Genomic DNA, 57,671 nt, shown 5'->3' with positions numbered 1-57,671 from the left:
GCGATAGGCGAGCACTTTCTCCTTGATAAGTGCGTACTCCCCGCCAAAAAGCTCCTGTATGCGCGCAAAATTACTCGGATCGCCCACATCCATAGCATTGGAATAAGTGCTTACCGAAGGCTTAGCCTTATAATCGCCTGTGAGGGTATACTCATAAAACGTATCGTTGGCATTGTTCGCCGCGATGAATTGTGCAATAGGCAGCCCCATCGCTTGCGCATACAATCCTGCGGTGATATTGCCAAAATTACCACTCGGCACCGATACCACCCACTTCCTACCTTTGAGGTGCGACTTCACCTGCTTGTAGGCAAAGAAATAATACAGCATCTGCGGCAAGAAGCGCGCCACATTGATAGAGTTCGCACTACTGAGTGCCATCACCTCATTAAGCCGCTCATCGTGGAGTGCTTGCTTTACCAGTGCCTGACAGTCGTCAAAAGTACCCTCAACAGCCACAGCAGTGATGTTCTTACCGAGCGAGCACATCTGCCACTGCTGAAAAGCACTTACCTTCCCCTTAGGAAAAAGAATTACCACGCGCACGCCTTCCACCTCGTAAAAGCCGTGTGCCACCGCGCTACCCGTATCGCCAGAGGTAGCCACCAGTACCGTTACAGGCTTGGACTTATCGGCAAACGCACCCAAGCAACGTGCCATAAAGCGCGCCCCTACGTCCTTAAATGCCATAGTCGGACCGTGGAAAAGCTCCAATACCGAAAGGTTATCTCGCAGCTCCACCACCGGCGTATGGAAGGTAAACACCTCCTCCAATAACTGCGAAAGCTGCTCCCTACGCATCGAGCCTTCCACGTAAGGATACAAGGCAGTCGTAGCTACCTCCTTATCAGAAAGCTGCTCTATCTCCTCAAAAAAGGAGATAGGCAAAACGGGTATCCGCTCAGGGACGAACAGTCCCTTATCACGCCCCAAACCTTTGATAGTAGCGTCTTTAAAAGACACTACCTCATCTTTGTGTTGTATATTGTAATAGTTCATTATTTCCTATCTAAATCTGTAATGAGCAGCGGATTATCCCTCTGCATCTTTTTAAGCAGTGCCTCCACGGCCTCTACGTTGTTCAGCGGCTTTAAGTACTCGTATTCTGCTGAGGTAAGCCCTACCATTTGCAAAAACTGCACCTTGCCGTTTGGTGTATCAATCGTGCCGAGCTCGGGGTCGGGAGCAAAGGCAAGTGCTGTGATATCCGTGTCGTAATCCAAACGTATAGGTCCATTGGCAGGAATAAAGTGATACGGATCGAAATACCGCTTGCTCTCATTGACGTAGCGCGCCAAGTTCTGCATCAGGTTTTGCACCCAATAGATATTGTTGTCGCCCTGTTTCTTCATCCGATACGTAAACTCAAAGCCCCAGCCGCTGTACTCTTCCTCTGTATACTCATCGTCGTAATACAAGAACGACATCCCATAGCTCACAAAGTGAAAATGCGGCTCTTGCTTATTGCTCTCATAGATACTAATCCCGTCAAGAGGATCATCTCCACCAAACCTTGAGGAGATAATCGGGGCAAAATGTTGCGGCTCTTGCGCCCCGTATAGTTTTTCGAGGGCAGCATCAATAGCCTCCCACCCTGGCGCATCATCTTTACTGAAACGCGCTTTGTACTCTTCTTGTGTCATACAATATAAAGATTTTAAAATGCAAAAATAGGTTTTTATCTTTAAACTACCAAATAAAATTATAGGCTAATTAGGTCAATCGCACAAAAGTCACCCTCTGGATCTCGGATTCAGTACGGACACATCACGGATACAGATCATAGTTCAGTATTACCATAGTATTAAGTTAGTATTAGGTTAGTATTAGGTTTAGCGAATAACCATCGAACAATTAACGAGTTACAAAGCCTCCAAAAACCCTCTATTATACACACTTTATACAGTTATAAACCCGATTTTTTCGTGCGATTGACCTGATAAAGTTCTCATTTCCATAGATTATTCACTAAAAATTCGTATCTTTGTCACGTGATTTCAGCCGCTCATTCTTATGATAATTGTACTACTCACATTCACAACCCTACTCAGCACTACTATCCCACAGGCAATAGCACAACATCGCCTAAAAGTAGAAGGCGTATTGCTCATCGCTTACGACAAGCAAGGTTACTTTAGCCTCTGGCGACAGACAGGAAAAGATGCGTATTGGTTTGTACGCTATCATTTTGAAAATAATCCTTCATAGAAAGCAACTAAGCACTAAAAAAGGATTGACTAAAAAGCCAATCCTTATAAGTTATGCTTAAAACAGATTATTATAGATTTGCATCAATAAGCGCCTTAATTTGCTGACCAGATGAAGGACGCGGTGCATTGGTACTGATAACCTTTCCTTCTTTATCTACCAAAACAAAACGCGGTATTGAAGTCGCTTCATAGGTATGTATAAAATTAGGGTTCTCAAGGATATTCGCAAATAGCTGCACTCCTGTCATCTTATTATTCTTGAGAAAGTCATCCCATTGCTTCTTAACCTCATCAATTGAAATACTGACAAAGGCTATATTCTTACCCTGATATTCAGCTTCCAGTTTCTGCAAAGCTGGAATTTCCTTCTTACAAGGAGCACACCAAGTAGCCCATAGATCAATATAAAGGAGTTTGCCTTTGAAACTATCGGATGACACCATTTTACCATCCCTATCCACTAGATTAAAAGCTGGCAATGGTAGCCCGTCTTTAAAAGACACCATACTTGCCATTCGAGCCTCTAACTGGGCAAGTATATCTTTGTCTTTCACATATTTCTTTACAGTAGTGATAATCTTATTGTTTTCCTCAGGTGTATTCTTATCTGAAATGAGGTTAATCAACAAAGCTGCTAAGTCAGACTTGATGTTTTCGGACTTTATTTTGCTAAGGTAAGTCATTAAAGGAGCAAGCTTATCAGTAGCATTAGGATCATACTGCTGAGAGAAATTGTTGTATACCAAATCCTGATAAGTGCCAAATGTGTTAAAATCGTCAGCATTGTCATAATCTATCTTAGCTACTTCATCGGCATATTCTTTTGGTAATGTTACCTTCTTACCTGTAATCTGCTCGTGAATTAGGGGATAAGCACTCTTAAAGAGCAACAGACGGTACTCGTTGGACTTCTTTTCATTCTTGATAAAACTCTTTGAAAGATTTTTAGTATCACTCAAAAAGTCGTTGAATTTCTTTTCCAATTCAGTTATTCCCTTCTTAAAGCCAGCAGGCTCTTCGGTAAAAATGCCCTTATACTCCTGATCGGTTTGCATAAGAAAGTCCGTCTTCTTCAAGAGATAGCTACTTGCCACCGTATCTCTACCTGAAAACTTAATAGGGTGCGCAGGGTTGAAGGGTGTAATCTCTACTCCGAGCTCATCGCCTTTTTCAAGGTAAAGAGGAAACTTAAAATTCATATTATCTGTAATATAGTAGTAGTTAGAAGCTATCTTCAAGGTATCGCGGAATGTACCATCGGGGTTTAGTTTCAATTCCTTGGTGGTGCCTGCCCCCACTAACTTGATGGGCGCACCATTAAAACCTTCTAATTTACCTGACAACACCACGTAATCAGGACGATTATTGCAGGCTACAAGACTAAGCGCTGCAGCTGATAAGATAATTAGTTTTTTCATTTACTTGTCATTTAATTGGGACAAAAGTACGAATAATATTTTATATAGCAAGTATTACGATATTTTTTTTCATTTTTATTGAAGAATTAAGAATTGGTATATAAAATAAAAATCACTCGGTAAGCTATTTACCAAGTGATTTATTCACAAAAATATTTATTAAACTTTAATTCTTAAAGAATGAGTCGACAAACTCATATTTATTGAATATCTGCAAGTCGTCAATACCTTCACCCACCCCTATATATTTCACAGGCACTTTAAACTGGTCGGAGATGCCAATCACTACACCTCCTTTAGCTGTACCATCAAGCTTAGTGACGGCAAGCGCTGTGACTTCGGTAGCCTTGGTAAATTCCTTAGCTTGCTCAAAAGCATTCTGCCCTGTAGAGCCATCAAGCACCAAAAGCACTTCATCAGGAGCATCAGGCACTACTTTTTGCATTACACGCTTTATCTTGCTGAGCTCATTCATCAGGTTGATCTTATTATGCAAGCGCCCTGCTGTATCAATGATAACCACATCCATCCCTTGACTTACTGCCGAACTGAGGGTATCGTAAGCCACTGAGGCGGGGTCACTACCGATCTGTTGCTTTATAATAGGTACTTCCACATGGTCAGCCCATACCTGTAACTGGTCGATAGCCGCTGCGCGGAAGGTATCAGCAGCACCGAGCATTACCTTTAGCCCTTGTTTTTTAAGCTGGTAGGCGAGCTTTCCGATGGTGGTCGTTTTACCTGCCCCATTAACGCCTACTACCATCATCACATACGGTTTTTTATTGGTTGGCAAACTGAAATCGGTAGCTTCACCCACATTAGTCTCAGAGAGCAATCCCGCTATTTCCTCACGAAGGATATTGTTAAGCTCATTGGTGCCCATATACTTTTCCTTAGCTACACGAGCCTCAATCCGATCAATGATTTTAAGGGTGGTATTTACCCCTACATCACTAGCTATAAGTACCTCCTCAAGATTGTCGAGTACATCCTCATCTACCTTTGATTTGCCTACTAAGGCTTTCCCAAGACGATCAAAAAAGCTGTTTTTTGACTTCTCTAAGCCTTTATCCAAGGTTTCCTTCTTCTCCTTGGAGAAGATATTTTTTAAAAAATTTAATGCCATTTTTTTAATGATTAATGATTAATGACTAACAGGAACCCTGTCAAAACAATCATCATCTGTTTGACGCTGCAAATATACAAAAGAATTCACAATACACAAAGTACCAGCAAAATTATGCATTATTCATTGTACACTATACATTAAAAAAAGCCGTCTCTCGACAGCTTTTTGAATATGATAAAAATAGAGAAAATTTAATTATTTCTGCTTTAAAAATTCATCTACTTGCTCAGGAGATACTACACCTTCAACAAAAGTGTAAGCTCCTGTTTTTGGGGATTTAACCATTTTGATCACCTTAGTGTGCTTCTTTGATTTCCCTTGCAATGTTGCTACTGTTTTCTTTGCCATAACGTTTTATTATTTAATTTCTTTATGAACAGTTACTTTTTTTAATACTGGGTTGAATTTCTTCAATTCCAAACGGTCTGGTGTGTTCTTCTTATTCTTGGTAGTAATATAGCGTGAAGTTCCTGGCATACCAGAATCTTTATGCTCTGTACATTCCAAAATAACCTGTATTCTATTCCCTTTCTTAGCCATTTTGTGTGTGTTTTATTAGTTAATATATCCCTTTTTTTCTACTTCTTTAAGCACTGCATAAATCCCCTTCTTGTCAATAGTCTTGATTGCAGCTGCTGATACTTTCAATGTAATCCAACGGTTTTCTTCTGGAATGAAGAAGCGTTTGGTACGTAAATTTACGTTAAACTTGCGTTTTGTTCTGTTCATTGCGTGCGATACATTATTGCCCGTCAATGCCTTTTTACCTGTTAAGTCACAAACTCTTGCCATTTTTCTCTATTGTTATTAATTATTTAATTTCTTAAATCTCGTAAATCAGGGCGCAAAGATACGTACTTTTTTTATATTAGCCAAATTATTTTTGTATTTTTATTGTTCAGAAGTAATACTCTACTAACTTTAAAGAAATATAAACTTCCGTGTATCAGCTTATTGCAAGTGATTTTCTCCTTTGAAATTTTATTTTACTTCCCAATGCAAAAGCGTGAAAAAATATTCCCTAAGAGTTCATCGTTGGTCACCTCACCTGTAATACTTCCTAGATGATAAAGCGCCTCACGGATATCAATTGCCAACAGATCACCTGAAAGATGCGCTTCTAACCCCTCCTCTACCCTATCGATAGCTGTCAGAGCATTGTTGAGTGCTTCATAATGGCGAAGGTTAGTAATCACACTGTTGCCCGTCGTAGCTGTGAGGGTTTGTGCATAGCTTGCAAGTACTTGCTTTAAGCGATCAACATTTGTGTGATTTTTAGCTGATATATCAATTATCGTATCTGTAAAAGCAGGAATCAGGGCTTCTCTTATTGGGCGATCGAAAGCCTCAAGGTTCTGTGTATTTATATCCGACTTGTTGTGCAACAATATTACTTTCAGACCACTGCGATGAAGCACATCCTTTACAAAAGCAATGACTTCCTCAGGTGTATCCTCCAATTCACTGTAAAGAAAAAGAACTATCTTAGCCGTTGCAATTTTCTCCTTAGCCTTTCTCACTCCGATTTCTTCGATGCTATCGGTTGTTTGACGGATACCCGCCGTATCAATAAAGCGAAATGCCAGCCCCCCTATATGAAGTACCTCCTCGATCGTATCGCGGGTAGTGCCTGCAATATCCGAGACGATAGCGCGCTCCTCATTGAGCAATGCGTTGAGCAAAGTAGACTTACCTGCATTAGGTTTGCCCACAATAGCTACTGGAATTCCGTTTTTAAGTGCATTCCCTGTAGAAAATGAATCAGTGAGATGTTTTATAGTTGTTTTTATTTGAGAAAGTAGTGTTTTAAACTGAGTTCTATCGGCAAACTCAACATCTTCTTCCGAGAAATCGAGTTCTAACTCAATTAGAGAGGCAAAGTTAAGCAATTCTTGTCGCAAATGGGCGATCTCGGAAGTAAAACCTCCTCGCATTTGCTGCATTGCTACCTGATGACTTGCTGCACTATCTGATGCTATGAGGTCGGCTACTGCTTCTGCCTCGCTGAGAGCCAGCTTCCCATTGAGGAATGCCCGCTTGGTGAACTCGCCCGCTTCGGCTAAACGGCAGCCTTGAGCCAGACACAACTTGATAACTTCCTGCACAATATAACTACTTCCGTGGCAGGAAAACTCCACGGATGGCTCACCTGTATACGACTTATTCCCCTTAAAAACAGTGGCTAAGCACTCATCTATCACACGGTCGCCTTCGGCAATAGTACCCAGATGTACCGTGTGAGAAGGTACCTGAGCAAGATTGTGAGTATGATAAGGGTGGAAAACGCGATCGGCAATGGCAATCGCCTCTGCCCCTGAGAGCCTGATAATAGAGATAGCTCCAGCCCCTGAGGCTGTTGCCAAGGCAATGATAGTGTCCATTTATTTCTTAGTGATCAGTGATTAGGGGTTAGTGATTAGTATAGTTCTTTCTTAGATCTAACTCATCTCTAATCACTAACCCCTAATCTCTATTTTTATAATACTTTTCGCAATAGGCGCAACTGATGGGTATAATCGCGCAGTTCGTTATTGAAAATGCCGATGTGGTCAAGGCGGTCGATACGGACTTTCCCGTAGGAATGGATGATCTTATTGTCGCCGAGCAATATGCCTACGTGGATGATATTCCCCTCATCATCGTCGAAAAAGGCGAGGTCGCCAGCGGAAGTTTCCTCAATAAAGCTAATGAGTTGCCCTATTTCAGCCTGCTTCTTGGCTGTGCGCGGCAGCTTTATGCCATTGAGCTTAAAGGCAGTCTGCACCAAGGCGGCATCATCAATACCGAGGGGGGTCTTTCCACCTGCGAGGTAAGGCACGTCGAGGTACTCCAAAGCGGTAGGCACAACACCTTCGCAGGGCATTTTCTGGGTGGACTGTGAAGTGCCTAAGAGGTGGTTATAGGAGAAGGTAGCTCCTTTGGGGATGTGGAGAAAGCGCCCTTCCTGAGTGCGGATGCGCAGTTTAGTCATCCAGCGATGGGCGTACTTGTCCTTCTTTTTTAGACACTTGCGGAGGTCTTTATCTGATATTTTCTGAAATTGACTATTGGCGATCCAGCCTTCGCTTTGGTCGAAAAGTAGGCGCACGTAGCTCCAATCCTCTTGTTGGTCAATCACTTGGAGTAATTCACCAAAGAGGACTTGGTTGATCATCTCAGAGGCTTCAAGAGGCTCTAAACGTATAGGGACGACGCTCAGGTGGCATATCCCGTAGGGCATTTCTAAAATTCGCATATCCATTAGGTCGCAAAAGTATGAAAATAAATAATACTAGCCAAGTTTTTACGAAAAAAATACAATTTTTAATCAGTCGAGCATCATCGTTCTTGGAGAGTTGTGCCACTATTAATTCGCCTTAAGTCCGTTCTGTATCCGTTCTGTATCCGTTCTGTATCCGTTCTGTATCCGTTCTGTATCCGTTCTGTATCCGTTCTGTATCCGTTCTGACTTCGTTCAGTGTTCGAGATGTATTTGGGAAGTGTTCGTGGTGAAAGCGTAGCGATCCTTGTGTTTTTATGATGGGCACTCTTAATGGGCTGGTAACTTTTATATTGACATCCTGCTGTCGGCTTGCCTTTGTAGGTATCATATATAATAGGTGTAACAGGCGTTTCGCAACAAACCTATGAAGGTTTTTTAAGCTACTTTAAGATTTTTTTTAAGAAATTCTTGTGTAGTTCAGAAAATAGTCGTAATTTTACGCCCTGAAATTTTAACTATATATACAAATTTTTATGGATAGTATGATGTTATATCTACCATTAGTCCTTGCGATTTTAGGGCTAATCTTTATGATTTCAAAGGCTTTATGGGTAAGTAAACAGCCTTCAGGAAACGAACGAATGCGCAGCATCTCGAAGAGTATTCAAGAGGGAGCGATGGCATTTTTAGGTGCTGAGTATCGCATCTTGGCGATCTTTGTGGTGATTGCAGCGATTGCTTTATTTATTGTGTCGCGCGTGGTGGAAACCTCTCACTGGCTGATTGTTGTGGCCTTTGTGTGCGGGGCATTTTTCTCAGCCTTGGCAGGTAATATCGGTATGCGTATTGCCACCCGTGCCAATGTGCGCACCACTGAGGCAGCACGTACGAGTTTGCCTAAGGCACTGAAAGTGTCTTTCAGTGGGGGTACCGTTATGGGCTTAGGGGTTGCAGGCTTGGCTGTATTGGGCTTGAGCTTGTTCTTCTTGCTGTTCCTTTGCAGCTTTGTGGGCAAAGGTGGTGTTTTCTACGATGAAATGACAATGGTGCTCGAGGCTTTGGCTGGCTTCTCATTAGGGGCTGAGTCGATTGCGCTCTTTGCACGTGTGGGTGGTGGTATTTACACCAAAGCTGCTGACGTAGGGGCTGACTTAGTAGGTAAAGTAGAAGCAGGTATCCCAGAAGATGACCCTCGTAACCCAGCGACTATCGCTGATAACGTAGGTGATAACGTAGGTGACGTAGCGGGTATGGGTGCTGACTTGTTTGGCTCGTATGTAGCGACCGTATTGGCATCGATGGTGCTCGGTAACTACATCATCAAAGATATGGCAATGGCTAATGGGGGCGTATTCACCGATGCTTTCGGTGGCTTAGGACCTATTCTCTTGCCGTTGGTGATTGCTGGTGTGGGGATTGTTGCCTCTATTATCGGTACTTTCTTTGTAGGTATCAAGAGCAATGAAGCTAAGGAAAAGCAAGTGCAAGGCTCGCTCAATACAGGAAACTATGTAGCGTTGGCACTCACTTTGGTAGCGTGCTTCTTCCTTATCAAATATATGTTGCCAGAGACTATCCAAATGAGTTTCTTTGGCAAGGGTGTGATGGCAGTGCCAAGCATCAATGTGTTCTATGCTACTATCGTAGGGTTGGCAGTGGGCTTGCTTATTTCAGCGTTCACAGAGCACTTTACTGCTTTGGGCAAGAAGCCAGTACTGAACATTGTTCGCAACTCATCAACTGGGGCAGCGACTAACATCATTGCAGGTTTGGCAACAGGGATGAAGTCTACCTTCTCCTCTGTATTGCTCTTTGCGATTGCTATCTGGGGTTCGTACTCTTTGGCAGGCTTCTATGGGGTAGCCATTGCTGCCTCAGCGATGATGGCTACTACAGCAATGCAGTTGGCTATTGATGCTTTCGGTCCGATTGCTGACAACGCAGGCGGGGTAGCCGAAATGAGCGAATTGCCTAAGGAAGTACGTCAGCGTACTGACATCTTAGACTCAGTGGGTAACACCACAGCCGCTGTGGGTAAAGGCTTTGCAATTGCTTCAGCCGCTTTGACCGCTTTGGCACTCTTTGCTGCTTATGTAACCTTTACGGGCATTGAAGGTATCAACATCTTCAAAGCGAACGTATTGGCAGCACTCTTTATCGGGGGGATGATTCCTGTTATCTTCTCAGCCTTGGCAATGCAATCGGTAGGGAAAGCTGCAATGGATATGGTGAATGAAGTGCGCCGCCAGTTCCGTGAAATACCTGGTATTATGGAAGGTACAGGCACACCTGAGTATGGCAAGTGTGTGGATATCTCTACTAAGGCTGCACTGCGCGAGATGATGTTGCCTGGTGCTATCACTATCATTACGCCTATTATCATCGGATTTGTAATGGGTGCTGAGGCATTGGGTGCGTATATGGCTGGTGTTGCTGTATCAGGCGTAGTATGGGCTATCTTCCAGAATAACGCTGGGGGTGCTTGGGACAATGCTAAGAAGTCGTTTGAGGCTGGTGTAGAGATCAACGGACAGATGACTTACAAAGGATCGGATGCACACAAAGCAGCCGTAACAGGCGATACTGTAGGCGACCCATTCAAGGATACCTCAGGTCCTTCAATGAATATCCTCATTAAGCTCACTTGCCTCGTAGGCTTGGTAATTGCACCGATCTTAGGCGGGCATAACAAAGCTGAAGAAGAGATGATGATTGAGGAAACTACAACATCAGAGAATAACACTACGGTAACTGATGAAATGGTAGTATTGGGTTCACTTGATGAGTTTGGTAATTTTAAATACAACGTAGGTGAAATCTCAACTATTACTTTGCCTGACAATAAAACTATTGAAGTAGGTGAAGACTCGTCAGAGCGCAAACTCATAGGGCAATTGAACGATTATGGCTTTAATGTAGCTCGTGATGCGAAGAAGAGTTGGATCACTCTCGACCGTACTTATTTCAAAACAGGCAGTGCACAACTTACTGAGGAGTCAGATGCACAGTTGCTTAACATTGTAGCCATACTGAAAGCGTATCCTAATGCAGCGATCCGTTTGGGTGGCTATACTGATAATACAGGTAGCCCAGAGGGTAACTTAGCGCTTTCTCAAAAACGTGCTGAGTCAGTAATGGCTAAGCTCATCGTACTTGGTGCTGACAAGAAACAACTATCGGCAGAAGGCTATGGGCAAGAACACCCTATCTGCCCTGAAAACGATACAGATGAGTGCAAAGCTAAAAACCGCCGTATCGATATCAGACTTACTGCGAAATAAGATTTTCTATTCATAGTTATAAACTCCAAGCAGTAGCGATACGCTTGGAGTTTATTGTTATAAATCAACACTTTAATATCATTAGATCTATGAAACAATTAAGTATAATAGGGATGTTGCTACTACTTGCAATAGGCTGCAATGACTCCCCTAACAACAAAAAGACAACAATGAAAGAGACCAATGTTGCGGATAATCCGCTACTTAAAGAAAGTGGGCTACCGTATGGAGCCCCCGATTTCTCAAAGATCACTGAGGCACATTTTCGCCCTGCTTTTGCTGAGGCAATGCACTTACAATCCGAGCGCATCAAAGCGATTGCAGAAAGTGCAGAGACGCCTACCTTTGAGAACACGATCATAGCCTTAGAGAAGAGTGGCACAGAGTTTCAGCGTGTAGAGAACGTTTTCAACGCACTGACCGAAGCGCATACCAACGACAGCTTGCAAGCTATACAGCGAGAGCTCTCTCCGCGCTTTGCCGCCCACCGCGACTCTATTTACCTCAATGACAAACTCTTTACGAGAATTAAAATCCTCTACAACGAACGGGGAAAGTTAACCTTAGACAAAGAGTCGGAGAAGTTGCTCACTAACTATTATGAGAAGTTTACCATTGCTGGGGCTAACCTTCCTGAGAAGGACAAGGAGACTTTAAAGCAATACAATGAGCAGTTGGCGAGTTTGGAGACGCAGTTTAACCAGCTATTGCTGGAAGGAAACCTTGCTGCAGCACAACAGTTCACCGATCGTAAGGCACTTGAAGGGCTTAGTGAGGAGCAATTAGAGAGCATCAAAGAAGGTAATGGCTGGAAAGTACCTTTGCAGAACACTACCCAACAGCCCCTACTGAGTGACCTGAAAGACCGCACAACACGCCAGCGCCTCTTTGATGCCAGCTGGAAGCGCACCGATGGCGGGGCACATAGCACCAATGAGGTGATTGTGAAGATCGCTACCCTACGCGCTAAAAAAGCACAACTTTTAGGCTTTAAGAATTATGCTGAGTGGAGTTTGCAACAGACAATGGCAAAAACCCCAGAGGCTATTGAGGCGTTCTTTGCACAACTTGTGCCTGCCTCAGTAGCTAAAGCCAAAGCCGAAGGAGCTGAAATACAAGCCCAAATAAAAAAGACAGGTGGCAACTTCGCCTTAGCCCCTTACGACTGGAACTACTATGCCGAACAAGTCCGCAAAGCTAAATACGACCTTGATGAGAATGCCATAAAGCCCTATTTTGAACTGAAGAGTGTGGTGGAGAAAGGTGTGTTTTACGCGGCTACTCAGCTCTATGGCATTACCTTCAAAGAGCGCAAAGATATCCCCGTTTATCACCCTGATGTGTGGGTATACGAGCTCTTTGATGCCAATGGTGAGGCATTGGGGCTATTCTACGCCGATTACTACGCACGCCCCAGCAAGCGCGGTGGTGCGTGGATGAGCAACTTCGTAGACCAGTCTACCCTACTTAGCACTAAACCTGTGATTTACAATGTATGTAACTACACCAAAGGAGCTAACGGTGCACCTACCCTACTCACTTATGACGAAGTGAGTACTCTCTTTCACGAGTTTGGTCACGCTTTGCACGGTTTCTTTGCTTCACAAAAATATGCTTCACTATCAGGCACCGCTGTAGCACGCGATTTTGTGGAATTTCCTTCTCAATTTAATGAGCATTGGGCACTCTATCCAGCAATATTGACCCACTATGCTCATCATTATAAGACAGGTAAGGTAATCCCTCAGAGCCTAATTGATAAGATTAAGAAAGCGGCAACCTTCAATCAGGGGTATGCTTTCACAGAGGTATTGGCTGCTTCAGCTTTGGATTTGCAGTGGCATAGTATAACCGCAAATCAGGCAATAACCAATGCAACTGCATTTGAACAGGAGGCACTCAAAAAGACAGGATTAGCACTGCCCACAGTTCCACCGCGCTATCGTTCGAGCTACTTTGCACACATTTTTGGCGGGGGGTATGGTGCAGGCTACTATTCCTACCAATGGACGGAAATGCTCGCCCACGATGCTTACGATTGGTTTGAAGAGCACGACGGACTCACCCGCGAGAATGGCGACCGCTTCCGCAAGCTGATCCTCTCGCGCGGCAATACTGAGGACTATAAGACGATGTACGAAGCCTTCCGAGGTAAAGCAGCTACCATAGCACCATTATTAAAGTTCAGAGGATTGAAATAACAAACCTATCTCAATAAAAGGTATAAAAAAAGAAGATGTGCAAAGTCATTTTCTAAACTTTTTTAAGCTAAAAAGTAAAAAAAACGCCCAAATTATTTTTTGTATCATTTTTTTTATTAATTTTGCCCTCGAATTGAAAATTTAAATAACAAATAATTTTTTAAAAAACTAAAATTTACATCATTATGGGATTTTTAAAAGAATTTAGAGACTTTGCCGTTAAAGGTAATGTAATTGATTTGGCTATCGGTGTGATCATCGGGGCAGCCTTCGGAGCGATTGTTAGTTCAATGGTAACTGACGTTATTACACCATTATTACTCAGCCCTGTGCTGAAAATGGCTAATCTCGACAAGATTGAGCTATTGGTATGGAATGGGGTTACTTACGGTAAGTTCTTAGCCGCAGTGATCAACTTCTTGTGCGTTGCAATTGTGTTATTCCTCATTGTGAAGGGTATCAATAAATTGAAAAAGAAGCAAGAAGAGGCACCAGCAGCTCCCGCAGGTCCTACCCAAGAGGAATTACTTACTGAAATCAGAGATTTATTGAAAAATAAATAAGTCGCGTAACCGCTATGCTACGCATTTCAGAAATAATTACAAACTTTAAACCACGCCTAAAAAGCGTGGTTCTTTTTTGTAAAAACAAAAAACAACATTTTTTCAAGTTTTTATTTTGCTCTTTTCGGCAAAATATCTATCTTTGTAATCTCTTTGAAACAGTAGTGATCTCTCAAAATACAAACTGTTGTATTTCAACAGAAAACACTCATAAACAAAGAGTTGATAACATTAAAGAATATCATTAAACAATTTTTAAATGAAATATAAAAGAGTTTTACTCAAACTAAGTGGGGAGGCACTGATGGGTAGCCGTCAGTATGGGATTGACCCTGCGCGATTGAAAGAATACGCCCTTGAAATTAAAGAAGTGGTACAACAAGGGGTGGAAGTGGCTATCGTAATTGGCGGTGGCAATATATTTAGAGGCGTGGCGGGTGCCAGCAATGGTATGGATCGTGTGCAGGGCGACTATATGGGGATGCTCGCTACGGTGATCAACTCCCTCGCCTTGCAGAGTGCTTTAGAAGATGAGGGTATTTTTACCCGCTTGCAGACAGCTATCAAGATGGAGTCTATTGCAGAGCCTTTTATCAAACGCCGTGCGGTGCGCCACTTAGAAAAAGGGCGTGTGGTAATCTTTGGAGCAGGGACAGGTAACCCGTACTTTACTACCGACTCGGCAGCAGTGCTTCGTGCTATTGAAATTAATGCGGATGTGATTTTGAAAGGTACGCGCGTAGATGGCATCTATACTGCCGACCCTGAGAAGGATAAGACAGCTGTGAAGTTTGACTGCATTACCTTTGATGAGGTCATCGATAAGAGTCTCAAAGTGATGGATATGACTGCCTTTACCCTTAGTCAGGAAAACAAATTGCCTATCATTGTGTTTGATATGAACAAAAAGGGTAATTTGGCAAAGGTCATCGCTGGGGAGAATGTAGGGACAACCGTAAATGTGTAGGCTATGCAAGAGCTGTTTGACTATTGCTGTAGGATAATGGCTGACTTAGGACGGCTAACAGGCTTTAGCTATAAGGAAATCAATGTGATTGTTTTTGTATTTTTGTTTCCTATTATAGATGTAATCCTGCTTATTGTCTTTCTGAAATTGCATTACAAGCATAGGAATCAGCGTGCTTTTATCAAGCAATTAGAGCGATAGGAATATGAAAAACAGTCTCACAGATCGCTTGTTTGACCTTACTGTTGAGGGCTTGCAACTTATAGCTGACTTCTTTGGAGTGAGCTATGAGACGATCAACATATTGATATATGTGATATTGCAACCCCTGCTGACGCTTTTGCTCATTGTGGGGATTATATATTACCATAAGAAGAATAAGAAACAACAACAAGTTATAAATCAATTAATAAAACAATATGAACGAAGAAATTAATATCATTTTAGATGCCACTGATGAAGGAATGGCAGAGGCTTTGTCGCATTTGGATAAGGCATTAGGGAATATACGTGCGGGGAAAGCGAGTCCGCAAATGGTGGGTAGCGTTTTTGTAGACTACTACGGGTCGCAAACGCCCTTAAGCCAAGTGGCGAATGTAAGTGCCCCAGACTCACGCACGATTATGATACAGCCTTGGGAGAAGAAGATGATACAAGCTATTGAAAAGGCGATACAAATCGCTAACTTAGGCTTTAACCCGATGAACAACGGCGAGGCGGTGATCATCACCGTGCCACCTCTTACTGAAGAACGCCGTAAAGAATTGGTAAAGCAAGCTAAAGGCGAGGGTGAGGACGCTAAAATCAGTATCCGCAATGCACGTCAGGAGGCGAATAAGGACATCAAAAAGGTGGAAGCCTCAGAGGACATCAAGAAAGATGCAGAAGAGCGCGTACAGAAACTCACCGATAAGTATATCAAGAAAGTAGAGGAAGTATTAGCTGTAAAAGAAGCTGAAATATTAAAAGTGTGATATGGATTTAAGTGCACATAATTTGCCACAGGCGTACGTTGACTTTATCAATGGGAAAGTAGGAGAAGGCGATGATTTTTATTATTACTTTAATTGAGAGGAATTAGACAATCCTCAAGATGGTAATGCTTATATCCTTTGGAATACTTCTTTTTTGGAACGCTCTTCTTATGGTGATAATAGCCCTAATTGGAAGTATTTGCAAGACCCTGAGTTCTTTTATAAAGGGATAGAAGGAGATGTAGAAAACCTTACTAAGGAAGATGTCTTAGCCTCATTTGTAATTGGTTTAGAAGACGGTGGAGGATTTATGTTTATAGCTCCTAGTAATGCACTTTATGTTATTTATTCAGACCTGTATGTGGAGAAATTGGCTAATTCCTTTGAGGAATTTATGACTTATGCCGTACCTAAAGATGAATTAGATTCGGATTGGGATGAAGATGATGAGTATGATGAAGAATAATTTGGTAGAAAATATTAAATAAACACGATGACAAATAACGAACAAGTTAAGGATTTAGTGAATCGCCTGGGTGCGTTAAGGAGGTATCTTTGACGTAGATGCCAAGCGAATAGAGATAAGCAACGAAGAGGAAAAGACCTTTGCCCCCGACTTTTGGGATAACCCTAAAGAGGCAGAGCGGGTGATGCGTGAGTTGCGCCACAAAAAGAAGTGGGTAGAAGATTACGAAGAGGCAGCACGACAGACCTCAGATGTGGAGGTGCTACTCGACTTTGTAAAGGAAGAGGCAGCTACCGCAGAAGAGGTAGATGAGCAGTACGCTAAGGCACTCCACGCTATAGAGGCATTGGAGTTTAGGAATATGCTTTCCGATGAAGGCGATGCGATGAGTGCAGTACTGCAAATCACGGCAGGAGCTGGCGGTACGGAGAGCTGTGACTGGGCATCGATGCTGCTGAGAATGTACACGATGTGGTGCGACAATCAGGGCTATAGCGTGCGTACGCTCAACTTTCAAGAGGGAGATGTGGCAGGTATCAAGACAGTAACCATTGAGATTGAAGGCGAATACGCTTTTGGCTATCTCAAAGGCGAGAACGGCGTGCACAGATTGGTGCGTATCTCTCCTTTTGACAGTAATGCCAAGCGACATACCTCCTTTGCCTCTGTGTATGTATACCCGCTGGCAGATGATACCATAGAGATAGAAATCAATCCTGCGGATATTAGTTTTGAGACGATGCGCTCCAGTGGGGCTGGTGGGCAGAATGTGAATAAGGTAGAGACAGCCGTACGCTTGCGCCACCACCCTACGGGTATCATCATTGAGAACTCAGAGACCCGCAGTCAGCTGGATAACAAGAACAAAGCACTCCTCTTGCTCAAGTCGCAATTGTATGAGATAGAACTCAAGAAGCGACAGGCAAAGCGTGATGAGATAGAGGCAGGCAAGATGAAAATAGAATGGGGTTCGCAGATACGCAACTATGTGATGCACCCTTATAAGTTGGTAAAGGACGTGCGCACAAGCTATGAGTCTACTGATGTAGATGCCGTAATGGACGGGGAAATAGATGCGTTTTTAAAAGCCTATTTAATGTTAATGGGACAGAAAAGTGAGTGAGAAAATAGTGATATATCAGGCGTTGGTGCGCCTTTTTGGCAATACCAACACTACCAATAAGCAATGGGGCAGTAAGGAAGAGAACGGTGTGGGTAAGTTTAATGACTTTACCGATAAGGCTTTAGCAGGTATTAAGGAATTAGGCGTTACCCACGTGTGGTATACAGGGGTGTTGCACCACGCTACCACTACCGACTACACGGCTATTGGGGTGGATAACGATAACCCCGCAGTGGTAAAAGGTAGGGCAGGTTCGCCCTATGCCGTAAAGGATTACTACAATGTAGACCCCGACTTGGCAGAAGACCCTGCGAATAGATTAGAGGAGTTTAAGGCACTGGTAGCACGCACCCATAAGGCAGGGCTAAAGGTGATTATAGACATCGTGCCCAACCACGTGGCACGGCATTATAAGAGCACCAGCAAGCCCACAGGAGTGAAAGACTTTGGAGAAGAGGACGACACCAGCGTTACGTACGCCCGCGATAATAATTTTTACTATAACCCTGATGAGGCGTTTAGATTGCCTGAGGGTATTTGGGGCAGCTATGAGGAATATCCTGCTAAGTGGACGGGCAACGATTGTAGGGCTTCGCAGCCGAGCATTACCGATTGGTATGAGACCGTAAAGCTCAATTATGGCATACGACCAGACGGAGTGGAGGACTTTGACCCTATACCCGATACGTGGCAAAAGATGCGCGATATAGCCCTCTATTGGCTTGCTATGGGCGTTGATGGCTTTCGCTTTGATATGGCAGAGATGGTGCCCGTGGCGTTTTGGCATTACTTGAACAGCACCATTAAAGCACAATACTCTGAGGCACTGCTTATCGCTGAGGTGTACAACCCACAGCTGTACCGTGCCTATTTGCACGAGGGCAAGATGGATTATTTATATGACAAAATACAGCTCTATGATAGTCTCCGTGCGATTGTAAGTGAGGGAGCCAGTACCGACAGCATAGCCCCTATACAGCGCGATTTGGCTGATATAGCCCCTGCGATGCTTCACTTTTTAGAGAACCATGATGAGCAGCGTATTGCCTCTCCTGAGTTTGCGGGCAACCCTTGGAAGGCTGTCTCAGCAATGGCAGTTTCTGCACTGATTAGCAATGCCCCTGTGATGCTCTATTTTGGACAGGAAGTAGGCGAGCGCGCTGCGGATTGGGCAGGCTTTGGTAGTCCCTCGCGTACTTCTATTTTTGACTATATAGGCGTACCTGCGCACCAGCGTTGGGTGAACAACAAACAGTTTGACGGTGGGCAGCTCAGTGAGGCAGAACAAGCCCTACGCGACTTTTACTGCCGCCTGTTGAACCTTAAGGTACGTGGAGCTTACTTTGACCTCCACGAGCACAACAGAGCGCATACCCCCTATTACAACGACAAGGTATATACTTTTATGCGTATAGACGAGGGAGCGCAATGGCTTATAGCGGTGAACTTTGCCCAGTACGACCATTTCGGTTTTGACCTACAACTGCCGCCTTATATTATAGGGAGCTGCTTTTTAAATGACGGCACTTACCCTTTGCAGGAGGAGCTTTACGGCACCAATACCACCACGCTTGTTGTGGAAAACGGCATAGGGCTAGTACGGATAGAATTGGCACCATTACAAACACTTGTCTTAAAAATAACTGAATAATGACAACATTTTTTGAAGATAAAACGCGTGTGGTGATCGCAGGGAGTGCAGCACAGGAGTGCATTCAGCGGGTGCTTCATACGATGGCGTATTACGATCACCCAATAAGCTATGTGCTACAAACACCTTTTAGGGGAGAGCAAGAGCATTTTAACGACTCGGAGTTTGGCTTGATCGAAGGCGTAGAGGGGGATGCACTACTGAGCTATGCGCCTCAGGTAGTGCTGCTTACGGATGTAAATCCGCTACAAGAGACCCTCTATGAGTCGTTTATCGATAGCATAAGCAAGGGGGGTATCCTCATCTATAACGAGGAGGATAGTGTGCTAAAGGCATTGGCTACGGCTTCTAAGAATGAGATTCGTCGCCTTGAGTATAGTACACCTGCTTACACAGAAAGCGACGGGGAGTGCTACCTGATGACTCCTGAGGGGGAGTTGCCTTTGGGGGTAATGAAGGCTGAGGATATCCGCAATATTGAGGGAGCTAAGTGGGTGTGTCAGAACTTGGGGATTGATGAGGCAGATTTTTATGAGGCGATGGCTTCTTTTAAGTATTAAAAGAAAAGTATCAATTATCAAGAGCAACTACATCAATATAAGGGTTTTGAAGTTTATCTCTTAGGATAACTTCAATGCCCTTTTTTAGTGTCTGCATCGAAGAGGGACAGCCACTACACGCACCCTGCAAGGCGACTTCCACCTGATGGGTTTCGGGTGTATAAGCGATGAATTGGATATTACCCCCGTCAGAGGCTACGGCAGGCTTCACATCGCGCTCAATGATGGCAATAATCTGCTGGGAAGTAGCATCGTTGGTACGTGCTTTCAGTGCGGGTTTTACCACTTGGTCGCGGTGGCGTTGTAAGGCAGTTTTCGGAATAATGATATGCCCCTCAGCGAGGTAAGTGCGTACAAACTCACGCAGTTCCATAGCCACTTCAAGCCAATCGGCAATATCATCCTTAGTGATAGAGAGGTAATTGTCATCAAAGAACAGCTCTTTGATATAAGGAAACTTGGTAAAAAGTGCCGTAGCCATAGGCGACTCGTCAGCCTCCTCAGCGTTCTTATACTCGATGAGACAAGGCACGAGCACCCTACTCGCCACGTATTTCATCACCGCAGGGTTGGGGGTACTCTCAGTGTATACGGTTACAGGTTGCAATTTAGCCCCTTCATCGGTATTGACGATAGGGCGTTCGTTGCGCAGATATTGCAACACTTGTGCCGCCACCTCTTCCTGCACATCTTTCCACTCCACAATAGGGAAACGCTTCAAGGCAATGAAGTTGCTCGAAATGTAAACGGTCTTTACAAAAGGCAGGTAAAAGAGTTCCTGCGCCAAGGGTGAGCCTTTTGCCTCGTCGATATTTTTGTACTCGTAGCTGCCTTTCACTAAGGCTTTGGTAGCTTCGAGTTTGATAATATCGGGATGAGTAGTGGGTACTACTTTTAGGTTGATGTCAATCATTGTTGTTAGTATTTCGGGGCAAAAGTACGATTATTTTCCTTTTCTGCCAAAGTCGGCAGGGTTTTCGCCCCATAGGCGCGTCTCCCATTTGAGAATAGGATTGGGGTAAGTGTTCTCATTGAGCCACTTCAGCGCACGGTCAATCAAGTCAAAGAGCGGCGCATTGCGCTCATTCTTAGTGAGGTTCGTCTTGCACACTTTGTCCTTTACCCACTTAATGGCGTAGGCACTATCGGAGTACACAGGGATAGTGCTTTTGTGTTGCTTGAGCAATGCCAAAGCGTGTACGATTGCGAGGAACTCAGCAATGTTGTTAGTGCCTTCGGGCATTACCGGCAGTCGGAAGATTTCTCGGCGCGTCTTAGGGTCTACTCCTCGGTATTCCATCGGACCTGGATTGCCTTGACACGCCCCATCGACTGCAATAGAAGGGTACAGTGGCTGGTTAGGCGCATTGAAATGCACCTCCACTGTCTCATCTATTTGTTTGCCCCAATAGGCTTCATAACCTTCTATAAAAGCCCTTCGGGCGGTCTCTTCAGTGAGAAAACTCTTGTATTTTGCCTTTGGGTAGCCGTCAATAGCGCGTTTGCAGTCCGCCCAGCGCGTAAAGATACCCGTATCGCGCCCTTCCCATACTACGTAATATTTCATTTTTAAGGTATAATTTACAATGTATAATGTATAATGATTTGTAATGTGTAAATTTATAACGAATAATGCCCAACGATTAAGCAATATTAATCGCTGGGCATTACTCTTTGCTCGTTACTCTTTACTCATTATTATTCATATTCTGCTTTGATGTCAATATGCTCATAGTCAGCAATCATCAGCTTGTCGTAATCTTTCTTCTTGCTCTTGCCAAATCGCTTGCCGATGTTGTCGAATATCAGGTATACCAATGGTACGATAATCAGCGTAAGGAACAGTGAGGAGAGCAAACCTCCGATGATAACGATTGCCAAGCCATTATTTACCTCTGCTGCGGCACCACTTGCCAGCGCAATAGGTATCATTCCTGCTACCATCGCAATGGTAGTCATCAGGATAGGACGCAGACGGGCGTGGTTCGCCTGTATGAGTGCCGTAACCGTATCCTCGCCTTCCTCTTTGCGGTGGTTGGCAAAGTCCACAAGCATAATCGCGTTCTTGGCCACCAGACCAATGAGCATAATCATACCCAAGAGGGTGAAAATGTTCAGTGTCATATTCGTCAGTGCCAATGCCCAGAGTACCCCAATGAAGGATAGTGGGATGGAAAACATCACAATGAGTGGGCGTGAGAAGCTGTCGTAGAGCACTACCATCACCATATATACTAAGATTATCGCTGCCAAGAGTGATACCCCAATCGTGCCAAAGCCTTCATCTTGGTTCTCGCGGTCGCCACCCCACACGAGGCGCACGTTAGCAGGCTTTTCTATCTTAGCCATACGCGCTTCCCAATCGCTGGTAATCGTACCCGATGGGCGACCCACAGCTTGCGCTTGCACGTTTACCGATGGCGACTTATCGTAACGCTCTAAGAGGGTTGGTCCTGAGGAGTAGCTGATCTTGGCAAACTGAGCGAGCTTGATCAGCTGCCCTTGGTCGTTCATAAACTGAATATCCTCAATATTGCTAATGTTCTCACGGCTTGCCTCGTCGTAAACAATGTTGATATTGTACTCTGAGTCGCCTGTGCGGAACTTGTTGTCGTCATTCCCATTGAAAGCAGTACGCATTGTTGTACCTACTGTAGCAATATTCAAGCCAAACATTGCCATCTTATCGCGGTCAATAGCCACATTGATTTCAGGGTTACCAGCCTCAGCCGAGAGTTTCACCTCAGTAGCACCAGGCACGCCTTTGAGTATCTCGGCATACTTCTCGGCGTATTCACGGGCAGTGTCAATATTGTCAGCCGTTACGTAGAGCCGTATAGAGGCGTTTTCAGCCCCAATAAGCCCTACAGGTACCGTCTTCACCTTAGCCCCTACTAAGTATTGAGAGAGAGCGCGTTTCAGTTTTGCCGCGATGATGTCGGTAGTCTCATCACGCTCTTTCTTGTCGATGAGTTCTACTTGTATTTCTGCCTTATAAATAGTCGCCTGTGCATCGCCCATACCGTCAGTGGCTTGCCCAACGGTAGTGATCATACTATTGATGAGCGGCTTATTAGTACCAGGTACTTTCAGGTTCTTTAGGTAGTTCTCTGCCTTAAGAGTGTAGAAGTTGGTCTGCTCTAAGGCAACGTCCTTAGGGAGTTCTATCTGTACGAGGAACTTGCCGCGGTCCATCTTAGGGAAGAACTCGGTACCCACAAAGCCTGCTGGTATCAGTGAGCAAGAGCCAAAGAACAAGAAGGCTACGATGATCACCGTCTTCCACTTGTTGCGGAACGACCATTGCATGAGGTTAGAGAAGAAGTTCGTAAATTGCTTGAGATACTTTTCAAAGCCAATGGAGAGCTTACCCATAAACGTCTTAGGGTTGGGGTGTTCCAGTTTACCGAAGCGTGAATAGAGCCAAGGCACGGTTGTGAAGGACATAAAGAGGGAGAGCACTGTTGCGATCACTACTGTCATACAGAACTCGCGCATAATATTCACTACCATACCCGTACCCATTGAGATTGGCAAGAATACCACCACAATCACTGAGGTGATCGCCGTTACGGTGAGCATTATCTCCTTAGAGCCATCAAAGGCAGCGCGTACTTTGTTCTTCCCCATTTCTATATGACGGTGAACATTCTCGAGCACCACAATAGCGTCGTCCACCAAGATACCTACCACTAATGAGAGGGCAACGAGGCTCATCAGGTTGAGTGAGAAGCCAAATGCCCACATCCCGATGAAGGTTGCAATCAGTGAGGTTGGGATAGAGACCATCACAATCACCGCGTTGCGCAAGCTGTGGAGGAAGAAGAACATCACTAAGGCTACCAAGACGATAGCCAGCACCAAGTCGTGCATCACTGAGTTAGCTGCCTCAAGGGTAAACTCACTGGTGTCTTCAGCCAAGGTCATCTTCACGTTCTCATTCTTATACGCCTGCTCTATATGTCCCATACGCTTGCGCACCTCCTCACTCACCGATACGGCATTGGCATCGGTCTGTTTGATTACTTGCAGTAGCAGGGTGCTTTTCTGGTCAATACGCGCTACCTTAGTAGCTTCTTGCTCCGTATCTTGTACATCGGCTACATCGCTGAGGCGTATTTCCACACCATCGCGTGAGGCAAGAGTAAGGTTGCGCAATTGCTCTACATCACTGATTTTACCTAACAGACGAATGGTAGTACTGTTATCGCGGGTTTTTAGCTTACCCGTTGGGATTTCCATATTAGAGGCAGCAATCAGCTGTTGCACCTGTGGGATAGAGAGCCCATAGCCTTCGAGCTTATTGGCATCAAGGCTTACGCGTATCTCGCGCTTACGCCCCCCGATGATGCTCACCTTAGCTACACCAGGCACACGCGAAAGCTCGGGTTGTATCTTCTTATCTACTAAGTCATACAGCTCTTGCGAGCTGAGATCTGAGGTTACCCCAATGGATACGATAGGCAAGTCGGAGAGTGAAAACTTACTCAGCGATGGTTCTTTGGCATCCTTAGGCAACCCAGAGCGTATCGCATTGATTTTGCGCTGTGCCTCGTTGAGCGTATAGTCCACATCTGCTTCATCAGTAAGCTGAATGATCACCACCGACACCCCTTCATAGGAGTTGGAGATGAGTTTCTTCACGTTTTGCAGTGAAGATACCGCATCTTCTATCTTCTTAGTAACCGTACTCTCAATCTCCGAAGGCGATGCCCCCGCATAGATGGTAGAAACAGTTACCACATTTACCTCAAATTTAGGGATAAGCTCGTAGTTGAGCAACTTATAGGTATAAAAACCACCCAAAAGTAAGAGCGAGAGTATCACAATGAGGACACTCGGACGCTTAATGGAAAGTTTGATTAAATTCATTGATTCTTTAGTGGTTAGGGGTTAGTAATTAGTGGTTAGCGGAGCACTCAAAAGACAGTGGCTTTTCCCTAAATACATTCACCCAACTTATTTGTTATTACTTATTCTTTTGTTCAGTGTTATATTCCACAATAGACACAAATACCTACGATAATCGCTGGTAAGGCTTGTGCTACAAATATCTTCTTAGAGGCTGTCAGTGCCCCGTAGATACCTGCCACGGCTACACAAGCGAGGAAGAAGAGCCGCACATTTACCGCCCATACAGGGTCAGCAATGCAGAAACTTCACACCAAGCCTGCCACCAAAAAGCCATTGTAGAGCCCTTGGTTAGCCGCCATACCCTTAGTCTTAGGAAATAACTCCTCAGGCAGCGACTTAAAGAACGCCTTCCCACGCGTCTCCCACGCAAACATCTCCATATAGAGGATGTACAAATGTTCTAATGCCACAAGGGCAGTTAATATGGTTCCTATCATTTGTTTAAGGACTGAGGCATCAGGCTTTAGGCGTCAGGTGCATTGTGGCATAGTCTTAAAGCTGAAGCCTAAGACCTAAAGCCTAAAGCCTGACAGCTGCTATTTAACTATTTGTACTACTGTTCCGTTATCCAAGTTGATTTGTCCGCTGGTTACTACCTCATCACCAGCTTTCAGCCCATCGACAATCTCTACCTTATCACCAAAGTTGCGACCGCTCTTTACGATCACCATTTCAGCTTTCTTCACAGCCTCGCCCTTGTCGTTCTGGCCATCAACTATCTTAAAAATCTTATTCTGGCTGATACTACCCACAAACGCACTGTGAGGCACCACCAGCACGGTAGCATCGCTCTTATCACCGTCAAAGAGTGCAGAGGCATACATCCCCGCACGGAGTTTCTTATCCTTGTTAGACACTAAGATTTCCACAGGGAATTTGAGGGCTGCATTTGCCTTAGGAGCCACAAAAATAATCTTCCCTTCTACCTCATCAGTAGAGGCACTTGGCTTTACTTTGATAATATCACCAACCTTTAAGCGCCCTACTTGGCTCTCATCTACGGTAATTTTCAGCTTTAAATTATCGATGTTTACCACATTGAAGAGCGTTTGCCCAGCGGCAACCATCGCGCCTTCTTCAACGCTCTTGCTTGTTACAATTCCATTGATTTTAGAGCGCACAGAGGTGTCGCCTGAGCTGATAGCCGCAGCGTTGTACTGAGCCTGTGCATTGGTGAGCTGTAGACGTGCTTGTGAGAGTTGTTGTGCGGTTACGCCCCCTGTTTGGTAAGCACTCTCAAAGCGTTGCAAGTCAGCCTTGGCAGTCTCTAACGCTGCCTTAGCACTGCCAAGCTGCACATTAGTTCTGTCGGCTTTAGTGCTGGCGAGCACCTGTCCTGCACGCACATAGTCGCCTTCTTTTACATATATCTTTACTACCTGTCCGCCCATCTCTGAAGATACATTCAGGTCTTGTTCCGCTACAAACGTACCATTAGCGGTAAAGAGGTCAGCCACCTTTTCATCGGCAGCCTTAGCGGCACGCACGGCTATGGCAGCTTCGGTTTGCGCTACGATAGCCACATTCTCTGCATTCTGTTTCTTGTTTGCATACAAGCGATACGCCATAAATCCTACGATGGCAAGTACCACAACTGCTGTAATTAATTTTTTCATTTGTTAATGTATTATTTTTAGCTTTTAGCTTTCAACTTTCAGTTTTGAAGGCTATGTGCAAACCTCCCATTCTATATGGAGTACTGCATTCAAAACTCAAAGTTGACGGCTCAAAGCTTATTTGTATTTTCAGGGCGCAAAGGTACGTTAAAAACTTTATATACAAAAAACGTTTCCAAAGAATTAATAAAACTTTAACATTTCATAAAAATATAATCAAGGCTAAAATAGGGAAGTAATTTATTGAAATACAAAGTGTTTATTACTGGAATTCAAAAATCATCTGTGTGATTGATTACGAAATTTATCTGAGAAAAAATGGAACTACGAGGAGATTTTTGGACTGTATCCGTTACGGAACCGAAGTGTGTCCGATATGGATAGGGATATTTTTTGTTTTTTAAAAAAACGTGTTTAAACTTTTTTGAGGAACTTGGAGATAAACCCTAATAGGAGCATTCCAATCCAAGTTACATCAAGATACTCATATCTCATTATCAAATCTTTATATCCGTCAAGCCAACCATTTGCTTGTTCAATTTTAAGCCTATTTTTGTACAACTCTTCATCAAAATAAACATCTGGTTGCTCTCCATTTCGGAGATTAGGTTTAATATTTGCTATAATTTCTTTGCTTTCTAAAAACTCTCTAAGAGACTTACTATCAAATCCTGCATCAGCATTGAGAAACAGACCTTTGTACTCTATTCCTGCTTCTTCTAATAAAGCTAAGATTTCTTTTAGTACTTCTTCTATTTCATATAAGTCATTGTGATTTCCAGCTTTAGGACTTCCCATTGCTATCATTTGCCCTTTATTATCACACAAAAAAATACTATTTGTGGTTACGGCTTTTTTTCTTGCTTGATAACCTGCAGATTCTCCTTTTTGGCGACAACGTGTATGACTACCATCCAATTGAACGCAAGACATATCTAACTTTCTTTTCTTCTTGCTTAATAGATTTAACCATACTCGCTGAAAACTATCATCTTTACTCCATTTATTGAAGTAGTAATAGACATTTTGCCAAGAAATTTCTCCTTTTTCAAAATAGCTTTCAATTGGAAGCTCTCTCCATTGCACCCCTGTTTTTAACCTCTTGAGAATCAATAAAAATATTGAAGCCAAATCAAAATTACTTTTAAATCCTCTTTTTCCTACACTTAAAAAGGGAATAATCCAATTATTTATTGTATCTTTGCCCAAAGTTCCTGAATTTTGGTGTTCTTTTTTTTGCAAACACAAAATTACTAATTTTCGGGAACTTTTACTTTATTATAGGAAAAAGTTTAAACAGCTTCAATAGTAAAATATGGAAAACAATGTGATTTTATTTATTGATGCACTCAATGAACTTGCTAAAGCCCCCACGTCCTGCTGCATCGTTTTTAAAGACACCACAATGCTCCAACACTTCCGAGAAGGTATCGCCGATAGCCCTCTCAATGAAGGTGTCAGCATCCTCTAAGGCAAAAGTGTTAAAGGCGGGATTCTCAAGATAGCGACGTAGCCAAGCGGTGTGCTTTTGTAGTGCCCCGTCAGCGTCCATAGCCGTGTAGATAGCCTCTACATCGTTGCCGTGTGTGCCGAGTAGTGCTTTAATGGCGGTCATCTCAGCCTTTAGTCGCCCTGGGAGTATCGCCAAGCCCATCACCTCGATGATGCCTATGTTCTCCTTCTTGATGTTGTGCAGATGCTCATAAGGGTGGAATATTCCGTATGGATGTGCGGTATCGGTGCGGTTGTTGCGCAACACCAAGTCAAGCTCGTAAGCCCCCTCGCGATAACGTGCTACGGGGTTGAGCGTGTTGTGGCGTTCGCCATTGGTATGGGCGTAAATACCGAGCGACTCATCACTATACTCAATCCACGTGTGGAGTATCTTGTCTGCAAGCTCTATAAGTCGGTCTTTTTCACCTCTTAAGCGCAATACCGACATAGGCCAATTGACAATACCCGCCGCTACGTCCTCATAACCTGCAAACTGAACCGCCTCGCGAATGCTGGCTTTCTCCATCGGAAAGACGTGTCGCCCCCCTTGGAAGTGGTCGTGCGAGAGGATAGACCCCCCAACAATAGGTAAGTCGGCATTCGAACTGATGAAATAGTGAGTAAAAGTCTCTACAAAACCGAGCATACGCGCAAAGGTGTTGCAGTCTATCTTCATTGGTCGGTGCTCGGTGCAAAAGACGATGCAGTGCTCGTTGTAGTAGATGTAAGGCGAGTATTGAAAGTACCAATCCTCGTTTGCCAGATTGAGCTTGATAGTGCGGAGGTTTTGTCGCCCAGGGTGATTCACGCGCCCTGCATAGCCTTCGTTCTCCTTGCAAAGGAGACACTTAGGATAGTTAGTGGCTACCACATTACGCTGCTTGGCAATGTCGCGAGGGTCTTTCTCAGGCTTAGAGAGATTGATAGTGATCTCAAGGCTGCCGTAGGCGTTGTCGTACGTCCAGCCGAAGTTCTTAGCAATGCGATCGGTACGGATGTAGTTGCTCTGCTTTGAGAGTTCGTAAAAGGCAGTGGTCGCGACTTCTTTGCTTTCCTTCTTATACCTATCCCAGAAGGTGCGACGTACCTCAGAGGGAAAAGGCAAGAGGCAGCCCATTAACCGCGCATTAAAGAGGTCGCGATAGGTGAGCGTATCCTCCTCAAGTCGCCCGTTCTTAGCAGCCCAATCTACCAAGCGGTCTAAGAGGTCAGTAGGGTAAGTGATGGCTGCTGCTGTGCTGGCAATCGCCACCTGCTGCTCAGCGGTGAACTCTGGGTAGCTATCGATGCCCATTATCTCTAAAACAACGTTTGTGAGGTAGAGCTTGTCTTCCTCACAAACGATGCCTTTGCTGACGGCGTAGACCATCAGCGTTTCTATATCAAAAGCGATGTCGCTTTGGTTCTCCTTCATTGTTTATTTAGTTTTTACGTCAAATTGCAAGAGGGTTTGCTGTTTGTAGATCGCTCCCTTCTCAAGAGGTTGTACGTCAAAGGCAGGTTCATTGATGCCATTAGGGAAGTCTTGCATCTCAATGGCTACGCCTAAAAAACGGGCGTTCTTAGTGTGCTTTGCGCCGCTGACAGTGCGGTCAAAGGGCAGCACCTCGTCTAAGAAGTTGCCTGTGTAGACCACTGCCACACGCTGGGTGGTGAATACCTTTAGCTCTATGCCACTGTGAGGGGAGTAGAGGCTGAGCTGTGGTGTGCCGCCCAAGCCACTGCGATTGAGTACAAAGGGATGATCATAAGCCCTTGTGATCTCAAACTGTGGGTGTCCCTCAGCGATGCCATCAGCGATCACTTTGCCTGCTCTGAGGTCAAAGGTAGTGCCCGCCACCTCTAAGAGTTTCCCCGTAGGAATCAAACCCTCACGTAGTTCACAGAGGCGGTCAGCATCGATGGTGAGTACTTGAGTGTCGCCATTAGTCTCTAAGTCGCCTGCGAGGTTGAAGTAGCTGTGGTTAGTGAGGTTGAGGTAAGTCTTCTTATCTGCGATGGCCTCATAAGTAAGGCACAAGGTATTCTCAGCTGTGAGGGTGTATTGCACCTTGAAGTCCACCTTGGCAGGGTAGCCTTCCTCCCCATCAGGACTGGTGTAGGTAAGCTCAATGCCATGAGGCAGCTCCTTCACGGCAAACACCTTAGCCGTAAGCCCCTCTACGCCTCCGTGGATAGCATTCTCGCCATTGTTCTTTGCCAAGTGGTAAGTAGTGCCGTCAATGGTGAACTGTGCCCCTGCAATGCGCCCTGCTGTCCTGCCCACTAAGGCACCTGCATAAGCTCCATTGCCGATGTAATCCTCTAAGCGATTGTAGCCCAGCACTACGTTCTTAACTATGCCGTGCTTGTCCTTTACGTCAATCTCAGTGATGATGCCCCCGAGGTTGAGCACCTTCACGGTAATCCCCTGCTCGCTGTGGAGCGTATACTCATAGACAGTCTGTCCGAGGTACTCCCCGAACAGACTTTTAGTGATATTTACTTTCATAAGGTTCTCTGATTATAGTTTGCGTGCACCTTCACTCACCTGCACTACGTAGAAATCAGCCTCATAGCCGATCTTGTCTTTATAAGCAGCCCCAACGTTCTTCACGAAGTCATCTACCTTGTCTTTCTTTACGATGCTCACGGTGCAGCCGCCAAAGCCTGCGCCCGTCATACGTGAGCCTACTACCCCAGCTTGTGCCCAAGCGAGTTCTACCAAAGTATCGAGTTCCTTACCTGTAACTTCATAGTCATCTCTCAGCGACTCGTGTGATTGGTTCATCAGTTTGCCAAAAGCCTCTAAGTTGCCTGCTGATAGCTCTTTTTGAGCCTTGAGTGTGCGTTGGTTTTCATAAACGGCGTGTTTAGCTCTCTTAAGGCGTACGGGGTCTTTGATGAGGTCTTTGTTAGCCTCAAATTCCTCAATAGAGAGTTCGCCGAGTGCCTTGATGTTGAGCTTTGTTTGCAGTTCTTTCAATGCTTGCTCACACTCGCCACGGCGTTCGTTGTACTTAGAGTCGGCGAGACCACGGCGCTTGTTAGTGTTAGAGATTACGATAAGCTCATCTTTGAGTACCACAGGCACGTAAGCATACTTGAGCGTGTTGCAGTCGAGCAGAATGGCGTTGTCTTTCTTGCCCATCGCTACTGCAAACTGATCCATAATACCACAGTTCACACCGATGAACTTGTTCTCAGTCTTCTGGCCTAAAAGGGCAATCTGCACAGGGTCAATGCTCAAGCCAAAGAGGTGCTTAAGCACGGTGCCTGTGAGTACTTCTATAGAAGCTGATGAAGAGAGGCCTGCACCATTAGGGATATTGCCATAGAATAAGACGTCAAAGCCCTTGTCTATCTTATGTCCCTCTTCGATGAAGAACTTTATCATTCCTTTAGGGTAGTTAGCCCAATCGTGCGACTTGTCGTTTACGAGATTATCCAGAGTGAACTCCATTACGCCCAAGTTGGCAAAGTTCTCAGAGTACATTCTAAGCTTGTTGTCACTGCGGCGTTTCACTAAGGCAAACGTACCTCGGTCGATAGCGCAAGGGAATACATTCCCGCCGTTATAGTCGGTGTGCTCACCAATCAGATTTACCCTACCTGGGGCAAAAAATACATCCTCACATTCATTGCCAAATACTGTGGCAAACTTTTGTTTTAATTCTTTTAATTCCATACGGTTGATTTATTTAATTTCAGCTTTCAGGTCTCAGAGATAGTACGCTGAGATACTAAAGCAGTGGTTATTATCTTTTGTTATTGTTACTTTGTATCCTCATCAGCACAAGAAGCAAAGCTCTCACAGTACTTGGAGGTGGCGAACTCTGTAATTGTATAATCGGCAATAGCATTCACATAGAAAGGATCGTGTGTGATAATTTCCTGTACTTCTTCTGCCGTACAATGTTGTGCGAGAATCACCCCGCCTACTCGTGGCTTCTTTGCCCCTGAGGTAATAAACTTACCCGCATTGTAATACTTTGTCAGAAACTCAATATGGGCACTGCGGTGTTTATCCACTTCTGTAAGCGGCTTCTTATAAGTCAAATCTATTATAAACATACTAATCAAAATTATAAACATACTAATCAAAATACTTCTTTGCAATGGCTCTCAGTTCAGGCTCTTTGTCTTCTAAGCGTTGTAAAAGCACAAACTGGTTGCGTGCGCGGATGTAGTTCTCATCTTCAAAAGAGATCTTAAAATAGACGTCGTTATTGAAGTAGTCAGTAAGGAAGCGCACACCTATGATGAAGATCATATACTTAGCTCCATCAACGATGAGCTGCTTCTCAGTCGGACTCATTACATCTTTCATCACCGAGAAGCCTTTGCAGATGGCCTCAAAGAACTCGGTATTAAAGATAATCTTACTATCGTCAAGCTCATTCTCTTCTGTGGGGCTCACAGAGGTACGTACAAAGTCGCCAAAGTCGTACAGCAAGATACCTTGCATCACAGTATCTAAGTCGATGACCTTAAACTCATCGGGATTATCTTTGTGAATGAGTACGTTGTTGATCTTGGTGTCGTTGTGGGTTACGCGGATAGGGATAAGCCCATCATCTACCGCCTTGTGTATACGCTCAAAGATCACCTTGTGGGCTAAGGCAAAGTCGTATAGGTGTTGTGCTTTCTCTTTGCGGGCAGGCTTTGCTTGTGCATAAGCAGCTTCGAGAGCTGCAAAGCGTTTCAGTCCGTTGTGGAAGTCGCGAATGGTAGCCTGCAAGCGTTGGGTATCAATGTTGGCAAAGGTTTTGAGGAAAGAGGCATACGCTCTCCCTGCTTTCTCGGCTTGCCAAGGCTCTTCGATAAACTCAAAGGTCTGGTAACCCTCAGCAAAAGGGAAGGCACGCCAAAGGTTGCCCTCAGCCATCACGGCGTGTTTGCCCCCTTTGGTCTTCATCATATTGAGAATGACCGTATTCTTAGGCTCAGTCTCCCACAGTAGCTCAATGTTGCTGATAATCATCTCAGGTGTCTTGAACACATTGCTATTAATCCCTTGCAGGATATAGCGCGCCTTATCAGTCTGTATGAGATAAGTGTAATTGATGTGTCCATTGCCATAAGGCTCCACAGAAAGTACATTGCCTTCCAATACAAATTGTTTTGCTATTTCTTTCATAAGGTATAATATATAAAGTGCCGAGCCACAAGGTGCTCAGCACAGGTTGATTAAAAATGTTCAGGATACAGCCCTTCAGCTGTCAATCTCTTAATTTCTTTGCTTACAATATCTAAATCTTCGTGGTAAGTCATACCGAACCAATTGTCGTGGTTTGGTAGCACCTCAAGAGTGTAGCCGTCTTTCTCAATAGCGTGTTGCACCACTAACGGAATAAAGAACTCACTCTTAGGGTCATCTCTATGGGCAGCTACAAAGTCTACAAACATACGGTCGGCAATATCCAAAATATCGTGAGTAAATCCCCAGAAGTTCATCGATACGTAGGTGCTAAGCGGATAAGTCTTGCCTGTCTCTTCGTCAATAGCAGTTTGGTCGTCTACACGGCGGAGTTTGGTAGCTTCTACGATCGATTGCAGATGGTGATTGGCATCCACTTCACAGATACCACGTGATACGGTGCCGTTGTCGCTGAGGGTATTCTTCAACAGATAGCCCCCTGAAAAGAAAGTCTTAGGCTTGCCTTGCTCAAGGGCATCGTGCATCAACTTAAAGCCTTCTTTGCCGTAATAGTCATCGGCATTGATGATGAGGAAAGGGTTCTTCACTACATCCTTCACGCAGAGCATCGCGTGCCCCGTGCCCCAAGGTTTTTTGCGCTCAATGCCTTTTGGATTATGCTGGTCTTGGTATACGAAGGTGATGGGTATACCTTTGAAGCGGTCTTTGAGGTGCTCTTTGGTCATCTGGTCTATTTCTGTGCGGATGATGAGCACGATATTGTCAAAACCAGCCTCAATAGCATCATACAGCCCATAATTGAATAGGGCATTGCCGTTGTGCACATCCTCTAACTGCTTATCTGATCCGAACCTGCTACCTAAACCAGCCGCTAAAACTACTAATGTTGTCATATATTTTTTTATAATGTTGGGACTTCTCCCTTGAAATTGATTTCTCTATAAGTTATTAAATTCTCGGCAAAGATACTAATTTTTTTATAATACAAACAAAAAACTCATTATTTTTTACGGAATTTTTCATTCGACTGTTAATCAAATGTTAAGCGAAAGCATTTAACCCCTATGGATTTACAGATGCTTCCTCTACTGTTTTATAAGCATCAATAATGCTCCTTACCAATGGGTGACGTACTACGTCTTTATCGTCCAAATGCAACATACCAATGCCCTTCACGTTCTTGAGGATGAGTAACGCCTCTTTCAGGCCAGAGGTGGTTTTACGCGGTAGGTCGATCTGCCCAGGGTCGCCCGTGATCATAAACTTAGCATTGCGCCCCATACGGGTGAGAAACATCTTCATCTGTGCGTGGGTAGTGTTCTGCGCCTCGTCTAATATGATAAAAGCATTGTCGAGTGTGCGTCCACGCATAAAAGCCAGCGGGGCAATCTCAATGATGCCTGCCTCAATAAAGCCACTGAGCTTCTCGTGTGGAATCATATCCCTGAGCGCATCGTAAAGCGGTTGCATATAAGGGTCGAGCTTCTCTTTCATATCACCAGGGAGGAAGCCGAGATTCTCGCCCGCTTCTACCGCAGGACGCGTGAGCACTATGCGTTTTACTTGTTTCTCCTTCAATGCCCGCACCGCCAAAGCAACGCCCACATAAGTCTTGCCCGTACCCGCTGGCCCCACTGCAAAGACCATATCGTTCTTCTTTATCAACTCTACGAGTTTGGTTTGGTTCTTGGTCTGTGGGCGGATGATCTTGCCACTGACCCCGTGTAAGAGCACATCGCCTTCGCCTTTGGCTGCTTCTTCAATCGTTTCTTGGCTATTAGAGGTGAGTATTCGCTCTATAATTCGCTCATCCAAACGATTGTATTTTGCACAATACGCTATCAGTTGCTCCACTTTCTGATGAAATTCTTTTAGTAGTATTTCCTCTCCAAAGGCGAGTATTTTATTGCCTCGTGCCACAATTTTTAACTTGGCATAATGAGCTTTGATAGCCTTAATATTTACCTCATCCTCTCCAAAAAACTGTTGAGGACTAAGATCTGTGAGTTCTAAAGTAAGTTCATTCATTACAGATAATTACTTATTTATTAGGTTTATTTGGTAGATTTGTCCGTTTCTCCTTCGTTTCCTGTCCGTGAGTCATACTCCGTCTCCTCTAAGTCCTTGCTCTTCCTGCCTAAGCCTATCTTAGGATGCTCGGTGGTGCCTGTTACTTTGATAGGAATGCCGATAATACCTAACGGTGGCAGCCCTAAACGCATCTTTAGGTTGAGTGCTCCGTCAAAACTCGTTTGCCCCTCTATACGCGGACGAAAGCCTGAGACCTTAAACTTGAATCGCTCAATGGTGATCAGATTGTTCTTAATCGTGCTGTTGATGTCAATCGTAGTGAGGTTGGCATCTTTTAGTGCGTCGGTTCCTGCCTTCTGACTGATGATGTTGAAGAGCTTAAATCCTTTGAGCTTCACATCTTTCACTGAGAGCGTTCCTCCGCCTTCTAAGGAAGGGTAGATAGGCGTCATCTCTCCATCGAGCTTGCCTTTGAGGTTGTATTTAACAGAGATAATCCCATAAGCATCCTTTGCCATCGTTACCATCTCGCGGAAGAGTTTTACTTCCTTATAAGCGCGCTGCACATCAAAGTTCTCTGCATCTACCTTAAAGGCAAAGTGGGCACGCTCAGGGGTTTCATCACCATAAGAGGCATTGATGTGTGCCGACACACCGATGATGTTAAAGCCTACGTTATTCAGCGCGAGCACCCCCTTGCGCAGCCGCGTATTGCCCCGCAGATTGTGAACCGTCAGCCCATGAAAGAACACATTCTTCAAATTCGCATTGAGATTAAAATCAAAGTCCTTGGGCACTATAACCACTCCTTTTGAGCTTTGCTCTTTATTCACTTCTCTCTGCTCTCCACTCTCTACTCTTTGCTCTCTACTCTCTGTCTCCTGTGCCATAAACTCATCTACATTGATATGCTGCGAACTCAGCGAGAAGGTGCCTCGTAGCACCTGCCCCTTTGTCAAAGCAAAGTTGATAGCATTCTGCATACGCCCGTTCATCACAAAGTCCGACTGACCATAAGTAGCCCGAAAGTTCGTAAAGTGCATATCGTCCTGATGAAAACGGAAAACGCCTTGCTGTATTACAAAGGGCAAGGGTAGGTACTCCGTAGTGGTCTTGATGTTGCGCAACTCCACTACGCCCTTGTTTTGCAATAGGTGGTATCGCCCTGCTGTAGCATCGCTCTGGGTGCCTTTTAAGCTGAGATCTGCTCGAGCATACCCCTCCAAGTCCAACCCTTTCTGGTGAAATACGTGGTATATCTTCGCAATATTGAGTACCCCTTTGGCATCGATATCATAGCGAATATCGTCAAAATTCTCCAAGGAGGCATTGAGCGTAAATGGTTCTCCCTCAAAGGTAAAAGTCGCAGGAGTGAGATGTACCGCAAGACTCTTCATCGTACCATCACTATTGGAGATATCCCCCTTAAAGGCTATGTTGGTAATCGGATGGGGGTAGTAAGGGGTCTTCACGTGCCCCTCAGTGAAGTGGAGTGTCCCTTTGGTAACGGGGAAAAGTCGCTGCTCAGGCTCGTAACGCCCCTTAGCAGTGAGGTTCGCTAGCAGCATACCCCGTAGCTGGTAATCATTCTGACCCGTGAGCTGCATCACCTTGGCAAGGTCTACCTTTGCACGCACTTTGGCAGCAATAACAGGGGGCTGCAAACCATCGAGCTGCAATTTACCCGAAAAATACTCCTTCCCTATGTCAAAATAGAGCGAGTCAAGGGTTACTTGTAGCTTGTTGACATCTAATGAAGGCAAGCGCGTCGAGAGGTTTAGCTGTATATGTTCAGCCTTGGCGGGTACGCCCTCGTATGCCACTGAGGCATCGCGCACGCGCATTTTCAACTCTATATCAGGACTCAAACTCTGTGAAGCGATATACTGACCCTTCATAGCAAAGTACAGATCCGTGCGCCCCGTCAGGGTGGCTTTCTTATGCCATTGCGTAAACTGCGGCGGCAAAGCGGTAAAGACATCGTCTAAGGCACAATCCTTTGCATTGATGGTAAAATCCATATCGTAGCCATTGCTGAGGAAGTCGAGCTTTCCTTTGAAGTCCACAGGCAAGCGATTGATGAGCAGGTCGTTCTGCTGAAAGATAAAGGCCAACGAATTGGTGTTGATCTGTGTGATGAGCTCCGCCTTTACGTGCTTATTCTTTAGGTACGCCTCTCCCCCGAAGAGAAAGTCGAGCGAGGCGATGTCTGCCTTGGTTTTCAGATCGAAAATCGACTCCGCCAAGTCGCCTTTGCCTAAGTAGTTAAAGCCCGTAGCCTTGATGTATATGTCGGTGGACTTATCGTCGTAAATGAGCTTTGCATTCTTTATATCAATACGTTGGAGTTTCAGCCGCGTATCATCACTCTCTGCGTTCTCCGTCTCCTCACCGCTGGATTTATAAACGTTGTAGCTCGCCCTACCCTGCTTGTTCACCTGAATATTGATGAACGGTTCTTTCAGATAAATAGCCTCTATATCAATCTTCTTGGAGAAAATCAATGAAGGCACATCAATACCCAAGTCAATGCGCTTTACGCTCACTAAGGTATCCTGCGTAAAAGGCTCTGAGCCTTTCAGCAGAAAATTCTCTAAATTGAGCGTCAGCGCAGGGAAATGACTAAAGAAACTGAGCTTTGCCCGCGAGAAGTTAATCTCGCCGTTGAGATTGTCGTTCGCTAATTTCTTGATTTTCTCAGTAACGTACTCAGGGTACACCATCGGAAAGATGATGAGGAACGCCAAGAGCGCACCGAGCACAATCCCTGTGATTTTAAGGGTGCGGATAAGGTATTTCTTCATCTATATAAAACTTTCAATCGCTAAGTTGTAACTCTTCAACCCAAAGCCCACGATGATGCCCGCCACCACAGGCGAAAGGTACGAGTGGTGTCTAAAAGCCTCACGCGCAAACGTATTGCTGATATGCACCTCCACCACAGGGGTCGTAATGGCTTTGATCGCATCGGCAAGGGCTATCGAGGTGTGAGTATACGCCCCCGCATTGAGCACAATCCCGTCGTAAGTAAATCCCCACTCCTGCAATTGACTCACTAACGCCCCTTCGATATTGCTCTGGTAATAGGATAGCTCCATCTGTGGGTATAGTCCTTTCAGTTGTTTAAAATACTGCTCAAAAGACGTATTCCCATAAATGTCGGTCTCACGCTTGCCCAAGAGGTTGAGATTCACCCCATTGATAATGCCTATTTTCTTCATAAATTATATTTCTGTATATGTGTATGCCTCATTGTCCGTATGCCCCGCAAGCACGCTCTCTACCTTCTCCACGATTCTCTCCACAGGAATACTGTCAAACACTTTCTCATAGCCCTTGGGGAAGGTCTTTCCATACACCGAAGTGGGTATGAGCGGGAACTGCTGCCTGTCCGCAAGTATGGCATAACTATCGGGTTGCCCATAAGGGTAGAACCCCGCATAAGGATGCGTTACGCCCCATACCGTAAGGGTAGGCACACCATACATCGCCGAGAGGTGCCCGTTGCCGCTATCCATCGAGAGCATTACGTCCAAGTGCGAAATCAGCTCTAACTCCTGCTTAAAACACAAGCGCCCGACCATATTCACCACATTGGGTAGGTCGAGGTACTGCACCTTCATCTCATCACTCTCACCGCCGCCAAAGACGTAAATCTTACCCTCAGGGTGCAACTCCGAAAGCCGCATAATCACCTCGCACATCCGCTTAAAAGGATATTCTTTCCCCGCAAAAGACGCAAAGGGAGCCACCCCTATGCGCACCCCATCGGTCAGCAACTGTGCCACCGTATCGCTCACCTGAGGATGTGGCACAAGGTACGTATCCGAAAGGTCAATCGGGAAACCCAAACGCGCAAACACATCCGCATAACGCTCATAAGAAGGTTTTAGCGGTGCGAACACCTTGTTCTTCGCACGTGTGAGCGCACGCTTTTCCTTACGCCCCTTGTCAATCTGCTCAAAAGGAATCCGCTTCCTCTTAAAAAAGAACTTTATGATATTCGAGCGCAGCACATTGTGGATATCCGCCACGCCGTCAATCTCTTTACAGTGCAGCTCGCAATAGAGCCGATAGAGCCCACACAGCCCCTTATGCCTGCCTTTGAGCTCCGCCGTAAATAGCTCTACATTAGGTAAATGCGCAAACATAGGTGCAAACATAGGGCGTGTAACATAGGTGATCTTCACCTCGGGGTATTGCTCAGTAAAGGCTGTAATCACAGGCACACTGATAGCCACATCCCCCATTGCCGACATTCTAAAAACTGCAATATGTTTCATCTTAGTTGGGTATTTAAAGTTTAATTAGTATCTTTGCGCAGATTTTAGTGCAATGACTAATGGTTAAATAATTAGTGTTTAATGCTTAGTGTCTCATCGCTACTCATTAAACTACGATGCAAAGATACAAAATATTTTAAATATGAAATACTTTTATTTACTTTTTTTTCTATGGCAGGCAACTTTTGCACAAGTGTCACCTGTATTTGACTTCAACAAGAGTCTGCGTATAGACTTTAACTTGCTCACCGATGCCAACCAAACCGAGGTTCTCTTTCAGCAGCTGAAACAAGAGCCTCATTGGGGCGGTCCTACGGCAAACCTGCTCTACCCCGACTATGGCGAATTTCGTCTCCAACTCTTCGACGGCGAACAGTTAGTATTCTCAAAAGGTTTTAACTCCTTATCTAACGAATGGAAGCACACCCCTGAGGCTAAGAATGAAAAACGCCTCTTTTACCACGCAGTGCAGGTACCTTTTCCGAAGAAAAACCTATCCTTGCGCATTGATTTTCGCAACTTCGGAGGTGAGTTTGTTACCATTGGCAAATACAACGTCCGTCCTGACGATTACTTCATCAAACGCGAGAGTGTTACCTCGTACCCTATGCAAAAACTCCTCTACAACGGTGACCCTGCCCATAAGGTGGACTTAGTAATCCTCGCTGAAGGCTATACCACCAAAGAGATGAAGAAGTTCTACACCGATGCCAAGCGAATGATGGACTATATGTTTACTATTCCACCATTTGACGCCTTAAAAAAAGACTTTAACGTATACGCCATAGCCGTCCGCTCTCCCGAAAGCGGTACCGACATCCCTGGTAAACACATCTATAAAAACACTGCCTTTGACGCTTCATTCTACACCTTTGATGTAGACCGCTACCTGACTACCAACAGTATGGAGGACATCGCCGACGTTGCCTCCTTAGTGCCTTACGACCAAATATACGTACTGGTGAACACCGACAATTATGGCGGCGGCGGCTTCTACAACCACCTGAACCTCGCTACTGCCAACAACGAACTCTCCGCAAAGGTATTCGTACACGAGTTTGGTCACGGCTTTGTAGGCTTAGCCGATGAGTATTTCTACGGCGATGACGATGCCTTTGCAGCCTACTACAACGTCAATGTCGAACCTTGGGAGCAGAACATCACCAACTTAGTGCACTTTGAAAGCAAATGGAAAGATATGATGAAAGAAGGCACGCCTATCCCTACCCCACGCATCGAGACCTATAAGAATGACATAGGCGTATTCGAAGGCGGTGGCTATCTCACCAAAGGAATGTACAGCCCCGCTCAGGACTGCCGTATGCGCTCCAATACCCCAAAAGGATTCTGCCCCGTATGTGAAAGAGCCATCCGACAAGTAGTTGACTTTTATGTGAAATAGGAGCAAGAGCACGAAAATTGGAGGTGGAGAATAGAGGACTGACATAGGATATACACTAAATGCAGCGTAAATCCTGCTATATTGTATTTTTATAACATATTTTACCAATAGAGGTTACCTTAACAAAAGACAAATACTACTGAATGGGTATAGACCTCATTCGCTCTCCTTTCGTACTTCATCCGTAAGCGATCCGTAGGGGTGGTATTAGGATTTTTTTCTTTGAGGCAAATGAGTGTTTTAAAGGTAAAAATACAGTTTTTAAGGTCAAAAGGTGCGTTATGAGCGCTTTTTTTTGTATCTTTGCCGCCCTAAAAGGAATATTACAGTGATTTTAGAGCGATTAAAGAGCTATATAAGCGAGTTCAGATACAATTTCAAGATTGCGTATCCCGTGATTTTGGGGATGCTGGGGCATACTTTGGTTGGTTTTGTAGACAATGCGATGGTAGGGAAGGTAGGCATCAGCGAATTGGGTGCGGCAGCGCTGGGCAATTCGGCGGTATTTATCCCGATGTCGTTTGCGTTGGGGTTTTCGATAGTGATTACTTCATTAGTAGCGATGTCGGATGAAGCAGGTGATAGGAAGGCTACCAAGTCGATCTTAAAGCACGGGCTGGTGCTCAATGTGGGGCTGAGCCTTGTGTTGGTACTCCTCATTCTGCTTTTTGCGGAGCCATTGATGCGCGTCACAGGGCAGAAGGAGCATATCATTCGCTTAGCGGTTCCTTATACTTATGTAGTGGCATTTTCACTGATCCCTTTGGGATTTTTTGCTGCTTTGAAGCAGTTTGCTGATGGGCTCTCGCTGACGAAATACGCAATGTACATCACCTTGATAGCCAACTTGGTGAATGTGTTCTTGAATTGGCTTTTTATCTACGGTAACTGGGGTTGCCCGAAGCTGGGTGTTGTGGGGGCTGGTATTGGCACATTGGTGTCGCGCATTGTGATGCCGATTATGATTTGGGTGGTACTCAAGCGTTTGCCTCGTACGCGTGAATATGTGGTGAACTTCAATTGGTGTTCATTTCAAAAGGCTACTTTTAGGAAGATCAGTGCCTTGGGGACGCCTTCGGCTTTGCAGATGGTTTTTGAGACGGGGGTATTCACTGCCGCTATATGGATTAGTGGGATGCTTGGTGAGAACCAGCTTTCGGCGAACCAAATCGCACTGAACTTAGCGAGTATGACCTTTATGGTGGCTAACGGGCTGGGTATTACTGCGATGATACGTGTGGGCAACCAGTTGGGCGCTAAGAACTACGTAAACCTGCGGAAGGTGGCTTTCTCGGTATTCTTTTTAGTAGCGTGTACACAATTGTTTTTTGCGATACTGCTGGCTACCTTCCGTTTTTGGTTGCCTACCCTTTACTTGGAGATGGACAATCCTGCGAAAGCGGTGCAAAATGGCTTGGTGATTGCTGAATCGGCACAGTTATTGCTCATCGCGGCTCTTTTTCAGATTTCAGATGGGTTTCAGGTGACAGCGCTTGGGGCTTTGCGGGGCTTGCAGGACGCTAAGGTGCCGATGTACATCACTTTTGTGGCATATTGGTTGATATCCTTCCCAATATTGTATGTTTTGGGCTTATACACTTCATTGGGTACGATGGGTATTTGGATTGGGCTGCTCTTGGGGCTTACGGTGGCGGCGGTTTGGCTGTTGCTGCGCTTTCACAAGATGAGCAAGCGACTGGTAATGGAAGAGTTGGCGAAAGGTTAAAATTACACCTGAGAAGTTGGTCGCTTAGATTTTTTTCGTACCTTTGCCCCAAAATCAATAAAGATGCTTATTATAGGAATTACAGGTGGTACGGGTTGCGGCAAGACAACCGTTGTAAATCAAATCGTTAAAGAACTCTCAGGGGAAGAAGTTACTGTTATTTCGCAGGACTCTTATTACAAGGATCTGAGCCATTTGACCTTTGAAGAACGTACGAAGATCAATTTCGACCATCCTAATTCTATTGACTTTGAACTCTTAAAAGAGCATCTTTTAGCTCTGAAAGCGGGGCGGTCGGTACAGAGCCCTACTTACTCATTTGTGGAGTACAATCGCGCTAAGGAAACGGTGCTACTGAAACCTACTAAGGTAGTGATTGTAGAGGGAATTCTTGTGTTTTCGCACCCTGACATACGTGAACTATTTGATATAAAGATATTTGTACACGCCGACTCCGATGAGCGTTTGATACGCCGCATCAGGCGTGATATTACTGAACGTGGGCGCGATGTGGCGGAGGTGCTACATCGTTACCAGACAACCCTCAAACCGATGCACTTGGCTTTTATTGAGCCTGCTAAGGAGTTTGCCGATATTATTATTCCTAACAATCGCCGCAATAAGGTGGCTATTGATATTATTAAGACTATTGTGCACAACCCTATATTTCAACGCTGATGAATAAGCTCTTAGAATATCTCTCGGTACTGAAAGGCTATAAGCTATATATAGCGATATCCGTATTTTTTGTAATATGGATGTCTTTCTTTGATGCAAATTCACTACTTACACACTACGAATTGAGTAAGGAGAGTGAGAAGTTGGAAAAGCAGAAACACTTTCTGCAAACTGAGATACAAAAAGACCGCAAGGAGCTGCAAACGCTTTATACAGAAGAGGGTAGGGAGAAGTTAGGTCGTGAGATTTACTACCTAAAGCGCGAGAATGAAGAAGTCTTCATCATTGAATACGACACAATACATTAGCATAGCATTTAACTTTATTAATAGCATAGTTGCAGTTCTTTGAGCGTATAGATTTGGACGGTGCCTTGTGCGTGTGCTACAACAAGTTTGCCGTCGGGTTGTACGCCTTGTATTACGCCCTGAAATTCTATGCCTTGTGCACTGCGAAAGGTGGAGGTTTTGCCCAGACAGAAGAGATACTTTTTGTAGAGAGGATAAAGCTCTGCAAAGGTGGTAGTGGATACTGTTGGCAGGCTCTCGGCAAGTGCGGCAACGAGCTTTTTCAGCAAGCCTTCCAAAGGGTAGTCTGTGCCTGTCAGCTTCTTTAAAGACGCGGCGTGGGGCAAGTCTGGGAAGTCGGTTTGATTGACATTGAGCCCTATGCCGATAACACTGCGCTCAATATGTTGATTTTGAACAGTGTTCTCGATGAGGATGCCGCCTATCTTGCAATTGGAAGCGATGAGGTCGTTAGGCCATTTGATGTTCAACTGAGGTATAGAAAGGGTTTCGAGCACGTGCATAATTGTGATAGGCACGAGCATATTGAGCAGAAATGCATTGGCAAGGGAGAGCCGCAAGGGGCGGTAAAGGAGGCTAAAGGTGAGGTTTTTGTGTGGTTCACTTGACCAAGTGGCACCATATTGCCCTACGCCTGCGGTTTGGCAGGGCGTCCAGACGGTGAGGAAGTTAGGCAGTGAGGGCGTTTCGGCGGCGAGGGCTTTGAGGTAAGCATTGGTGGAGGGGGTAGTGCCCAAGGTGATGATTTGCATATTTTTGATAATTCTTTTAGAGTGCAAAGGTATAATATTCAGTTGAATAAACAATAAAGAAGATAAATTATTTGCGTAGATACTTATTTTTTTATACCTTTGCAGTCGATTAGGTTCTTCAATGATCAATGATTAATTTACTAACGCGCTGAACTCATTAATCATCCCTGATTTCGCAGTAGTATTAAATTTTTATAGCTTATTGAATTATGAGTAACATCCTCTCCAAGAACCTGAAAGCATACTTACAGCGCAATGTTGATGTGTGATTTGTGTTAATAATTAGATGAATAGTAAGAAAGAAATGAAAACAGAACAAGAATTGGCTGACTTCTTTGAGCGATTGAAGGGGCAGCTGTTGGAAACGACCACTTTTCCGACTTCGTATTTGTATAAGTTTACCCTGCCTAATGATGCGGCAAAGGTTGCTCAGTTGAAGGAGGTTTTTAAGGGTACGGATGCTGAGATCAGCACACGCACTTCGTCAGGAGGTAAGTACGTGGGCGTATCGGTGAAGGTAAGCCTTACAGATGCTGATCAAGTGATTCACTATTATAAAGAGGCAGGAAAGGTAGAAGGTATATTATCGTTATGAGTATAAATTACAGTTTAGAGTACAACACTGAGCGTCCGCGGTTGATTATCCCCGAATACGGCAGGCACATTCAGAAGATGATAGAGAAGGCGGTGCTGCTCAAGGATAGAGATGAGCGCAATAGGACGGCGCATAGCATCGTGGCGGTAATGGGGAATCTTTTTCCGCACTTGAGGGATGTGCCTGATTTTCAGCATAAGCTGTGGGATCAGCTCTTTATAATGTCGGACTTCAAGCTCGATGTGGATTCGCCTTTTGAAAAGCCTACGCCAATGACGTTGCGCAAGCAGCCTGAGCGTTTGCCTTATCCGCAGGCGCACCCTAAGTATCGCTTTTATGGCAATGTGATATTGCAGATGATCAAAACCTGCGTTACGTGGGAAAAGGGCGAACTGCGCGAGGCTTTGGAGTATGCCATTGCAAACCATATGAAGAAGAATATCCTCACGTGGAATAAGGATACGGTGGACGATGAGGTGGTTTTTGAGCACCTCTACGAGCTGAGCGATGGGCAGATAGACTTGCGCAAGAGCAAGGATAACCTCATTACGCACAAAGATGTACTGCGTATGAAGATGCCACCTGCCAAACGCACTGCGAAGACACAAACACAACAGAAGAAGGTGTATTCAACCAATAATAAAAAGAAAAACAATGGGCGTATTTAAGATAGAAGGCGGGCATAGGCTACACGGAGCTATCACCCCCCAAGGGGCGAAGAACGAGGCACTGCAAGTGCTGTGCGCTGTGCTGCTCACCGATGAGAAGGTAACCATACACAATATCCCCGATATATTGGATGTGAACAAGCTCATCACACTGCTTGAGAATTTAGGGGTGAAGATACAGAAGCTCGGCAAGGGTTCGTATAGTTTTCAGGCGGATGAGGTGAATGTCAATTACTTGAAGTCTGAGGCGTTTTATGCTGAAGGGCAGTCGCTGCGTGGCTCAATAATGATCATAGGTCCGCTGTTGGCGCGCTTCGGTGTGGGATATATGCCCAAACCCGGTGGAGATAAGATCGGTCGTCGCCGTTTAGATACACACTTTGAAGGACTTGTGAAGCTCGGTGCCGACTTTAAGTATGATGCTGAGCGGTTTACATACACTGTCAGAGCAAAGAGGCTCAAGGGGGCTACGATGCTTTTAGAGGAGGCGTCCATCACGGGTACGGCTAACATTGTGATGGCTGCCGTACTGGCTGAAGGGCAAACAGTGATTTATAACGCTGCTTGCGAGCCTTACATTCAGCAGCTCTGTAGAATGCTCAATGCGATGGGTGCTGACATACAAGGTGTAGGCTCAAACTTACTCACTATCAATGGGGTGGAGAGGCTCAGTGGCTGCACTCACACACTGCTGCCCGATATGATTGAAATCGGTAGCTGGATAGGCTTAGCAGCGATGACACAGTCGGAGCTTACCATCAAGAATGTAGGTTGGGAGCATTTGGGGTTGATACCGAATATTTTCTACAAGCTCGGTATCACCTTTGAGAAGCGAGGTGAGGATATTTACATCCCAGCACACACTGATGGCTATGAGATACAGAGTTTTATCGATGGCTCTATCCTAACGGTTGCCGATGCGCCTTGGCCTGGTTTTACCCCCGATTTGCTCAGCATCGTGCTGGTGGTGGCAACCCAAGCCCACGGTGAGGTGCTTATCCATCAGAAGATGTTCGAAAGTAGGCTTTTCTTCATTGATAAGCTGATTGATATGGGGGCAAAAATCATTTTGTGCGACCCTCATAGGGCAACGGTTATTGGCAACGACTTTAAATCGCCATTGCGTGCTACTTTGATGACCTCACCTGATATACGGGCTGGGGTGGCACTACTCATTGCAGCCCTTTCGGCAAAAGGTACGTCAACCATTTACAACATTGAGCAGATCGACCGAGGATACGAAGCTATTGATACGCGCCTAAATGCCCTTGGTGCTAAAATTGTAAGGCTTCAATAATTATGAATATCAATTGATTAAGGATAAATTATGAATTACAACTTTGATGAAGTGGTCTGCCGCAAGCATACCGATGCACTTAAATTAGAAGCTTTGGCACCACGCTGGGGCAGAGAAGACCTCCTACCTATGTGGGTAGCCGATATGGATTTCAAAACGGCCCCCTGCATTATCAAGGCGATAAAGCAACGTTTAGAATGTGAGATACTCGGCTATACCGTCCCCCCACGGGAATGGTTTGAGGCGATCATCCAGTGGCAAGCCCGCCGCCACAATTGGGCTATCCGCAAGGAAGAAATATCCTACGTGCCTGGGGTAGTGCCTGGGCTGGCTTTTGCGGTGCAAGCCCTCACTGAGGTCGGTGATAAAGTGATGATACAACAGCCCGTCTACAATCCATTTGCAGAGGTTATAAAGGGCAATGGCAGGAAGATCGTAAACTGCCCCTTAATGCTTAGCAATGGGCAATATACTATCAATTACGACGATTTCGAGCAGAAAGTGAAAGGCTGTAAACTCTTCTTCCTATGCCACCCTCACAACCCTGGAGGTCGCGTATGGACTCACGAGGAATTGGCACGTATCGCTCAGATATGTAAAGACAACGATGTGGTAGTCATAGCAGATGAAATCCACGCCGATTTAACCTTCTCAGCTTATACACATATTCCCTTTGCCACCGTCAGTGAGCAAGCCCGCGAGAATAGCATCGTATTTGCAGCAGCAAGTAAGGCGTTTAATATGGCAGGCTTAGCTACTTCGTATGCAGTGATAGTCAACCCCGAGCTACGCCGTAAGTTCAAGCGTTATGTGGAAGTCAATGATCTCAATGCAGGCAATGTATTCGCATATCGCACTGTGGTAGCAGCCTACACTGAGGGCGAAGAGTGGCTCACCCAGATGCTCGCCTACGTAGAGGCTAATGTAAGCTACTTAGTCAATTACATACAGACGCGTATTCCGCAGTTAAAACCTATTGTACCACAAGCCTCCTACTTAGTATTTATAGACTTTTCAGCCTTAGGATTGACACAGGCACAAATCAAAGACCTATGCGTAGATAAGGCTCATTTAGCCCTAAACGATGGTTCTATCTATGGTGAAGAAGGCAAGGGTTTTATGCGTATCAATCTCGCTTGCCCGCGAAGTGTAGTGCAGCAGGCATTACAGCAGCTTGAGGAAGCCCTCAATAAGCAGTAATTGCAGTATACATAACCCCATAAATAAAAGAGTCTGAGTAAAATTCGTACTCAGACCCTTTTATTTTTATTGATGATGATAAGGTTCATTCTTCAAAATGGTGAAAGCTCTATATAACTGCTCTACAAAAAACAGTCGTACCATCTGATGTGAAAACGTGAGCTTTGATAGTGCTACCTTAGCATCAGCGCGCCTATATACAGCTTCTGAAAACCCATAAGGCCCCCCGATAACAAACGTCATCTGTTTACTACCGCTGAGCATCACCTTCTGTATGTAAGCTGAAAACTCCACAGAAGTGTACTCCTTTCCTCGCTCATCTAAAAGCACCAAATAATCAGTAGAAGCCACCGATTTAAGTATCAGCTCACCTTCCTTTACTTTCTGCTGTTCCTCACTGAGCGATTTGCTGTTCTTCACGTCTGTAATTACTTGTAAATCAAAAGGTGCGTAACGTGAAAGCCGCTTTTGGTACTCATTGATAAGCGCTTGTAAAGCCGCTTGATCCGTCTTGCCAACGGCAATAAGTTTTATATTCATCAGTTCAATTGTAAAGCGTGCAAATATAAAAAAACTTTGCCAAAGTAAGTCACCTTGGCAAAGTAAAAATGTTATATCGTATGAATTTTAAAAGAAGAAACGCTCTTTCTCACCTTTATCGTTAAGCAGTTCCAAAGAGTTACGGTTGTTAGCTGATAGGCTCGACATAATGTTCTTCAGCTCATCAACGTCCTTAAACGTCTTACCATTGACTGAAAGCAACACTTTGCCAACTACCTTAATGTTGTTATATTCGTAGAATTGTGAAGCCCCAGTAACCTTTACACCAGTCTTAGTCTTAAAGCGCTTTTGGTCATTATCAGATAGGTTCTTTACCTCTAAGCCCAGAGTGTTAACGATATAAGTAGTATTCTTTTTCAGCGTAATATTCGCAGTCTTGCTCTTTCCTTCACGTTCGTAAGTCACCTTCAGCACATCACCAGGGCGTTTTGAAGCGATATGCCCACTCAGGTCGGAGTATTTATGTATCTTCACGTTGTCAATCTGTGTGATCACGTCGCCTTTTCTAATACCAGCACTACCCGCACCAGAGTCTTCCTCAACAGAATCAACATAAAAACCTTCCGTTTCTTTTACACCCAGCTTCTTTGCATTCTCAGAATTCAAATCCGTGCCGCGAACTCCTAGTACGCCGCGTTGTACATTCCCATATTCAATAAGGTCTTCTACAACTTTTTTAGCAATATTACTTGGCACTGCAAACGAATACCCCATATAAGTACCTGTGGTTGAGCTGATAGCGGAGTTAATCCCAATCAAATCACCATTGAGGTTCACTAATGCCCCACCGCTGTTACCCATATTCACCGCCGCATCGGTCTGGATAAACGATTCAATCTTATCCGAAGTGCGCTCACTGATATTACGAGCCTTAGCACTGATAATCCCCGCCGTTACTGTCGAGTTTAAGTTAAATGGATTGCCCACTGCCAACACCCATTCACCTACCTGTGTATTGTCAGAGTCCGCAAAAGTCAGAAATGGAAGTTTCTCGTCAGCATTAATCTTAAGCAATGCAATATCCGACGACACATCCGTACCAACGAGCTTCGCCGTATAAGTCTTATTATTATTGAGGGTTACTTCAAGCGTTGTGGCATCTGCGATAACGTGGTTGTTAGTAACGATGTAGCCATCAGGAGTAATAATTACACCCGATCCAGTTCCTATTTGGGTCTGTCCACTACCGCCATTTCCGTACAGTAAGTCAAAAATCGAAGTACCTCCACCTTGGCGCTTCACTGTATTCTTAACGTGTACGACACAGTTCACGGTCTTATTTGCAGCCTCAATAAAGCTATTCTCATTCAGCTCAAACTTGCTGCCTTGCATCGTATAATTCGTTTGTACGAAAGCAGGTTTGGAAAGCAACTCAAGCGCCTCTTGCTTACTGTCCTTCTTATTTAAATAGGTATATCCTCCCAATGATAAAGCACCCCCCAGAAAGGCTGCCGACACAATACTTACATAATTCTTCATATAAATTCTCTGTTTTAAATGTTTTTACTCGAAAAGTAGATAGGCAACAATTGTGCCATTTTGCTAAAATCCAAGAAATATTTATCACTTTAAAGCTGTTTAAACTTTTTCTTATAATAAAATAAAAGTTCCCGAAAATTAGTAATTTTGTGTTTGCAAAAAAAAGAACACCAAAATTCAGGAACTTTGGGCAAAGATACAATAAATAATTGGATTATTCCCTTTTTAAGTGTAGGAAAAAGAGGATTTAAAAGTAATTTTGATTTGGCTTCAATATTTTTATTGATTCTCAAGAGGTTAAAAACAGGGGTACAATGGAGAGAACTTCCAATTGAGAACTATTTTGAAAAAGGAGAAATCTCTTGGCAAAATGTCTATTACTACTTCAATAAATAGAGTAAAGATGGTAGTTTTCAGCGAGTATGGTTGAATCTATTAAGTAAGAAGAAAAGAAAGTTAGATATGTCTTGCGTTCAATTGGATGGTAGTCATACACGTTGTCGTCAAAAAGGAGAATCTGCAGGTTATCAAGCAAGAAAAAAAGCCATAACCACAAATAGCATTTTTTTGTGTGATAATAAAGGGCAAATGATAGCAATGGGAAGTCCTAAAGCTGGAAATCACGATGACTTATATGAAATAGAAGAAGTACTAAAAGAAATCTTAGCTTTATTAGAAGAAGCAGGAATAGAACACAAAGGACTGTTTCTCAATGCTGATGCAGGATTTGATAGTAAGTCTCTTAGAGATTTTTTAGAAAGCAAAGAAATTATAGCAAATATTAAACCTAATCCCCGAAATGGAGAGCAACCAGATGTTTATTTTGATGAAGAATTGTACAAAAATAGGTTTAAGATTGAACAAGCAAATGGTTGGCTTGACGGATATAAAGGTTTGATAATGAGATATGAGTATCTTGATGTAACTTGGATTGGAATGCTCCTATTAGGGTTTATCTCCAAGTTCCTCAAAAAAGTTTAAACACGTTTTTAGAAAAAATATGATTCTTAGAATACACAAGGCTATCTCCTTTTAATTTTACTTGAAAGGAGATAGCCTTTATAAAAAATCATCCCTTTTCTTCACTATCATTTCCAAAAAATATTTACCTTTGCAACTTCTAATGGTTCTATGTTGAAAGCTAAATGGCTATTATGAAGCATCTAAAAAGCATTATATTACTTATACTCTGCACTTTACCCCTTGTAGGTGCAGCACAAACACACGTCTCTGGGTGTGTGATTGACGAGGACGGCAACCCCGTACCTTACGCCAATGTGCTCTTTTCAAAAACTACTATCGGGGCTTATACCGACGAGAATGGCAAGTTTTCACTCTACAGCGATAAACGCCAACGCGACCTTGAAGTATCGATGATGGGCTATAATACGAAGCACGTACACTTGGATAAGGACAACACCACGGGGCTCACCATAGTGCTCGCCGGTGAAGTGCTCGAGGCTGTAACAGTGGTTGCTAAGCCTAAAAAAGCCATTGCTAAGAAAGAAAACCCCGCTTACACCGTCCTACAAGGGATATGGAAAAACAAGAAAAAACGCGGTCTGCAAAATGCAACTGCCTATCAGTATAAAAAACAGACTTCAACAGAGTTGGGTGTCAATAACCTCGATACACTCTTCCTACAACGGGTATTGCGTAAGGATTACGACACCATCCGCCGTATTCTCTCAGAAAAGAAGTATAAGGAAACCTTCTCATTGCCGATGTACCTCACCGAAAAGGTCGAGCGAGTCTATGGCAATAACACTTTGGGTAAGAAACGCGTGGACATTGAGGCAGAACGCAGCCAAGGTATTGTGCAACAAGGCTTTGGACTGGAACGCATCAGTCGCTCCTTCGACGATTTCGACATCTATGAGAACACGTATATGATTCTCAACAAGCCCTTTACCAGTCCGCTCTCTGAGTTCGGCTACGGCGTCTACCTCTACGTGCTGAGCGATACCATCAGCGAGGGCAATCGCAATTTCTACCGCATTAACTTTTTCCCTCGTGAGGACCAAGACCTCGCCTTAGAAGGAAAGTTCTTAGTAGACGCCAAAACCTTTATGGTAAAGGATATACAGATGCGTACTACCGACAAAACGAACATCAACCTCGTGCGCGGACTCTCCTTTGAGAAGTATTTTACCATTGTGAACGACAGCATCTACCTACCCGAACACGAGGAGCAAGAGGGCGATTTTACACTGCTGACAAAGAAAGACAGCGAGAAGGGACTTTACGTGAAGAACTACATCACTTACAGCGATGTGCTATTGGGCAAGCCACGTCCTGATGCCTTCTATGACGAGCAAGTGGTGCAAACAAGCAAACACCAATTTGAGCGCGGCGATCAGTATTGGAACGACAATACCCCCGACGGAGTAGACCTCACCAAAACAAAACGCTTGATACAGGAGGTAGGTAGCAACCACCGTATCAAGTCCATTGGCGACATCACCGATGTGCTCACCTCAGGCTATATCCCCATTGGTAAATACTTGCAATACGGCAGTTTCTGGCAGACTTTCTCACACAATAACGTGGAAGGCTATCGCGTGCGAGCAGGTTTCCGATCGTTCTTCTCTACTGACGACCGCTTCCGTGTGTATCTCTACTGGGCTTATGGAGCTGACGATCACAAGTCTAAATACGGCATCAGTGGCAAATACCTCATCTCACACGCACCACGTATTACCATCGGTGCAGGTTACCAAAGCGATAACCTCCAGCTCGGTACCTTCGTAATGCACGACGATACGGATCTGGACTTTAACAAAACAACTAATTTCATCATCGCTCGTGGTGAGAATTACTACCTCACACGCAACCACAAAACACAGGCGGTGATCAATTACGATATGTTGCCCAACCTACGCCTCTCGGTCTTTGGCACCTATCAGAGGCTTGAATCAGCCGATACGGATCACTTCCTCATTGCCTATCGCAACCCTAAGACAAGTGAGGTGATCGATCATTATCACAATTTCTATACGGGCACCTCACTGACCTTTACCCCTGGGCGTAAGATATTCGGTTATGGCGTAGAACAACGCTACGGACAGAAACTCTACTCTACCTACATATTGAAATACTCCAAAGGGGTAGATGGCGTGTTGGGCAGCAACTTTGATTATGATAAGTTGCAACTGTGTGCCAGCAAGCCCATACCACTTTTTGGTATTGGTATTTTCAAAGCTACGGTCGAGGCTGGGAAAACCTTTGGCACTGCGCCACTGATCGCACTTTCACCAACGCCTGCCAATCAATCGTATTCTACGGCTCCTAACACCTTTGTGCTATTGGATTACTATGATTTTGTTACCGACACTTATGTCAATGGCTATTTTGAACATCATTTTGATGGTTTTATTTTTAATCGTATCCCGTGGATAAACAAACTGCGCTTGAAGAGCTTGCTCTTTGCTCGCTTTGCCTACGGAACGCTCTCGGAGAAAAACCGCGCTGCCAATATCACCAACATCGTGTGGAACGCCCCCGAAAAACTCTATTGGGAGTACGGTTTTGGCATTGAGAACATCGGGCTGGGCAACTTCCGCTTTATACGCGTGGACTTCGTATGGCGTAGCGACTTCAATGATGTCAATGGCGTACGCAACCCACAGTTCGGTGTGCGGTTTGGCATACAACCGACATTCTAATGAGTAAAGGGCAGAGAGTAAAGAGTAATAAAATGCTCACTACTCATTGCTCACTACTCATTGCTCACTACTCATTGCTCACTACTCATTGCTCATTACTCATTATGAAAGAGATATTTACACAGTTAGGACAATATATAGGCAATACAGCGGCTTTTGAAAACCTATTTGCACGGGCGTACGAGCAGAACAGCTGGTTTACACCCGCTAACCTTACGTACGCTTGCCAAACGTGGGCTAAGACGCTTACTGAGGAGAACATCAGCCAGTGGCTCTCGGCATATGATTTGCGAGCAATAAAACCCAAGCGAGTGCTGATTGTGATGGCAGGCAATGTGCCCTTAGTGGGCTTTCACGACCTGCTGTGTGTGCTCGCCTCAGGGCACCAAGCAGTAGTAAAACTATCAAGTGATGACAAGGTGCTGCTGCCACACTTTGCCGATTACCTCAAGGAGATAGCTCCTAAGATAGGAGCGCGAATTGAGTTTACCGAAGAGCGCACAGCCAACTTCGATGCGGTGATTGCCACAGGCAGCAACAATACGGCACGCTACTTTGAGTACTACTTTGGCAATAAGCCACATATCATCCGCAAGAACCGCCATTCGGTAGCGGTGCTCACTGGTGAGGAAACTCAGCAGCAGCTCTTTGCCTTGGGTAGGGATATCTTTCAGTACTACGGCTTGGGCTGCCGTAGTGTCTCTAAACTGTTTGTACCCGAGGATTACAACTTCGATTTGTTCTTTAAGGCAATTTACCCTTATAAGGATTTGATTGAGGAACAGAAGTATGCCAATAATTACGACTATAACAAAGCAGTGTATCTTATGAGCCTCTTTAAGCTCTTAGAAAATGGATTTTTGATACTGAAAGAGGACACACACTATGGTTCGCCCATAGCAACGCTTTTTTATGAGTACTACACCGATATTAACCAACTCAAAGCGCGCTTAGCTGCCGATGCTGAGCAATTGCAGTGTGTAGTAAGTAGCGGATTTAGCAATAGCGAAGTGCCCTTTGGCACCACCCAACAACCCGCCCTGTGGGACTATGCCGACGGGGTTGATACAATAGAATTTTTAATCGAGCTTTCAGCCTCGAGCTTTTAGCTTTTAGAACTTGATAAATCATTGTCTAAAAGCTAAAAGCTAAGAGCTAAAAGCCAAAGCAGATAAACCAATGAAAAAACATAATTTTAGTGCAGGACCCTCTATATTGGCTCCTGAAGTATTTGAGAAAGCCTCCGCAGCCCTTTTGGACTTCGAAGGTACAGGGCTTTCAGTGGTGGAAATATCACACCGCAGCCCCGAGTTTGTGAACATCATAGAGCGTGCGCGTGCTCTTGCCTTAGAGATAGCAGGCTTGGACGATAGCTATACGGCACTCTATCTGCAAGGGGGGGCAAGTATGCAGTTTTTGATGGTGCCTTATAACCTCTTGGAACGCAAGGCAGCTTATATCGACACAGGCACCTGGGCAAATAAGGCGCAGAAAGAGGCTGCCCTTTTTGGAGAGGCTGAGGTCATCGCCAGCACAAAGGCAGAAGGCTACAAGCATATCCCTAAGAACGTAAATGTTCCTACTGATGTGGATTACCTCCATATCACCACCAACAACACCATCTACGGTACGGAGTATCACGCATTGCCTGAGTGCAAAGTGCCCTTAGTGGCGGATATGAGCTCCGACATCTTTTCGCGACCTTTGGACTACACTCAGTTCAGCCTCATTTATGCAGGCTCACAGAAAAACTTAGGTGCCTCGGGCTCTACGTTAGTGATTGTGAAGAAAGATATTTTAGGCAAGGTGAGTCGCAAGTTGCCTTCGATGATGGACTACCAATTGCACATCAAAAGTGACAGTATGTACAACACGCCCTCGACCTTTGCGGTGTATGTAAACTACTTAGTGCTCGAATGGCTCAAAGCGCAAGGCGGATTAGAGGCGATAGGCAAGCGCAATGCCAAGAAAGCGGCACTACTCTACAGCGAAATCGACCGCAATCCACTCACCGTAGGCTATGCTGACAGAGCCGATCGCTCGCTGATGAACGTAACCTTCAACCTCACCGATGAGCACACCAAGGACTTGTTCGACAGCCTATGGAAAGAAGCAGGCATCAGCGGCATCAAAGGACACCGCAGTGTGGGTGGCTACCGCGCTTCCATCTACAACGCTATGCCAATTGAGAGTGTACAACTATTGGTGGAAGTGCTCAAAGAGTTTGAACGAAGAGCATAGCTTACACGATCACAGATAAAATAGGGACTATTCAGAAAAATGAGTAGTCCCTTTCTTGTTTCTTGCACAAAAAGAATGACGAAACTTGTTATTTATCACAAAAACACTATCTTTGCCCCCTGAATAAAAAACATCGCTATGGCGGTAGCATTAAAAACATAAAATAATGAAAAGAACAAACTACACACCAAGCAATGCTTTATCTACACTTATTTTATTACTAATCATCACTTTTACGGCTCAATCACAGGAGGCGATTATCCCTGAAGCAGCCAGCGACACACTGCATCCTGCAAATGGGCTTTACACACGCTATTTTCCTGATAACAAAACCGTTAAAACCCTCGTAAACTACAAGAATAACAAAAAAGATGGCGAATGCAAAGGCTATTACAGAACAGGGCAATTGCGCTACCTCGGTTTCTACAAGAACGATGTTGAAGACGGTAAGTTTGAGAAATACCGCAAAGATGGCTCGCTCATCAAGCGCGCTTTCTACAAAAATGGACAACTCAATGGAGTTTATGAAGAGTATTACCCTAACGGACAGGTATATACACGCCAGCAATACAAGAAGGGGGTCGTACAAAAAGCTGAAGCCTTCTATGAAAATGGCAAAATAAAGAAAATAGTTGCCCTGAAGGACGGTAAAATCAACGGTAAGTGCAAGGTGTACAACACCGAAGGAACTGTCATCGCCCTCTACCTCTACAAAGATGGCAAAAAAGACGGTGAACAAAAAGTGTATGACGACAGTGGTAAGCTCATCAAAACTGAAATCTACAAAGCTGGCAAGCGTATCAAAACAGAATACCAAAAATAAACTCTAAGTCTCGAATAGAAAAATATCCCATACAGAGGATACCCGAAGCACCTTCGAAGGATATACGAACCACGACCGAAGGATGAGAGATAAAAGACGATTTTTTCACCATCTAAATCACGCCGTACAATTAGAAAAATAAACTATACAATACAGCAATTTTAGTAACTGTAAAATGACGGGCTTTTTTCACAATCGCAAAACTGAAAATTTAGTGTTTATTATATATGTTATTTAAAAAAAACTTCGTACCTTTGCCGCGAATTTAACGGCTAAGCGATGAGGTTTCAAGCAAAGAAAAAAGCGGTATTGTTGCTCGCGGACGGCACTGCCTTCTACGGGAAGAGTGTTGGTTATGAGGGTACTGCCTTTGGTGAGGTGTGCTTCAACACAGGGATGACGGGCTATGAGGAGATCTTTACCGACCCTTCGTATTTCGGTCAGATAATGGTAACTGCCAACGCTCACGTGGGCAATTACGGCGTTTATAGCAGCGATCGGGAGTCGGATGGGCTGAAAATTGCAGGCTTGGTATGTAGGAATTTTAGTGAGCACTATTCGCGTCCGCTGGCGGAGGAGGGGCTGAAGGAGTACTTTGCAAAGAATGGCTTAGTGGCTATTTGTGAGGTAGATACACGGGCATTAGTGGCATACATTCGCGATCACGGTACGATGAATGCGGTAATCTCTACGGAGACGGATGATCTTGAGGCTTTGAAGGAGAGGCTGCGAGAAGTACCTGAGATGAAGGGCTTGGAGTTAGCTTCGAGGGTATCGACCAAAGAGCCTTATTTTGTGGGTAATCCTGAGGCTAAGTACAAGGTCGCTGCGTTGGATTTCGGCATCAAGAAAAATATCTTGCGCAACTTGGTAGCCCGTGATATGTACATCAAAGTATTTCCGTACAACACGCCTTTGGCTGAGCTTAAAGCGTGGAACCCCAATGGCTATTTCTTGTCTAATGGGCCTGGCGACCCCGAACCGCTCACCGAGGTGATTGCCCAAGTAAAGCAGATGATAGCAGAAGATTTGCCTATCTTCGGTATTTGC

At 44.7% G+C, this 57,671-nt stretch carries 55 protein-coding genes and 1 pseudogene (2 of these 56 running past the window's edge); 27 read left to right on the top strand and 29 right to left on the bottom strand.

The window, feature by feature from the left end; all coding sequences use genetic code 11:
- A protein-coding gene (gene thrC / locus AXF12_RS05225; RefSeq protein ID WP_066428950.1) for a threonine synthase crosses the window boundary here: on the bottom strand, nt 1-999 show its 5' portion. Its footprint begins 285 nt before the window's first position; the window shows 999 of its 1,284 coding nt (coding positions 1-999); it begins with the start codon at nt 997-999; the stop codon falls past the left edge of the window.
- Nucleotides 999-1,643 carry a suppressor of fused domain protein gene (locus AXF12_RS05220; protein WP_066428948.1) on the bottom strand — a complete coding sequence of 215 codons (645 nt, stop codon included), beginning with the start codon at nt 1,641-1,643 and terminating at the stop codon, nt 999-1,001. The genes thrC and AXF12_RS05220 overlap by 1 nt, the downstream gene beginning before the upstream one ends.
- A gap of 370 nt (nt 1,644-2,013) precedes the next feature.
- Between AXF12_RS05220 and AXF12_RS05215 the strand changes: the two genes are divergently transcribed.
- A complete protein-coding gene (locus AXF12_RS05215) occupies nt 2,014-2,208 on the top strand; it encodes a hypothetical protein (protein ID WP_066428946.1) in 195 nt (64 codons plus the stop codon).
- 70 nt (nt 2,209-2,278) lie between these two features.
- Here the strand turns inward: AXF12_RS05215 and AXF12_RS05210 are convergent, their stop codons facing one another.
- The 8 genes from AXF12_RS05210 to AXF12_RS12065 all read right to left on the bottom strand — a co-directional run bounded on the left by AXF12_RS05210 (nt 2,279) and on the right by AXF12_RS12065 (nt 8,350).
- A complete protein-coding gene (locus AXF12_RS05210; RefSeq protein WP_066428944.1) occupies nt 2,279-3,628 on the bottom strand; it encodes a TlpA disulfide reductase family protein in 1,350 nt (449 codons plus the stop codon).
- Between the two features lie 166 nt (nt 3,629-3,794).
- Complete coding sequence (gene ftsY, locus AXF12_RS05205; protein WP_066428942.1) at nt 3,795-4,757, bottom strand: signal recognition particle-docking protein FtsY; 963 nt, start codon at nt 4,755-4,757, stop codon at nt 3,795-3,797.
- Nucleotides 4,758-4,955: 198 nt separating this feature from the next.
- The gene (locus AXF12_RS11880; RefSeq protein WP_074861047.1) at nt 4,956-5,108 is read right to left on the bottom strand and encodes a DUF4295 domain-containing protein; all 153 of its coding nucleotides are present in this window, start codon (nt 5,106-5,108) and stop codon (nt 4,956-4,958) included.
- Nucleotides 5,109-5,117: 9 nt separating this feature from the next.
- Nucleotides 5,118-5,300 (bottom strand): 50S ribosomal protein L33, encoded by a 183-nt coding sequence (gene rpmG / locus AXF12_RS05200; RefSeq protein WP_066428941.1) that lies wholly within the window; start codon nt 5,298-5,300, stop codon nt 5,118-5,120.
- 15 nt (nt 5,301-5,315) lie between these two features.
- Nucleotides 5,316-5,552: a 50S ribosomal protein L28 gene (gene rpmB / locus AXF12_RS05195; RefSeq protein WP_066428939.1), complete on the bottom strand. Its 237-nt coding sequence runs from the start codon at nt 5,550-5,552 to the stop codon at nt 5,316-5,318.
- Between the two features lie 194 nt (nt 5,553-5,746).
- Nucleotides 5,747-7,141, bottom strand: a complete 1,395-nt coding sequence (mnmE, locus tag AXF12_RS05190; RefSeq protein ID WP_066428937.1) for a tRNA uridine-5-carboxymethylaminomethyl(34) synthesis GTPase MnmE — start codon at nt 7,139-7,141, stop codon at nt 5,747-5,749.
- 95 nt (nt 7,142-7,236) lie between these two features.
- Nucleotides 7,237-8,001: a C40 family peptidase gene (locus AXF12_RS05185; RefSeq protein ID WP_066428935.1), complete on the bottom strand. Its 765-nt coding sequence runs from the start codon at nt 7,999-8,001 to the stop codon at nt 7,237-7,239.
- 115 nt (nt 8,002-8,116) lie between these two features.
- Complete coding sequence (locus AXF12_RS12065; protein ID WP_143325071.1) at nt 8,117-8,350, bottom strand: hypothetical protein; 234 nt, start codon at nt 8,348-8,350, stop codon at nt 8,117-8,119.
- 145 nt (nt 8,351-8,495) lie between these two features.
- Between AXF12_RS12065 and AXF12_RS05180 the strand changes: the two genes are divergently transcribed.
- From AXF12_RS05180 to AXF12_RS05130, 11 genes are all read left to right on the top strand, one after another.
- A complete protein-coding gene (locus AXF12_RS05180) occupies nt 8,496-11,243 on the top strand; it encodes a sodium-translocating pyrophosphatase (protein WP_066428934.1) in 2,748 nt (915 codons plus the stop codon).
- 89 nt (nt 11,244-11,332) lie between these two features.
- Nucleotides 11,333-13,444, top strand: coding sequence for a M3 family metallopeptidase (locus tag AXF12_RS05175; RefSeq protein WP_066428931.1), 2,112 nt, complete (start codon nt 11,333-11,335; stop codon nt 13,442-13,444).
- A 185-nt stretch (nt 13,445-13,629) separates the two neighbouring features.
- The gene (gene mscL, locus AXF12_RS05170; protein WP_066428930.1) at nt 13,630-14,007 is read left to right on the top strand and encodes a large conductance mechanosensitive channel protein MscL; all 378 of its coding nucleotides are present in this window, start codon (nt 13,630-13,632) and stop codon (nt 14,005-14,007) included.
- Nucleotides 14,008-14,266: 259 nt separating this feature from the next.
- Nucleotides 14,267-14,974, top strand: coding sequence for a UMP kinase (pyrH, locus tag AXF12_RS05165; protein WP_066428927.1), 708 nt, complete (start codon nt 14,267-14,269; stop codon nt 14,972-14,974).
- A gap of 3 nt (nt 14,975-14,977) precedes the next feature.
- Nucleotides 14,978-15,175 (top strand): hypothetical protein, encoded by a 198-nt coding sequence (locus AXF12_RS05160; protein WP_066428926.1) that lies wholly within the window; start codon nt 14,978-14,980, stop codon nt 15,173-15,175.
- Between the two features lie 4 nt (nt 15,176-15,179).
- Nucleotides 15,180-15,410, top strand: a complete 231-nt coding sequence (locus tag AXF12_RS05155) for a hypothetical protein (protein ID WP_066428924.1) — start codon at nt 15,180-15,182, stop codon at nt 15,408-15,410.
- Nucleotides 15,394-15,948: a ribosome recycling factor gene (gene frr, locus AXF12_RS05150; protein WP_066428922.1), complete on the top strand. Its 555-nt coding sequence runs from the start codon at nt 15,394-15,396 to the stop codon at nt 15,946-15,948. The genes AXF12_RS05155 and frr overlap by 17 nt, the downstream gene beginning before the upstream one ends.
- 154 nt (nt 15,949-16,102) lie before the next feature.
- Entirely contained in the window at nt 16,103-16,414 is a 312-nt protein-coding gene (locus tag AXF12_RS05145; protein ID WP_066428920.1) for a hypothetical protein, read from the top strand.
- A gap of 27 nt (nt 16,415-16,441) precedes the next feature.
- Nucleotides 16,442-17,537 (top strand): peptide chain release factor 2 gene (gene prfB / locus AXF12_RS05140; protein WP_143325072.1). Its coding sequence is split into 2 segments (ribosomal slippage): nt 16,442-16,504 and nt 16,506-17,537, totalling 1,095 coding nucleotides; the frame shifts between segments, so codons are not numbered across the junction.
- Nucleotides 17,530-19,188, top strand: coding sequence for an alpha-amylase family protein (locus AXF12_RS05135; RefSeq protein ID WP_066428916.1), 1,659 nt, complete (start codon nt 17,530-17,532; stop codon nt 19,186-19,188). Before prfB ends, AXF12_RS05135 begins: the two co-directional genes overlap by 8 nt.
- Complete coding sequence (locus tag AXF12_RS05130) at nt 19,188-19,748, top strand: Mur ligase domain-containing protein (protein WP_066428911.1); 561 nt, start codon at nt 19,188-19,190, stop codon at nt 19,746-19,748. The genes AXF12_RS05135 and AXF12_RS05130 overlap by 1 nt, the downstream gene beginning before the upstream one ends.
- Nucleotides 19,749-19,758: 10 nt before the next feature.
- Here AXF12_RS05130 and AXF12_RS05125 read toward each other — a convergent pair whose 3' ends face one another.
- The 16 genes and pseudogenes from AXF12_RS05125 to AXF12_RS05045 all read right to left on the bottom strand — a co-directional run bounded on the left by AXF12_RS05125 (nt 19,759) and on the right by AXF12_RS05045 (nt 39,226).
- On the bottom strand, nt 19,759-20,661 hold the full coding sequence (locus AXF12_RS05125) for a NifU family protein (protein WP_066428909.1): 903 nt from the start codon (nt 20,659-20,661) through the stop codon (nt 19,759-19,761).
- A gap of 30 nt (nt 20,662-20,691) precedes the next feature.
- Nucleotides 20,692-21,315 (bottom strand): ribonuclease H1 domain-containing protein, encoded by a 624-nt coding sequence (locus AXF12_RS05120; protein WP_066428908.1) that lies wholly within the window; start codon nt 21,313-21,315, stop codon nt 20,692-20,694.
- A 131-nt stretch (nt 21,316-21,446) separates the two neighbouring features.
- Nucleotides 21,447-24,620 (bottom strand): efflux RND transporter permease subunit, encoded by a 3,174-nt coding sequence (locus AXF12_RS05115; RefSeq protein ID WP_066428906.1) that lies wholly within the window; start codon nt 24,618-24,620, stop codon nt 21,447-21,449.
- 119 nt (nt 24,621-24,739) lie between these two features.
- A pseudogene (locus AXF12_RS05110) lies at nt 24,740-25,099 on the bottom strand (DUF1304 domain-containing protein).
- A 99-nt stretch (nt 25,100-25,198) separates the two neighbouring features.
- Nucleotides 25,199-26,278: an efflux RND transporter periplasmic adaptor subunit gene (locus AXF12_RS05105; protein ID WP_066428904.1), complete on the bottom strand. Its 1,080-nt coding sequence runs from the start codon at nt 26,276-26,278 to the stop codon at nt 25,199-25,201.
- 414 nt (nt 26,279-26,692) lie between these two features.
- Nucleotides 26,693-27,520: a transposase gene (locus AXF12_RS05095; RefSeq protein ID WP_231909940.1), complete on the bottom strand. Its 828-nt coding sequence runs from the start codon at nt 27,518-27,520 to the stop codon at nt 26,693-26,695.
- Nucleotides 27,521-27,611: 91 nt separating this feature from the next.
- Complete coding sequence (locus AXF12_RS05090; RefSeq protein ID WP_066428900.1) at nt 27,612-29,186, bottom strand: UDP-glucose--hexose-1-phosphate uridylyltransferase; 1,575 nt, start codon at nt 29,184-29,186, stop codon at nt 27,612-27,614.
- Nucleotides 29,187-29,189: 3 nt separating this feature from the next.
- Nucleotides 29,190-30,263 carry an aldose epimerase family protein gene (locus tag AXF12_RS05085; protein WP_066428898.1) on the bottom strand — a complete coding sequence of 358 codons (1,074 nt, stop codon included), beginning with the start codon at nt 30,261-30,263 and terminating at the stop codon, nt 29,190-29,192.
- A gap of 12 nt (nt 30,264-30,275) precedes the next feature.
- Complete coding sequence (locus AXF12_RS05080; protein ID WP_066428896.1) at nt 30,276-31,439, bottom strand: galactokinase; 1,164 nt, start codon at nt 31,437-31,439, stop codon at nt 30,276-30,278.
- An 86-nt stretch (nt 31,440-31,525) separates the two neighbouring features.
- Nucleotides 31,526-31,825 (bottom strand): YciI family protein, encoded by a 300-nt coding sequence (locus AXF12_RS05075; RefSeq protein WP_066431792.1) that lies wholly within the window; start codon nt 31,823-31,825, stop codon nt 31,526-31,528.
- A 22-nt stretch (nt 31,826-31,847) separates the two neighbouring features.
- Nucleotides 31,848-32,891, bottom strand: a complete 1,044-nt coding sequence (locus AXF12_RS05070) for a phosphotransferase (protein WP_066428895.1) — start codon at nt 32,889-32,891, stop codon at nt 31,848-31,850.
- A 50-nt stretch (nt 32,892-32,941) separates the two neighbouring features.
- The gene (locus AXF12_RS05065; protein ID WP_066428893.1) at nt 32,942-33,805 is read right to left on the bottom strand and encodes a sugar phosphate nucleotidyltransferase; all 864 of its coding nucleotides are present in this window, start codon (nt 33,803-33,805) and stop codon (nt 32,942-32,944) included.
- Nucleotides 33,806-33,974: 169 nt separating this feature from the next.
- The gene (locus AXF12_RS05060) at nt 33,975-34,940 is read right to left on the bottom strand and encodes a PhoH family protein (RefSeq protein ID WP_066428891.1); all 966 of its coding nucleotides are present in this window, start codon (nt 34,938-34,940) and stop codon (nt 33,975-33,977) included.
- A 26-nt stretch (nt 34,941-34,966) separates the two neighbouring features.
- A complete protein-coding gene (locus AXF12_RS05055; RefSeq protein WP_066428890.1) occupies nt 34,967-37,747 on the bottom strand; it encodes an AsmA family protein in 2,781 nt (926 codons plus the stop codon).
- The gene (locus AXF12_RS05050) at nt 37,748-38,164 is read right to left on the bottom strand and encodes a type II 3-dehydroquinate dehydratase (protein WP_066428888.1); all 417 of its coding nucleotides are present in this window, start codon (nt 38,162-38,164) and stop codon (nt 37,748-37,750) included. It lies immediately after the preceding gene.
- A gap of 3 nt (nt 38,165-38,167) precedes the next feature.
- Nucleotides 38,168-39,226, bottom strand: coding sequence for a glycosyltransferase family 9 protein (locus tag AXF12_RS05045; RefSeq protein ID WP_066428886.1), 1,059 nt, complete (start codon nt 39,224-39,226; stop codon nt 38,168-38,170).
- 142 nt (nt 39,227-39,368) lie between these two features.
- On the opposite strand from AXF12_RS05045, the gene AXF12_RS05040 reads away from it, so the two are divergent.
- The 4 genes from AXF12_RS05040 (at nt 39,369) to AXF12_RS05025 (ending at nt 43,340) form a co-directional block, all read left to right on the top strand.
- Nucleotides 39,369-40,628: a M64 family metallopeptidase gene (locus AXF12_RS05040; protein WP_066428884.1), complete on the top strand. Its 1,260-nt coding sequence runs from the start codon at nt 39,369-39,371 to the stop codon at nt 40,626-40,628.
- A 328-nt stretch (nt 40,629-40,956) separates the two neighbouring features.
- Nucleotides 40,957-42,354, top strand: coding sequence for an MATE family efflux transporter (locus tag AXF12_RS05035; RefSeq protein ID WP_066428882.1), 1,398 nt, complete (start codon nt 40,957-40,959; stop codon nt 42,352-42,354).
- A 63-nt stretch (nt 42,355-42,417) separates the two neighbouring features.
- A complete protein-coding gene (gene udk / locus AXF12_RS05030; RefSeq protein ID WP_066428881.1) occupies nt 42,418-43,032 on the top strand; it encodes a uridine kinase in 615 nt (204 codons plus the stop codon).
- A complete protein-coding gene (locus AXF12_RS05025) occupies nt 43,032-43,340 on the top strand; it encodes a septum formation inhibitor (protein WP_066428880.1) in 309 nt (102 codons plus the stop codon). Before udk ends, AXF12_RS05025 begins: the two co-directional genes overlap by 1 nt.
- Nucleotides 43,341-43,357: 17 nt before the next feature.
- Here AXF12_RS05025 and AXF12_RS05020 read toward each other — a convergent pair whose 3' ends face one another.
- Nucleotides 43,358-44,092 (bottom strand): biotin--[acetyl-CoA-carboxylase] ligase, encoded by a 735-nt coding sequence (locus AXF12_RS05020; protein ID WP_066428878.1) that lies wholly within the window; start codon nt 44,090-44,092, stop codon nt 43,358-43,360.
- A 304-nt stretch (nt 44,093-44,396) separates the two neighbouring features.
- Here AXF12_RS05020 and AXF12_RS05015 point away from each other — a divergent pair, with 304 nt between their 5' ends.
- The 4 genes from AXF12_RS05015 to AXF12_RS05000 are packed head-to-tail and all read left to right on the top strand — an operon-like array spanning nt 44,397 to nt 47,852.
- On the top strand, nt 44,397-44,687 hold the full coding sequence (locus AXF12_RS05015) for a DUF493 family protein (RefSeq protein ID WP_066431789.1): 291 nt from the start codon (nt 44,397-44,399) through the stop codon (nt 44,685-44,687).
- Nucleotides 44,684-45,355, top strand: a complete 672-nt coding sequence (locus tag AXF12_RS05010) for a DUF4290 domain-containing protein (RefSeq protein WP_066428876.1) — start codon at nt 44,684-44,686, stop codon at nt 45,353-45,355. The genes AXF12_RS05015 and AXF12_RS05010 overlap by 4 nt, the downstream gene beginning before the upstream one ends.
- A complete protein-coding gene (murA, locus tag AXF12_RS05005) occupies nt 45,342-46,652 on the top strand; it encodes a UDP-N-acetylglucosamine 1-carboxyvinyltransferase (RefSeq protein ID WP_066428875.1) in 1,311 nt (436 codons plus the stop codon). The genes AXF12_RS05010 and murA overlap by 14 nt, the downstream gene beginning before the upstream one ends.
- 30 nt (nt 46,653-46,682) lie before the next feature.
- Nucleotides 46,683-47,852 carry a MalY/PatB family protein gene (locus AXF12_RS05000; protein ID WP_066428873.1) on the top strand — a complete coding sequence of 390 codons (1,170 nt, stop codon included), beginning with the start codon at nt 46,683-46,685 and terminating at the stop codon, nt 47,850-47,852.
- 66 nt (nt 47,853-47,918) lie between these two features.
- Here AXF12_RS05000 and rlmH read toward each other — a convergent pair whose 3' ends face one another.
- Entirely contained in the window at nt 47,919-48,392 is a 474-nt protein-coding gene (gene rlmH, locus AXF12_RS04995) for a 23S rRNA (pseudouridine(1915)-N(3))-methyltransferase RlmH (protein WP_066428871.1), read from the bottom strand.
- Nucleotides 48,393-48,479: 87 nt separating this feature from the next.
- Nucleotides 48,480-49,892, bottom strand: coding sequence for a S1C family serine protease (locus AXF12_RS04990; protein WP_066428870.1), 1,413 nt, complete (start codon nt 49,890-49,892; stop codon nt 48,480-48,482).
- 153 nt (nt 49,893-50,045) lie between these two features.
- On the opposite strand from AXF12_RS04990, the gene AXF12_RS12495 reads away from it, so the two are divergent.
- The 7 genes from AXF12_RS12495 to carA all read left to right on the top strand — a co-directional run.
- Complete coding sequence (locus AXF12_RS12495; RefSeq protein ID WP_231909941.1) at nt 50,046-50,288, top strand: hypothetical protein; 243 nt, start codon at nt 50,046-50,048, stop codon at nt 50,286-50,288.
- A 66-nt stretch (nt 50,289-50,354) separates the two neighbouring features.
- Nucleotides 50,355-50,873 (top strand): transposase, encoded by a 519-nt coding sequence (locus AXF12_RS04985; protein WP_082753014.1) that lies wholly within the window; start codon nt 50,355-50,357, stop codon nt 50,871-50,873.
- 173 nt (nt 50,874-51,046) lie between these two features.
- Nucleotides 51,047-53,557 carry a DUF5686 and carboxypeptidase-like regulatory domain-containing protein gene (locus AXF12_RS04980; RefSeq protein ID WP_066431787.1) on the top strand — a complete coding sequence of 837 codons (2,511 nt, stop codon included), beginning with the start codon at nt 51,047-51,049 and terminating at the stop codon, nt 53,555-53,557.
- Between the two features lie 104 nt (nt 53,558-53,661).
- Nucleotides 53,662-54,666 carry an acyl-CoA reductase gene (locus AXF12_RS04975; protein ID WP_066428869.1) on the top strand — a complete coding sequence of 335 codons (1,005 nt, stop codon included), beginning with the start codon at nt 53,662-53,664 and terminating at the stop codon, nt 54,664-54,666.
- A 70-nt stretch (nt 54,667-54,736) separates the two neighbouring features.
- The gene (serC, locus tag AXF12_RS04970) at nt 54,737-55,798 is read left to right on the top strand and encodes a 3-phosphoserine/phosphohydroxythreonine transaminase (protein WP_066428868.1); all 1,062 of its coding nucleotides are present in this window, start codon (nt 54,737-54,739) and stop codon (nt 55,796-55,798) included.
- 166 nt (nt 55,799-55,964) lie between these two features.
- Complete coding sequence (locus AXF12_RS04965; protein WP_066428863.1) at nt 55,965-56,621, top strand: toxin-antitoxin system YwqK family antitoxin; 657 nt, start codon at nt 55,965-55,967, stop codon at nt 56,619-56,621.
- A 279-nt stretch (nt 56,622-56,900) separates the two neighbouring features.
- A protein-coding gene (gene carA, locus AXF12_RS04960) for a glutamine-hydrolyzing carbamoyl-phosphate synthase small subunit (protein ID WP_066428862.1) crosses the window boundary here: on the top strand, nt 56,901-57,671 show its 5' portion. It continues 333 nt past the right edge of the window; 771 of the gene's 1,104 nt are visible here — the first part of the coding sequence; its start codon is at nt 56,901-56,903; the stop codon falls past the right edge of the window.

The organism is Capnocytophaga haemolytica (genome assembly GCF_001553545.1).
Lineage (GTDB): Bacteria > Bacteroidota > Bacteroidia > Flavobacteriales > Flavobacteriaceae > Capnocytophaga > Capnocytophaga haemolytica.
This window is presented reverse-complemented; position numbering and strand designations above follow the sequence as displayed.

What these genes read in the sequence shown, in the direction of transcription:
- AXF12_RS05220 (WP_066428948.1), bottom strand. Translation starts at nt 1,643, where the DNA reads ATGACACAAGAAGAGTACAAAGCGCGTTTCAGTAAAGATGATGCGCCA.
- AXF12_RS05215 (WP_066428946.1), top strand. Translation starts at nt 2,014, where the DNA reads ATGATAATTGTACTACTCACATTCACAACCCTACTCAGCACTACTATC.
- AXF12_RS05210 (WP_066428944.1), bottom strand. Translation starts at nt 3,628, where the DNA reads ATGAAAAAACTAATTATCTTATCAGCTGCAGCGCTTAGTCTTGTAGCC.
- ftsY (WP_066428942.1), bottom strand. Translation starts at nt 4,757, where the DNA reads ATGGCATTAAATTTTTTAAAAAATATCTTCTCCAAGGAGAAGAAGGAA.
- AXF12_RS11880 (WP_074861047.1), bottom strand. Translation starts at nt 5,108, where the DNA reads ATGGCAAAGAAAACAGTAGCAACATTGCAAGGGAAATCAAAGAAGCAC.
- rpmG (WP_066428941.1), bottom strand. Translation starts at nt 5,300, where the DNA reads ATGGCTAAGAAAGGGAATAGAATACAGGTTATTTTGGAATGTACAGAG.
- rpmB (WP_066428939.1), bottom strand. Translation starts at nt 5,552, where the DNA reads ATGGCAAGAGTTTGTGACTTAACAGGTAAAAAGGCATTGACGGGCAAT.
- mnmE (WP_066428937.1), bottom strand. Translation starts at nt 7,141, where the DNA reads ATGGACACTATCATTGCCTTGGCAACAGCCTCAGGGGCTGGAGCTATC.
- AXF12_RS05185 (WP_066428935.1), bottom strand. Translation starts at nt 8,001, where the DNA reads ATGGATATGCGAATTTTAGAAATGCCCTACGGGATATGCCACCTGAGC.
- AXF12_RS12065 (WP_143325071.1), bottom strand. Translation starts at nt 8,350, where the DNA reads ATGATACCTACAAAGGCAAGCCGACAGCAGGATGTCAATATAAAAGTT.
- AXF12_RS05180 (WP_066428934.1), top strand. Translation starts at nt 8,496, where the DNA reads ATGGATAGTATGATGTTATATCTACCATTAGTCCTTGCGATTTTAGGG.
- AXF12_RS05175 (WP_066428931.1), top strand. Translation starts at nt 11,333, where the DNA reads ATGAAACAATTAAGTATAATAGGGATGTTGCTACTACTTGCAATAGGC.
- mscL (WP_066428930.1), top strand. Translation starts at nt 13,630, where the DNA reads ATGGGATTTTTAAAAGAATTTAGAGACTTTGCCGTTAAAGGTAATGTA.
- pyrH (WP_066428927.1), top strand. Translation starts at nt 14,267, where the DNA reads ATGAAATATAAAAGAGTTTTACTCAAACTAAGTGGGGAGGCACTGATG.
- AXF12_RS05160 (WP_066428926.1), top strand. Translation starts at nt 14,978, where the DNA reads ATGCAAGAGCTGTTTGACTATTGCTGTAGGATAATGGCTGACTTAGGA.
- AXF12_RS05155 (WP_066428924.1), top strand. Translation starts at nt 15,180, where the DNA reads ATGAAAAACAGTCTCACAGATCGCTTGTTTGACCTTACTGTTGAGGGC.
- frr (WP_066428922.1), top strand. Translation starts at nt 15,394, where the DNA reads ATGAACGAAGAAATTAATATCATTTTAGATGCCACTGATGAAGGAATG.
- AXF12_RS05130 (WP_066428911.1), top strand. Translation starts at nt 19,188, where the DNA reads ATGACAACATTTTTTGAAGATAAAACGCGTGTGGTGATCGCAGGGAGT.
- AXF12_RS05125 (WP_066428909.1), bottom strand. Translation starts at nt 20,661, where the DNA reads ATGATTGACATCAACCTAAAAGTAGTACCCACTACTCATCCCGATATT.
- AXF12_RS05120 (WP_066428908.1), bottom strand. Translation starts at nt 21,315, where the DNA reads ATGAAATATTACGTAGTATGGGAAGGGCGCGATACGGGTATCTTTACG.
- AXF12_RS05115 (WP_066428906.1), bottom strand. Translation starts at nt 24,620, where the DNA reads ATGAATTTAATCAAACTTTCCATTAAGCGTCCGAGTGTCCTCATTGTG.
- AXF12_RS05105 (WP_066428904.1), bottom strand. Translation starts at nt 26,278, where the DNA reads ATGAAAAAATTAATTACAGCAGTTGTGGTACTTGCCATCGTAGGATTT.
- AXF12_RS05090 (WP_066428900.1), bottom strand. Translation starts at nt 29,186, where the DNA reads ATGAAGGAGAACCAAAGCGACATCGCTTTTGATATAGAAACGCTGATG.
- AXF12_RS05085 (WP_066428898.1), bottom strand. Translation starts at nt 30,263, where the DNA reads ATGAAAGTAAATATCACTAAAAGTCTGTTCGGGGAGTACCTCGGACAG.
- AXF12_RS05080 (WP_066428896.1), bottom strand. Translation starts at nt 31,439, where the DNA reads ATGGAATTAAAAGAATTAAAACAAAAGTTTGCCACAGTATTTGGCAAT.
- AXF12_RS05075 (WP_066431792.1), bottom strand. Translation starts at nt 31,825, where the DNA reads ATGTTTATAATAGATTTGACTTATAAGAAGCCGCTTACAGAAGTGGAT.
- AXF12_RS05070 (WP_066428895.1), bottom strand. Translation starts at nt 32,891, where the DNA reads ATGAAAGAAATAGCAAAACAATTTGTATTGGAAGGCAATGTACTTTCT.
- AXF12_RS05065 (WP_066428893.1), bottom strand. Translation starts at nt 33,805, where the DNA reads ATGACAACATTAGTAGTTTTAGCGGCTGGTTTAGGTAGCAGGTTCGGA.
- AXF12_RS05060 (WP_066428891.1), bottom strand. Translation starts at nt 34,940, where the DNA reads ATGAATGAACTTACTTTAGAACTCACAGATCTTAGTCCTCAACAGTTT.
- AXF12_RS05055 (WP_066428890.1), bottom strand. Translation starts at nt 37,747, where the DNA reads ATGAAGAAATACCTTATCCGCACCCTTAAAATCACAGGGATTGTGCTC.
- AXF12_RS05050 (WP_066428888.1), bottom strand. Translation starts at nt 38,164, where the DNA reads ATGAAGAAAATAGGCATTATCAATGGGGTGAATCTCAACCTCTTGGGC.
- AXF12_RS05045 (WP_066428886.1), bottom strand. Translation starts at nt 39,226, where the DNA reads ATGAAACATATTGCAGTTTTTAGAATGTCGGCAATGGGGGATGTGGCT.
- AXF12_RS05040 (WP_066428884.1), top strand. Translation starts at nt 39,369, where the DNA reads ATGAAATACTTTTATTTACTTTTTTTTCTATGGCAGGCAACTTTTGCA.
- udk (WP_066428881.1), top strand. Translation starts at nt 42,418, where the DNA reads ATGCTTATTATAGGAATTACAGGTGGTACGGGTTGCGGCAAGACAACC.
- AXF12_RS05025 (WP_066428880.1), top strand. Translation starts at nt 43,032, where the DNA reads ATGAATAAGCTCTTAGAATATCTCTCGGTACTGAAAGGCTATAAGCTA.
- AXF12_RS05020 (WP_066428878.1), bottom strand. Translation starts at nt 44,092, where the DNA reads ATGCAAATCATCACCTTGGGCACTACCCCCTCCACCAATGCTTACCTC.
- AXF12_RS05015 (WP_066431789.1), top strand. Translation starts at nt 44,397, where the DNA reads ATGAAAACAGAACAAGAATTGGCTGACTTCTTTGAGCGATTGAAGGGG.
- AXF12_RS05010 (WP_066428876.1), top strand. Translation starts at nt 44,684, where the DNA reads ATGAGTATAAATTACAGTTTAGAGTACAACACTGAGCGTCCGCGGTTG.
- murA (WP_066428875.1), top strand. Translation starts at nt 45,342, where the DNA reads ATGGGCGTATTTAAGATAGAAGGCGGGCATAGGCTACACGGAGCTATC.
- AXF12_RS05000 (WP_066428873.1), top strand. Translation starts at nt 46,683, where the DNA reads ATGAATTACAACTTTGATGAAGTGGTCTGCCGCAAGCATACCGATGCA.
- rlmH (WP_066428871.1), bottom strand. Translation starts at nt 48,392, where the DNA reads ATGAATATAAAACTTATTGCCGTTGGCAAGACGGATCAAGCGGCTTTA.
- AXF12_RS04990 (WP_066428870.1), bottom strand. Translation starts at nt 49,892, where the DNA reads ATGAAGAATTATGTAAGTATTGTGTCGGCAGCCTTTCTGGGGGGTGCT.
- AXF12_RS04985 (WP_082753014.1), top strand. Translation starts at nt 50,355, where the DNA reads ATGTCTTGCGTTCAATTGGATGGTAGTCATACACGTTGTCGTCAAAAA.
- AXF12_RS04980 (WP_066431787.1), top strand. Translation starts at nt 51,047, where the DNA reads ATGAAGCATCTAAAAAGCATTATATTACTTATACTCTGCACTTTACCC.
- AXF12_RS04975 (WP_066428869.1), top strand. Translation starts at nt 53,662, where the DNA reads ATGAAAGAGATATTTACACAGTTAGGACAATATATAGGCAATACAGCG.
- serC (WP_066428868.1), top strand. Translation starts at nt 54,737, where the DNA reads ATGAAAAAACATAATTTTAGTGCAGGACCCTCTATATTGGCTCCTGAA.
- AXF12_RS04965 (WP_066428863.1), top strand. Translation starts at nt 55,965, where the DNA reads ATGAAAAGAACAAACTACACACCAAGCAATGCTTTATCTACACTTATT.